We start from the raw sequence: 56,203 nt of genomic DNA, 5'->3' as shown, positions 1-56,203 counted from the left end.
AACTGCCGCCGACCGGATCGGCGATATCGACGTCAAGCCGGCATCGCTGATCCTCATCGTGCCATGGCTGCTGCACCGGACGGAAGCCTTCTTCAAGGATGCCAATCTGTTCAAACCGGAACGGTTTCTGGGCGGCCGGAAGCCGATCCCCTACAGCTACATTCCGTTTGCCAGCGGTCCCCGTGTCTGCCCCGGCCTGCAGTTCGGGATGACCGAATCGATCCTGTGCCTCGCAATCATTGCCCAGCGTTTCAAGGTCAGGGTCGCCGAAGACGCCCGCGTTGAGCCACAATGCCGCCTTACATTGCGGCCACGCGGAGGCCTGCCGGTCACCGTGCATCGCCGCTGAACGGAAGCTAAACTATCATGATCGGCCAGACGGACAGAAGACGGACGTCTTCGACAAAGCTGCAGACGCCGGCAACCACCTCGTACAAACGGGCTGTGTCCGCGATCAAACGGGGTCGGTCCGGCAGCTGCCCTCCCTTCGGCAGCACTTTGCAGGATGTGGGTGAAGTTGCCCTCTTCTATGGCATGAAGCTACTACCCGCTGATGCTTGCTCTGGCATTGGTGCACGCCTCGGGCGCTTTGCCATGCCGCGTTGGCACAAGGGCGCGATCAAGAAGGCGCGTAACAATCTGAAACGGTTACTGCCAACGGAATCAAAAGTCGGGCATGAAGCGCTGCTTGCGCGCAACTGGAAAAACCAGGGACGATTGATGACCGAGTTTTCCGTCGTTCGCCGCATGGCAGCGGACGCAAGGCGCGTGGAGCAGAATGGCATCGAGCACTTGCGCGACGCCGCAGGAAAGGGGCCAGTGATCCTCATCGGCCTGCATCTGGGAAACTGGGAACTGATCACCTCTGTTGTCACCGGCGCCGGCCTTGTGCCGGGCATCAGTTATGACCCGCCGCGCAGTTCGGCCCGGCGCTGGATCGCCAGCCATATCCGCCGGCAGGCCGGGGCCGATCTCATTGAGCCAGGACGGGCTGGCGTGCGGCCGATGCTGCAGCGACTGCAGGATGGCGGCATCGTCAGCATCTTCTGTGATGAGGGTTTTCGTGGAAAGATCAGAGGGCCGTTTTTCGATCGCCCGCCGCACCTCGGCGGAAATCTCGGGCTGGTCGTCCGGCTCGCCCGCAGGACCGGTGCGCGGATCTGCCCCGTCTATACGATCCGCCAAGGCGACAGTGCCCGCTTTGCATTTTATGCCCTGCCTGCCATTGAGCTGCACCCCGGGCCCACGTCGGCGGCGCAATTGCTGGCCGATGTGACCGCCCTGAATGCGGTGATTGAACCGGTCATCCGCGCCAATCTCGATCAATGGTATTTTCTCGACAGCGCTCTGTAATTGCAGCGGCTGGTTTCAGGTTCCGGAAACCGGATACTGGTTGGCGTCGAAGACGTGGTGATGCACCTTGCCGGTAAACATGGTCAACAGGCCCGCTGTAACCTCGCGACTCTTGAAACGCACATCCGATTGCAGGGCTTTTTCACAGGCCGCCATGTCCGGGTAGCGGATCGCAAGCGCCATTGCGAATTTCGGAGCGCCCTCGTCGCGATCGGTACCGTCCAGCACCCGGACTTCCTCGGCCCCCGGAAAGCGTGTCCATAGGGGCACCAGCTGTTCCTTGACATAGGCCCGGAAATCGGCTTCCCGGCCGGCATGGATTTCCCCTTCGAACAGGGCGTAACGAATGATCATGGTTAGGCTTTCAGCGATGAAATCAGGGAGGAGTGGCGTGGAGGCGCCGTTTGAGACGCCTCCCTTCCGGGAGGACTACATCTTGCCCCAGAGCTTCTTGTATTCGTCGCGGTAGCCATTGTCCGGGTCGAAGGTGTTCTTCGGACCGCCATCGAACTCGACATTGTCGGATGTGACCACATGCAGCGGCGAGAGATAGCCGGACCATTTTTCGCCGGCAAAGGCGCGGTTCAGCTCGTCGACAAGCTGCCAGCCCTGCAGGTTGAGCGGCTCGGCGACCGTGACCTTCTGGAACTGGCCGGCGCGAATGCGCTGATAGGCCGATTCCGAGCCGTCACCGGCAGCGACGTTGATCGGCGCATCCGCGCCGCCCTTGCCGGCCGCGGCAAGCGCCGGACCCATGAAGTCGAAATACAGGTCGTTGATTGCCAGCGAATGTGTCCATTCGTCACCGTAGCGCTGCAGGAGCGAGGTGGTCAGCAACGGCATGCGCTGCGATGTTTCGGCGATCGGCGTGTCGACATACTCGAGCACCTTGCCGCCAAGGGCCTCGATTTCCTCCTTCATCCGGTCGGCCTTGGCGATGGCGATCGCATAGGTCGAATCGGTGAAGATCACCACGCCCGGCTTGCCCTTGGCATCAACATAGGCCCAGTCGGCTGCGGCCTTCGAGACTTCCATGGCATCGGTCGAAACATTGGCGAACAGGCCGTTTGCTTCATCCGGGCCGATCGTCGGGCCGGCGTGCCAGGCAACCAGCGGAATGCCGGCAGCCTTGGCGTCGGCCATCGCCGGCGCCTGCTCGACAGCATCGAAGCCATTGATGATGATACCGGCCGGTTTCAGCGCCATGGCCTGGCCGAAGGCCGCCGTGCGGCCACCGATCGAGCCGGCACCGTCGAGAACCTTGACCTCCCAGCCGATGGCGGCTGCGGCTTCCTCGACACCGGTGGTGACGCCGAGAATGCCGCCGTTTTTCAGGTCGCCAGCGAGCACGACGATGGTCTTGCCTTCCTGCGCCTTCGGGCTTTCCTTCGGTCCATCCCAGGTGGTGACGCGGCCGGCATACTTCTCGACGACCGCCTTGGCGTCTGCCATCGGATCGGCAAGCGCCGGGCCTGCCGCGATCAGCGCCATCATGGCGATGGACATCTGCAAGATTGTTCTGCGTTTCATGGTCGTTCCTCCCGTTGAATGATGATTGATCGTCCAGGCCCGCCGGCCCTCATTTTCCCTGTACCGGCGGAGCCTTCGAAACCGTGCCGCGGCGCCTCTGGGCGTAACCGGCAATGCCGATGGCCACGAGAAGCGTTACGCCGTTGAACAGCGGTTCCACGAAGAAGGAGCCGCCAAACTGCTGGATGCCGGAAATGCCGACTGCAAGGATCACGACGCCGGTCATCGTGCCCCAGACATTGACCCGACCGGGCTTGATCGTGGTCGAACCGAGGAAGGCGCCAACCAGCGCCGGCAGCAGATATTCGAGACCGACGCTCGCCTGACCGATGCGCAGCTTGGATGCCAGAAGGACGCCGGCAAGGGCTGCGAGCAGACCCGATGAAATGAAGGCACCCATGACGAAGCGGCGAACCGGAATGCCGTTCAGCGCCGCGGCTTTCGGATTGGCGCCGATGGCATAGACGTAGCGGCCGATCGGCAGATATTCGAGGATCAGCCAAAGCGCGATTGCCAGCCCCAGAACATAAAAGCCGGTGATTGGCAGGCCGAAAATCATCGTACCGTTCAGGGCGTAGAACCCGTCCGGTAACACGCCGACAACCTGCCGGCCGCCGGTGTGCCAGAGCGCCAGAGCATAGAGAACAGTGCCCGTTCCCAGCGTCGCGATGAAGGAATCGATCCGGGCGATCTCGACCAGCAACCCGTTGAGAAAGCCTGTCAGCGCGCCCAGCACCAGCACGATCAGCACCGCAAGCGGCCATGGCACGCCATACATGGTCTGCAGGCTGATCGCCAGGATATGCCAGAGCACGATGCCGTAGCCGACCGTCAGGTCGATGCGGCCGGACGCCATCGGGATCATCGCCGCGAGCGACAACAGCGCGATGATCGCCTTGTCGGAGACGATCGACCGCAGGTTCAGCAAGGTCGGAAACGTGTTCGGCAGGAGGATCGAGAACAGCACGATCAGGGAGACCATCAGGATGACCAGGCCGTAGACCGGGATGAAGCGGATGATCTTCTGGCCCGGCGTCAGGCCGGATAGCTCGGCACGCGTCGGCTCGAGTGCCGTGGATTCAATGGATTGCATGGGTTTCTCCCTTCAGGCCGCTTCCGATGCCGACGCCGCCGTGATCACCGACTGAACCGTCAGGGCGGACCCCGTCAGTTCACGGACGATCCGGCCACGCGAAAACACCAGCGCGCGGTGGCAGATATGTGCGATTTCTTCAAAATCCGTGGAGACGACGATCACGGCAAGTCCCGCCTCCACGGCCTGGGCGATCAGCCGGTAGATCTCGGCCTTGGCGCCGACATCGACGCCAGCCGTCGGATCTTCCGCGATCAAAAGCTTGCGGCCGGTGACCAGCCAGCGGGCAACCACGACCTTCTGCTGGTTGCCGCCGGACAGCGCCTCGATCGGCAGGCTCTGGTTGTTGGGGCGCAGACCGACGCTGGCGCCGATAATCCGCGCCTTCTCGGCCTCCTTGGCAGGAGAGAGGAACGAAAACAGCGTTCGCCCGGATGCGCCCGGATTGAGGAAGGTATTCTCCCGCAGGGACAGCGACATGGCGACCGATTCTTCCGTGCGGTCCCGGGCGATCAGGCCGACGCCCGAACCCATTGCGGCGACCGGGCTTGAAAGATCCGGTGTCGTGCCATGAATGGTGACCATCCCGCCAAAACCCTCGCAGCCGAACAGCGCCCGGCCGATCATTTCCTGACCTGCCCCGCGCAGGCCGGCAAGACCGAGAAGTTCACCGCGACGAACGTCGAAGGAAACCGGTCCGGCGCCGGCGCACACCATGTCGCGGACGCAGACAATGGTTTCGCCGGGGATGGTTTCCGCCTTTGAAAACAGCTGGTCGGCCGGACGGCCGACAATCATCTCGACCAGTTCCGCCGGCCGCGTCTCGGAAACCGGTTTCTGGCCGACCAGCTTGCCATCACGCAGGACGGCAACACGGTCGGCAATGCGGAAAATCTCGTCCAGCCGGTGCGAGACATAGATCATGCCGACGCCACGCGCCTTGAGCGGCCGGATCGCATCAAACAACCGGTCGACTTCATCGGCAGGAAGGCTTGCAGTCGGCTCGTCCAGCACAAGCACGTCTGCCTCGACAGCCAGTGCCCGGGCGATGGCCACCAGCGATTTTTCCGTGCGCGTCAGATCCTGGACGCGGGTCGTCGGATCGAAATCGCAACCGACGAGGCGCAGGGCCTCGCGGGCCCGTTCCTCGGTGCCGCGCCAGTCGATCAGCTTCGAGCGCAGCGAAAAACCCTGCGCCAGGCCGACATTCTCGCCTACCGTCATCCATTCGATCAGGCCGAGATCCTGGTGGATGAAGGCAACGGGCTGGCGTTCATTGGGCCGTGGCGGTCGATGCTGATAGGGTTCGCCACGAAACAGGATCTGTCCGGCGTCTGGCTTGTAGATACCGGCCAGCGTTTTGATCAGCGTCGACTTTCCGGCGCCGTTTTCGCCGAGCAAAGCCAGGATTTCGCCTTCGCGAAGATCGATCGAGACATTCGACAGCGCACGCGTTCCGCCGAAATCCTTGGTGATCCCCTGAAAATCGATGAGCGTGCGATTGGTCAACATTGCTCCTCCCAAAGCCGGTCGATGATTTATGTTATCGCTAACATATTTAGTGTGTCAAGGGCGCACGATCACGCCCTCAAAATTTGTCACGCGAAAGAACCGTCCAGAAGCCGCATCATTTCAGCTGAGTCGCGGCCCCCAAGGCCAGCAGCGCAGAGCAGGCGGTGAATTTCCACCACCTGTCCGGTCATCGGCATCGGCGTCTTGGTTTTCAACGCAAAGGCCTGCAGCGAATCGAGATCCTTCAGCATGTTGTCGATACGTCCTGTTGGCGTGTAATCGCGCGCTGCGAACTTGCCCATGAATTCCTGCAGGATCGCCGAATCCGCCCGTCCCCCGGCAAGCGCCGCCGGAATGACGGCAGCATCGACACCACCCGCCTCGGCAATCTTCACGGCCTCCGCCGTTGCCTGGAACAGCACGGCGCAGAACAGCTGGTTGATCAGCTTGACCGTTTGCCCTGCCCCGTTCGGTCCCATCAATGTATAGTTGCGGCACAAATGCTGCATGACGGCGCGCGCCCGCTCGAAATCGGCCTCAAGGCCACCGGCCATGACGGTCAAGCGACCGAAAAGCGCGCCTGGAACGCCGCCGGACAAGGGGCAATCGACCCATTTCATGCCGGTCTCGCGTCCGAGCTTTTCGGCCATCTGCGCCGTTTCCGCGGGATCGATCGAGGACATGTCGATCAGGATCTTTTGCGCAGTCGCTGCCTCGGCAACGCCCGCCGGCCCGAAAACCGCCGCGCGAACGATGTTGGCATGGTTGAGGCTGAGAATCACGAAATCGCTCTGCCGTGTCGCCTCTGCCGCTGAACCCGCGGCAAGCCCGCCCTTGTCGACCAGCACCTGCACCTTGGCAGCATCCAGGTCGAAGATCGTGACGCGCTGGCCGGTCTCGATCAACCGCGCGGCAATTGCCGAGCCCATTATACCCGCACCGATCACCGCAACCGACTGTGCTGCTGCCTCTGTCATTTTGTCTCCCTCCGTCTCCGCCGACCATTGGCCGGCGCCTCGTCATCGTCCGGCCAGTCTACACCGATCGGCACAAAACAGGCTCATCACGACACTCTTGACTTTAATGTTATCGATAACATATGGAAGGTCAACAGGCTTCTGGGAGGGAACGATGACGAAACCGGAAATTGCCATGGTCGGCGCCTATCCCGCATGGGACATGGAGGCGATCGACGCCGCCTATACTGCACACCGGCTGTGGGAAGCGCCGGACAGGGATGTGTTGATCGACAGCATCGCCATCAATGTCCGGGCCATCGCCACGCGCGGTGAGCTTGGTGCCTCCGCTGAACTGATGCGACGCTTCCCGAAACTCGAGCTCGTGTCCTGCTACGGCGTCGGCACCGATGCGATCGATCTTTCCTATGCACGCGCCCATGGCATCAAGGTCACCAACACGCCCGACGTGCTGACGGATGACGTTGCCGATCTGGCCATTGCCCTGATGCTGGCGACTGCCCGCCAGATCCCGCAGGCCGACCGCTTCGTGCGCGACGGATCCTGGGCGAAAGGCGGCATGCCGCTTCTGACCCGGGTCTGCGGCAAGAAGGTCGGCATTGCCGGCATGGGCCGGATCGGCCAGGCAATCGCCCGGCGCGCCGGTGGCTTCGATTGCGAGATCGCCTATACGAGCCGCTCCAAGAAAGCCGATATCGCGCATCGCTATTTTGACAGCGCAGCGGGGCTCGCAGACTGGGCGGATTTCCTCATCGTCATCGTCTCCGGCGGCGAAGGCACGAAGGACCTGATTGACGCCAAGGTGCTTTCGGCGCTCGGGCCCGACGGCATCCTGATCAACGTCTCCCGCGGCACGACGGTCGATGAGACGGCACTGCTCGAAGCCCTGGAAAAGGGCCAGATCCGGGGTGCCGGCCTCGACGTTTTCCGCAACGAGCCGACGATCGATCCACGCTTCGCCACTCTGCAGAATGTCGTGCTGCATCCCCATCATGGCAGTGGTACGGTCGAGACCCGGCAGGCCATGGGCAGGCTTGTGCGCGACAACCTTGCCGCCCATTTTGCCGGCGCCGATCTTCTGACACCGGTCGCTTGAGGAGAACGCCTGTGAAATCGATCGTCATCCATGCTGCAAGGGACCTGCGCATCGAGGAGACCGAGACCGGAACGCCGGCGGAGGGCCAGGTCGAGGTTGCGATCGAAGCCGGCGGCATATGCGGCTCGGACCTGCACTACTACAATCACGGCGGCTTCGGCGCGATCCGCCTGCGCCAGCCGATGATCCTCGGCCACGAGGTTGCCGGCACCATCAAGGCGCTCGGAACCGGTGTCTCCGGACTTGCCATCGGCGACCGCGTCGCAGTTTCGCCAAGCCGGCCCTGTGGCCAGTGCGACTATTGCCTGAAGGGGCTGCAGAACCACTGCCTCTACATGCGCTTCTATGGCAGCGCCATGCCGATGCCGCACATTCAGGGCGCGTTCCGACAGCGCCTGATTGCCGAAAGCTGGCAGTGCCACACGGTGGCCGCCGGGGTTTCGATCAACGAAGCCGCCTTTGCCGAGCCGTTTGCGGTGACGCTGCATGCCGTCAACCGGGCCGGATCGCTGCTGGGCAAGAAGGTGTTGGTCACCGGCTGCGGCCCGATCGGCGCACTCTGCATCCTCGCCGCGCGTGCCCATGGCGCACAGGAAATCGTCGCCACCGACGTCATGGATGCCGTGCTCGGCAAGGCGCGCGCCGTTGGCGCCGACCGGACGATCAACGTCGCCACCGAAAGCGAGGCGCTTGCTGCCTATTCCGCCAACAAGGGATATTTCGACGTGATGTTCGAGGCGTCCGGCAACGAGCGCGCCGTGCGCTCAGGGCTCGAGGTCCTCAAACCACGCGGCATCCTGATACAGCTCGGCCTGGGCGGCGATGTCTCCATTCCGCAGAACCTCGTCGTTTCCAAGGAGATCGACATGCGCGGCACCTTCCGGTTCCACGAGGAATTTGCGCTCGCGGTTTCGCTGATCAACCAGCGGCGTGTCGATGTGAAACCCCTGCTCACCGAAATCTTCCCGCTGGAGGAGGCGGTCAGGGCCTTCGACACGGCCGGCGATCGCAGCCGCTCGATGAAGGTGCAGATCGCTTTTTGACGACGCTGCCGGGCCGGCCTGCAAAACCAGATCGTTGAGGCTAACGGCTGTCGAATGTCATCCCGAGGGCCCGGTCCGCGACGAGTTTGGCGAAGTGTTCACCCGCGATGTCGAGCGGGCCGCTATTGTCGATGACGGTCACATCCTTCTCCGTAATCTCCGGCGCCTGACGCGATAGCCGTCGCCTGATATCCGCCTCGCTCTCCCGCCCCCTTGCAATCAGGCGCGCAGCCAAGACCTCTGTCGCAGCCGTGATCTGCACGATCACCAGCCGCGGAAAGACCCGGCGAAACTGCGCAAGTGCCGCACGACTGCCATTGGCGATGAGGGTCTGGCCGGCACCGATGCGCTCGACCGCGCTCCTCGGAATGCCATATTTCAGTCCGTGCGCCTCCCAGGCCACCGCAAATCCGTCCGCACACAGCCGGGCGTCGAACTCGGCAGGAGAAACGCTTTCGTGGTCTTCACCGCCGGCATCGGGCGATCGCGTAATGGCGCGCTGGACGAGATGCAGAGTCTCGTGCCGTCCAAGCCGCTTCAGGGCAAAATCGATGACGCTGTCCTTGCCCGCACCGCTCGGGCCGACGACGACGATCATCGTTCCGGGCCGGGGCATGGCCGGCGCCTTCACCTGCCCGGACATCAGGCGACCCGTCGACCTTCGCGCCAGACGGACCGCACGACCGGAATGCCGCTGGAGCGATGGACACGGACGATATCGGCCCGCAGACCGGCTGCGATGCGACCACGATCGTCCAGTCCGACGGTCCGCGCCGGCGTGGCCGTGACCATCGCCAGCGCCTGCGGCAGGCTGACGGTTTCCAGCTCGTCGGAGAGAACGAACGGTGCCTGGATCAGGCTGAACGGCACGTAATCCGAAGACAGGACATCGAGAACGCCGCGGGCAGCCAGATCGCGGGCAGCGATATTGCCCGAATGAGACCGGCCGCGGACAATATTCGGGGCGCCCATCAGGACGCTGAGGCCGGCCCTGTGCGAGGCTTCGGCGGCCTCGACGCTGGTGGGAAACTCCGCCAGGCGGATGCCGAAACCTACCGATTCTTCGACATGCTCCAGCGTCGCATCGTCATGGCTGGCCACAGCGATGCCGCGCGCAGCACAGGCACGGACGATTTCGGAACGATGCGGTGCGGCATATTTTTCCGACAAGGCCTTTTGGCGCGCCACGAACGCATCAAACGCATCGTCGGAGAGACCCCGCTTGGTCTTGTAGTACAGCGTGTACTGTTCCATCGTCTGGAACTGGCGCTGGCCAGGCGCATGGTCCATCAGCGAGACCAGACCAACCTGCGGATCGTTCTCGAATTCCTGGAATTGCTCCAGAACATTGTCGGTCGAGACCTCGCAGCGCAGATGGATGCGGTGATCGGCGCGCAGGCGGTTTTCCCTGGCGGCCAGCGCCAGCGCATCGGCCATCTCGCGCATTTCGCCTGTCTCGAAACCGCCATCCTCATCGGAGCCCATGCGCAGGCAGTCGAACACGGTCGTGATCCCGGCAGTGGCAATCTGCGCGTCATGCGCCTGGATCGCCGCCATCTTCAGCCAGCGCACGCCCGGTCGCGGCGAATAATGCGATTCAAGATGGTCCGTGTGCAGCTCGACAAGGCCGGGAACCAGATAGTCGCCCTCGAAATCCTCTCCGGAACGGCTGGCCCCTGCGGAAATATCGACGATCAGCCCATCCCGGATCAGAACGGAACCGGCAATGATCTCGTCTTCAAGAACGATCATGGCGTTGGACAAAACGAGTTCAGCGGTCATAGCGGGATATCTTTCGTTTGGACGTGCCGCCGAGCGGCAAAAGGGAATGCACGGAAAACGGCGCACCGCGCTGCGGCTCGACGAACAGCGCCACCGTATCGACAGGCAGGGGCTGGCCGATAAAGGCGCCGAAAAGATCTTCGAGCACCGCACGCATTGCGGCGCGGCGATCGGCCGGCACTTTTCCGGTGAGCGTCATGTGGAATCGGAATTCCTCGAAAACATAGGGATAGCCCCATGTCATCAGGTTCGTGCGGCCGCTTTGCGTCAATTCATCAGGCTTGCGCCGTGCAATGTCGGCTTCGCACAGCGGCGCGCGGAACGGCTCGAAGCCAAGGACCAAATGGTCGGCGAAGGCCCGCAGAGCGGCGCATTCTCCCTGCGGCACCAGAGCGAAAAACGGCCCGAGCTGGCCAAGCGTCATTTCTGGGATCTCGAACGCGGCGCAGTCCGCCGAAAATGCGTCCAGAGCCTGCAGAAGCTGCGCTTCCGTCCTGCCTTCAGCCAGTTCGAAAGGCGCTTTCAGCGTGCCGTGAAAACCGTAGCGGCGCGGATCGGCCGTCAGGTCGCGCAATTCCTCCGCTGCAAAACCGGGCACGGTCGCCTGGGAGAAGACGCCGTCGCGGAAGGGATTGCTGCCCAGCCAGTTTTGGGCCGCCTGCGAAAGCGGGTGATCTTCGGGCGGGGTGAAATACAATGCGTAACGCAAAAGCGTCGTTCCCTTACGAGGCTATGACTGGATATCCGCAGCGCAGACGTTGAACAGAGCGTGACCGTGCCGCTACGAGGTTTTAGTGACGATATCGTGATGCCGGGACCCTGTCCGGCGTTAAAGTTCGAATACCCGATTCAATGCATCTTTTGCCCGATCAGGCGCGAGCGCAAGGCATTGGACAGACCATCGAAAATGAACACCACGATGAGAATCAGGATAACCATATAGGCAACATTTTCCCAGTCGGAATTGGTCCGCATGGCTTCCCAGAGCTTGAGGCCGATGCCGCCGGCGCCGACCGCACCGATGATTGTTGCCGAACGCGTGTTGGATTCCCAGAAATACAGCGCCTGGCTGGCAAATACCGGCAGCACCTGCGGCAGAACGCCGAACCGCTGCACCGCAAGCGGCGCAGCACCAACCGACTTCACGCCCTCGCGCTGCTTGTCATCGATGTTTTCGAGCGCCTCGGCATAGAGTTTTCCAAGCGTTCCGGTATCGGTGAAGAAGATTGCCGACATGCCGGCGAGTGGCCCCGGACCAAAGGCGCGGGTGAAAAACAGCGCCCAGATCAGCATGTCGACGGAGCGCAGGAAATCGAAAAAGCGTTTCGTCAGCTGATTGAGCAGCCGGTTGCGGGTAATGTTGCGCGCCGCAATGAAACACAGCGGAAAGGCGATGATCGAGGCAAACAGCGTGCCGACAAAGGCCATGACAATGGTCTGCAGGAGCTTTGTCCAGACGTCGAGATGCTGCCATTCCGCATTGTAGAGAATGTTGTCCCACGCCAGCGAAAGATTGCTATGCGCCGGGTCGAGCCGTTCGCCGCTGGTCAGCAGGCCGAAGACTTCGGACGCGGACTTTCCGAAGAAGGGAGAATTGGTGTCGAAGATGAAGTTCGCCCAGCCGAAAAAGCGGTTCCGGATGCTGACCTCATCCGCGTCAATCTCGGCCCAGCCGGCTGCACCGAAAGACAGGGTGATCTTTTCCCCCGAACGCTTTTGCGTGGCCCATGCCGGCAGCGCCGTCAGCGGCTCGACCGTCTCTCTGCCGTCGATGCGCGCGACAAGCGTCTCACCATCATGGGTGGCGCGGACTTCATTTGCCGCGACCCGGATTTCCGTGGCGCTGTCATAGGTGACGACTGCACGGCTGACGACCTCTTCCGTCACGGTTTCGCGGCGAGACTGCGGCTCGGCGGCAGAGGATGCGGCACCGGTCGCTGCGTTGGGTGCCATGAAACTGAAGGAGGAACCGCTTGTGCTCGGCTGCTTTCCGGTTTCGACCGGCACCTCGACTGTGCGTGTGACGGTCTCGCGTTCGAGACGGACCCAGTCCGGATCCGGATTTTTTCCGAGCGGCGAAAAGCGCGGATAGGCGATCTGCATGCTGCCATCGGGCGCCACCGCGATGTCAGGGCGCACCTCGTAGGAGACCCAGTCGGCAAGGTAGCTCCCGGCAATCGACCAGTTTGCATTGCCAAGGACATGCCCGATGGCGAAGAACCACCAGCTGTAGACCAGGTAAAAGCCGATGACGACGCAGAACAGCGCCGTTCGGAAGCGCTTCCAGCCGGAAGACTGAAGCAGGTCTGGATGCCGCGATGCGATCGCTTCCATCTCCGACGAATTCAAGGACATCATAGCATGGTTCCTAATGCGCGAGCTGGAAGGCCTGATCGCCGACGAGGCGGCGGCGCAGCCATGCAGAAAACTGATCGACGGCAAAGATGGTGGTGAACAGAAGGATGACGATGGCCAGCGTCTTTGCCTCATGCCCCTGGCCGATCGACAGCCGCAGCAACTCACCGATACCCCCACCGCCGACGGCGCCGATGATCGTTGAAGCCCGGACGTTGATTTCCAGCCGCATCAGGAAATAGCTGGTGAAATTCGGGAGAACCTGCGGAACGATGCCGAACCAGACCCGCTCGATCCAGTTGCCGCCCGCAGCCCGCAAACCTTCCTCCGGCTTCATGTCGGCATTCTCGACCACTTCGAAAAACATCTTGCCGAGAGCGCCGATCGTGTGGATCGACACGGCGATGATGGCCGGGATGGGGCCGAGGGAAAGGATGGCCAGAAAAAAACCGGCGATCACGACTTCCGGAAAGGCCCGCAACAGTTCCATGATGCGGCGAACCGGCCCCCTGACCCACGGGTTCGGCACCAGATTTCGAGCCGCGAGAAAACACAGGATGAAACCGAAGAACATCCCGATGAAAGTCGCTAGGATGGCAATGTTCAGCGTTTCCAGCATCTTGTGAAAATACTCCGGCACATAGAGCGTGTCGGTGAGATAGAGCCGGCCCTCGGGATAGTTGTATTTGAAACTGCCGTCATCATAAGGAGAGGGCAGATCGAACATGGCGCGGAGGATCTCCATGCCATCGCGCGGGACCAGATCCTCGACGAAATCGAAGAAATAGGGCAGGCGATCGAAGAATTTTCCGGAATTCGTCTCATTGGCAAACCAGAGCGAGCCGGACAGGGCAATTGCCAGCAGGCCGAGGCAGAGCCAGGTATAGAGCCGGCGTTTCGACGCCAGTTCCTGCCAGTGGCGCTCGACCAGCAAGCCGTTCGGCGAAAGTGTCCGGTTCAGGGTCGAAACTGTCATGGAGGTCTCCGGCAACATTGGCCGCTTGCAGTCCGGCAAACATCAAAGCGCCGGCCGGTGGCCCGGCCAGCGCTCCTGATCTGGGGCGTATCAGCCGCCGATGGTTGCCTTGCGGGCATCGATGATCGGCTTGTAGAAGTCGACATTGACTTCGGTATAGCCCGTGAAATCGCCGCCCTGGATTGCCGAGAAGCAGGCCGCATCGGTCTTTGGCAGATCAACCATGAACTGCTTGAACTTGGTCTTCATGTCGTCGTTCATCGAGGAACGAACCACGATCGGGCCGTTCGGGATCAGCGGCGACTTCCAGAGTTCGACGAGGTCACCCATGTCGAGAATGCCCTTCTCGACCATCTTGTGCAGGTTGCCCGACGTGTAGCCGTCCTTGAACTCGCCAACGCCCGAACCCCAGGTCGTGCCGGCATCGAAATTGCCCTTGACCACTTCGAGAACCAGGTTCTCGTGACCGCCACCAAAGCCGGTCTCGGCAAAGAATTCCTTGACCGGTCCACCAATGGCTTCCGGAAGCGTGACGAGCGGAATGAGGTAGCCGGACGTCGAATCGGCATCGGCAAAGCCGAGTTTCTTGCCCTTCAGGTCCTCAAGCTTGGTGAAGCCGCTATCCTTGCGGGCAACCATGATCGAGTGATAGCCGGTGGAGCCATCGGTCTGGACCGTGGTCAGGATCGGCTCCACGGCATCAGCCTTGGCAAGATAGACCTTGGCAAAAGCCGACGCACCCAGTTCGGCATAGTCGAGCGTGCCACCAAGCAGACCCTGAACGACGCCATCATAATCGGCGGCCGGGAAGAACGAGACTTTTTCGACGCCGATAGCGGCCGGAAGCTTTTCGGCCAGGCACTGGAAGTTGCGCAGACGGTCGGCTTCGTTTTCGCCGCCGAGGATACCAACGCGGAATTCCTTGAGATCTTCGGCCTGAACATGGCCGACAAGCGCGAAAAGCGCGACGGCGCTCAGCAGAGCTTTCTTCATCATGACAATCGTCTCCCGTTTGTCCGGCTGTGCCGGATCGTGTTCGGTTTCGAGGATAGGCACCCTTGACGCGGGTTTTCGATCCTGTCGGTCCTTAAAGGCCGGCCAGAGCCAGCGGCTGGGGGCTGGCGGATTCCTGAATGCCCCTGGCTTTCGCCACGGGAATATTGATGCTGGTCGAGGTCATGCTCTCGTCGAGATCCGAGCCGGAACCATAGATTTCGCTGACGGCAGAAGCCGTCAGTTCCGATGGCGGACCGTCAAAGACAACGCTGCCATGGGCCATGCCGATGATCCGCTCGCAGTAATTGCGCGCCGTATCCAGCGTGTGCAGGTTGGTGACAACGGTGATGCCGTCACGTTCATTGATGTCGCGCAGCGCATCCATGACGATCTTGGCATTCAGCGGATCGAGCGAAGCGATCGGTTCGTCGGCAAGCAGCATCTTCGGCTGCTGCATCAAGGCGCGCGCAATTGCGACCCGCTGCTGCTGGCCACCGGACAGGGTGCCGGCTGGCTGAAGCGCGGTCTGCTCGATACCAAGCCGCTCCAGGGCGCCGATCGCCGCGATCCGCTCCTCGCGGGTGAACATGTTGAGGATACTGAGCACCGTCGAGCGATGATTGAGGCGGCCGAGCAGCACATTGGTCAGGACGTCGAGACGCGGCACGAGATTGAATTGCTGGAAGATCATTGCGCAATCGCGCTGCCAGTTGCGCAGCGCCGCCCCGCGCAGCGTTGACACTTCGAGATTGCCGAAATGGATAGAGCCCGAGGAAACGTCGTTCAGCCGGTTGATCATGCGCAGCAGCGTCGACTTGCCGGCACCCGAGCGTCCGATAATGCCGACCATCTGGCCCTGAGGAATGTCGAAGGTCACGGAATCGACCGCAATCTTCTTGCCGAATCGGCGGGTTACATTCTTCAGCTGAAACATGGTCGATCACTTCCTGTTCGCGATATCCATCATCGATGTATCGAAGGCTTTAACGCTGTTTCATGAAGCCGCAATGTCAGTTTCGTGTAAGTTCTGTTACAATGAAAAGCCCGGAAATCCGGGCTTTTCAGATTGAAATCAGGCGTTGTGACGTGAAAGAAAAGCGTCTGCATCGAGCATGCGGAAATCATCCAGCGCGTCGCGCAAACGGGCATGGTCCCAGTCCCACCAGGCGAGTTTTTCGAAGCGGCCGGCGATCTCATGCCCGAAGCGATCACGGATCAGCCGGGCCGGCACGCCCCCCACGATCGTGTAGGGCGCAACATCCCTGGAGACGACGGCACCGGCCCCGATCACCGCACCGTTTCCCACCGTGACGCCGGGCAGCACCGTCGCCCCATGTCCGATCCAGACGTCATGGCCGATCACGACGCGATTGCCCCTGCGCCAGGCAAAAAAATCCTCGTCACCCCCGGCATCCGCCCAGTAGTCTCCGGCGCGATAGGTGAAGTGATGCAGCGTCGCCCGCCAGACGGGGTGATTGGTGGCATTGATGCGGACGGAGGCGGCAATATTGGCAAACTTGCCGATGGTGGCACACCAGACCGAGCCATCCTGCATGATGTAGGAATAATCGCCGATCTCCGCCTCGCTGATCCGGCAGCGCTCGGCAATCTCGGTGTAGCGGCCAAGTGACGAGGCATCGACCGAGGCGCTTGAATGGATGAGTGGTGTTTCGGAAAGCTTGGTCATGCGGCGGCCTTTCGCGGCGAAAAGGCAGACACGTCGATAATCCTGTCGGCAACCGCCTCGCGCACTTCCGCGTCATGGAAGATGCCCAGCAGGGCAGTCCCGGCCTGCTTCTTGGCGGCGATCATCTCGACCACGACGGCGCGGTTCTTTGCGTCGAGCGAGGCCGTGGGTTCATCGAGCAAAAGGATCGCATGCTCCGTGATGAAGCCGCGGGCAATATTGATCCGCTGCTGTTCGCCACCGGAAAAGGTTGCCGGCGGCAACTGCCAGAGCTCGCGCGGCAGGTTGAGCCTTGCAAGCAGTTCGCAGGCCCGATCGCGCGCGTCCTCGAGCGCGACACCACGCGCGAGCAGTGGATCGGCGACGACATCGATGGCGGAGACGCGCGGCACGACGCGCAGGAACTGGCTGACATAGCCAAGCGTATCGCGCCGGACCTCCAGCACAGCCCTTGGATCGGCATGGGCAAGATCGACCCGCTTTCCGCCATGATCGATGAGGATCTGCCCTTCATCCACGCCGTAGTTGCCATAGAGCATCTTCAAGATCGAGCTCTTGCCGACACCGGACGGTCCGCCGAGCACCACACATTCGCCGGCCTTCACGGAAAAGGACACGCCGGTGACGACGGGCAGTTGCAGACCGTCCCGCAGATGCATGGTGAAACTCTTGGCGACTTCGGAAACAACAAGGGGGGTAGCCATGGAATAATCCTTTATGTGCATGGTCTTGTCCGAAAACCGGTTCCCACGTTCCGGGACCAGGCGACTAGACCTGCAGGATCGAGGAAACGAGGAGCTGGGTGTAGGGCTCGCGCGGGTCGTCGAGCACCCGGTCGGTGAGGCCCTGTTCGATAACCAGCCCGTCCTTCATCACCATCATCCGGTGCGACAGGAGCCTGGCAACGGCGAGGTCATGGGTAACGATGATCGCCGACAGACCGAGATCGTGGACGAGCCCCCGCACCAGATCGAGCAGGCGCGCCTGCACCGAAACGTCGAGCCCGCCTGTCGGCTCGTCCATGAAGACGAGGCGCGGCGCAGTCACGAGATTGCGGGCGATCTGCAGACGTTGCCGCATGCCGCCGGAAAAGGCGCGCGGCTGGTCGTCAATGCGGTCTTCCTCGATCTCGACGCGGCGCAGCCAGTCGGCGGCCGTTGCGCGGATATTGCCGTAGTGGCGGTCGCCGACGGCCATCAGCCGCTCGCCGACATTGGCGCCGGCCGAAACCGTCATGCGCAGCCCGTCCGCCGGGTTCTGGTGCACGAAGCCCCAGTCGGTGCGCATCAGGAAACGGCGCTCCGCCTCGGCCATGCGGGCAAGATCGCGATACTGGCCATCGCGCATGTGATATTCGACCTTGCCTGATGTCGGCATCAGCCGCGTCGACAGACAGGACAGCAGCGTCGTCTTGCCGGAGCCGGATTCGCCGACAATCGCCAGCACCTCGCCCGGCCAGAGTTCAAACGAGACGTTCTGGCAGCCGATGCGGCTGCCATAGAATTTCGAGACGTCGTTGACCTTGAGAAGTGGAACGGTGGTCATTCGGCAGCCTCCTGCGCCAGCAGATGGCCGACATGGCCATGCGCGCGGCGATCCTCGCAATGATCGGTATCGGAGCAGACGAACATGCGTCCGCCGCGGTCATCGAGCACGACTTCGTCAAGATAGACTTGCTCCGCGCCGCAAAGCGCGCAGGGCTTGTCGAAATGCTGGATCTCGAAGGGGTGATCCTCGAAGTCGAGGCTGACGACCTGCGTATGCGGCGGAACCGCGTAGATCCGCTTCTCGCGACCGGCACCGAACAATTGCAGCGCATCCGACATGTGCATTTTCGGATTGTCGAACTTCGGTGTCGGCGACGGATCCATCACATAGCGACCCTCGACCTTGACCGGATAGGCATAGGTCGTGGCGATATGGCCGTTGCGGGCGATATCCTCGTAGAGCTTGACGTGCATCAGGCCATATTCCTCGAGGGCATGCATCTTGCGGGTCTCGGTCTCGCGGGGCTCAAGGAAGCGCAAGGGTTCCGGGATCGGTACCTGGTAGACCAGCGTCTGGCCTTCGCCGAGCTTCTCTTCCGGAATGCGATGGCGCGTCTGGATGATCGTCGCATCCTTCGTCTTCGTCGTTACCGCGACATTGGCGACCTTCTGGAAGAAGGCCCGGATCGAGACCGCATTCGTCGTATCGTCGGCCCCCTGGTCGATGACCTTCAACACGTCATCGGGCCCGAGAATTGCAGCCGTCACCTGCACACCGCCGGTGCCCCAGCCATAGGGCATCGGCATTTCGCGCGATGCAAACGGGACTTGATAGCCGGGAATGGCGATCGCCTTGAGGATCGCGCGGCGGATCATCCGCTTGGTCTGTTCGTCGAGATAGGCAAAATTGTACGTGGCAAGGTCAGTCATTCGGCTGCCTCCTTCATATCCGGCTTGGGCCCCTGGGATTTCGCGGCCACATGCTCCCTCCGCATCCGGCGCACGAGATCGAGTTCAGCCTGGAAATCCACATAATGCGGCAGCTTCAGGTGTTCGACGAAACCGGTCGCCTGGACATTGTCGGAATGGGAGATGACGAACTCCTCGTCCTGCGCCGGAGCAACGATATCCTCGCCGAACTCCTGCGCCCGCAGGGCCCGATCAACCAGCGCCATCGCCATCGCCTTGCGTTCGCTCTGGCCGAAGACGAGGCCATACCCGCGCGTGAACTGCGGCGGCTGCTTGGCCGAGCCGCTGAACTGGTTGACCATCTGGCACTCGGTCACGCGGATCCGGCCGAGCGACACGGCAAAGCCGAGTTCGGGAATATCCATCTCCACCTCGACTTCGCCGATGCGGATTTCGCCGGCGAAGGGATGGGTGCGGGCGTAACCGCGCTGGGTCGAATAGGCGAGCGCCAGAAGAAAACCCTCGTCGCCCCGGGCCAGCGCCTGCAGGCGCAGGTCGCGGTTGAGCGGAAATTCCAGCGGTTCGCGGGTGATGTCACCCGGCACATGATCTTCCGGCAGCATGCCATCGGGTTCGATCAGCCCCTCGCCGGCCAGAATCTCCGACACCCGCATGGTCACGGCATCGCCGACGTCTTTCTGCTCCGGCTCGTCAACCGGACCATCTTCCAGCAAGGACGGGTCGAGCAGTCGGTGTGTGTAGTCGAAGGTCGGCCCCAGAAGCTGGCCGCCCGGCAGGTCCTTGTAGGTGGCCGAGACGCGGCGCTCGATCTTCATGTCCGCAGTATCGACCGGTTGCGCATAGCCGAACCGCGGCAGCGTTGTGCGATAGGCGCGCAGAATGAAGATCGCCTCGATCATGTCGCCCCGCGCCTGGGTCACGGCCAGCGCGGCCAGCGAACGGTCGTACAGCGACGCTTCCGCCATGACACGATCAACGGCAAGGCCCAGCTGGGCGACGATCTGCGCGATGGAAATGGCCGGAAGCGACCGATCGCCCCGGCGGCGATCGGCCAGCAACCGGTGCGCATTGGCGATGGCAGCCTCGCCTCCCTTGACGGCAACATACATGGCTCAAGCCTCCTTGCGGCGAAGTTTGACGGTGCGTGGCAGGCACAGCGCCGCATCACCGGCGACCAGAACCAGATCGACGCCGCGCGGGAACACAGAGCGGTTTTCGTTCCAAAGCGTCAGGAAAATGTCGGGAAGGCCGACCGGCGAGATTTCAACTTCGCCCTTGATGCCCGGCCCGGCCCCGATCATCGCGGGACCGCCAGACAAAGCGGCAATTTCAATGACGAGCGTCGTCGATCGGTCGGGATAGTCCTGCGTGCCCAGGGCAAACTGGTTGAAGCCAGGCACCATTGCGCCGGCTTCGACAAAGGCGAACCGCGCCTCCGGCTTCACATCCGTAACCGGCGCACCGGTATGGAAGGCGAGCCAGGCGGGAACGGCTGATTGCGCCTGCGTCTGCGTCAGCCACGCAGGCGTGTCGGTATCGCAGAGCGTCAGCGCAATGGCTCCGGCCCCGCGCCCCATCGGCTCGGGCGGCACAGCCGATGCGTCGATCGCAACAACGGTGCCCGGACGGGCCATGCCGTCCATCAAGGCCCGAAATACCGCCTGCGACTGGAACACGGGATTGTCGAACGCACCGGCGTAGACAGCATTGGCATCTTGAACCTCGACCATCAATTCTCTCCCCTCACCATGGTGAAAAAGTCGACGCGGGTGGCGGCGGTCTGCTCGGCCTCCAGCCTGTCCTGCGCCGCGATGCGCTCTTCGACCGCAAGCACCAGCGCCTCGACAACGCCACGCTGCTCCGGCCTTTGCCACAGCGCATCGAAAACGGCGGCAAGCCGTGCTTTTTCCTTTTCGGTCCCGAGCATCTGCCCGTGGCCGATTTCACCGGTGCCGAGACGGACCGTGGCGCGCGTCACGGTCGCCTCGCCGAGATTGAAGGGATCGCCACCGCCGCCGATGCGCCCCCGGACCATGACAAGACCGGTCTCGGGTCCACGAACGGCAAAGACCTCCGGGGCAGGCTGGACGCTCTGCAGTGCAGCGCGCATCTCTTCCACGGTTGCCTGTGCGAGAAGCCGCATGCAGCGGTGGCGTTCGCTCTTTTCCGGCTCAATCTGGTTTTGTTTGATCGCGTCCATTGCCTTCACCCAAAATGTCTATTAATCTAGACAACCATACATCATGGTTTTTTCTAGAATTAAAACGTGACAGAGTGATGACGCGGGCAGGAAGAATGGTTGAACGACAGATCGGCGTGGCATTGTGGCGGCAGATTGCTGATAGAATCCGGCTATCGATCAGCAATGGCGACTATGACGCAACAGGCATGGCGCCACCGGAAACCGTGCTGGCCGCACAATTCGGCGTCAACCGTCACACGGTGCGCAGCGCGCTTGCCTCCCTGGCCGACGAAGGACTTGTCACTGCCGTTCAGGGCCGCGGTACGATGATCACCCGCAAGGAACGGCTTAACTTTCCAATTTCCAGGCGCACGCGGTTCTCGCAGGGGCTCGGCAACCAGGCCCGGGATCTGGAGGCTCGCCTGCTTGATCACGCCCAGATGCCTGCGACACGGGAGATCGCCGACGCGCTTGGGCTTGCGCCGGGAGCGCCCTGCATCCGGCTCGACCTTCTGAGCAGCGCCGACGGGCGGGGCGTGTCCTGCTCGACGAGTTATTTCTCGGCGGAACGCTTCCCGCAGATCGCCGCGCATTTTGCGACACTGGGTTCGATCACCAGATCCTTTGCCGCAAGCGGCCTCGACGACTATGTCCGGGCATCGACGGAGATCGTCGCCCGCCATGCCGATGCCAACGAGCTTGTCCTTTTGAAACTGTCGCCGGGCGCCATCGTCATCGAGGCGCAGGCGATCAATGCCGACCTGCAGGGGCGACCGGTACAATATTCGCGAACCCGCTTTGCCGCAGATCGCGTCAAGCTGACGATCGAGACATGAAAATGGCGCGGATGCTGTCGCACCGCGCCGATTTCCAATGGATCGAACCGATCAGATGTCGGCGACAACAGTCTGTTTCTGTGAACCGAGGCCTTCGATACCCAGTTCGATGACATCGCCGGCCTTCAGATACTGCGGTGGCTTGAAGCCCATGCCGACGCCGGGCGGTGTGCCGGTCGAGATGATGTCGCCGGGATGCAGCGTCATGAACTGGCTCAGATAGCTCACCACATGGGCGACGCCGTAAACCATGGTCTTCGACGAACCGTCCTGCTTGGACACACCGTTGACCGTCAGCCACATTTTCAAAGCCTGCGGGTTGGCAACCTCGTCCTTCGTCACCAGCCATGGACCAGTCGGGCCGAACGTGTCGCAGGATTTACCCTTGGTCCACTGACCGGACCGCTTGGTCTGGAAATCACGCTCGGAAACGTCGTTGATGACGCAATAGCCGGCAACGTGCTCGAGCGCGTCGGCTTCGCTGACATATTTGGCGCGTTTGCCGATGACGACGCCAAGTTCGACTTCCCAGTCGGTCGCTTCCGAACCGCGCGGGATGACGACGTCGTCATTCGGGCCAACGATCGCCGACGTCGCCTTCATGAAAATGACCGGCTCCGGCGGCACAGCCGCGCCGGTTTCGGCCGCATGGTCGGCATAGTTGAGGCCGATGCAGATGAATTTCCCGGTGCCGGCGACGCAGGCCCCAAGCCGCGGATTGCCTTCGACCAAGGGCAGCGCAGCGATATCGAGACCGCCAGCCCAGCCCATATCGGCAATGGCATCGCCGCCAACATCGGCAATGACGCCGCTGAGGTCACGGATCTGTCCGTCGCTGTCCAGAATACCGGGCTTCTCGCTGCCCGCCGGGCCGTATCGCAAAAGTTTCATGGTGTCTCTTCCCTAGCGTCGTTTGTCTTTCGATGCCTGACAAACCAAAGCAGGATCGTCTTGTAAAGCCGTTTTTATCGATAAAAGACACTTTATGTCGCGGCCACAAGCGTCCTCAGGCCATCAAGCGCCTGCCGTGCGATCGCGTCTATCGAGAGGGTGACGTCAACAGTGACGACGGAGGGTTCGGCATTCGGCGGTTCCAGCGCGGCAAACTGGCTGTCGATCAGCGACGCAGGCATGAAATGTCCGGGCCGGTTTTTCATCCGCGCCTCGAACACGGCACGGGATCCTTCCAGGAACACGAAGGCAAGCTGTCCACCTGCGGCAAGCCGCAATCGCTCGCGGTAGATCTTCTTCAATGCCGAACAGGAAATCACGATCGTCTCGCCGCGAAGTCGACTTTCCGCAAGATGCCGGCCGATGACATCGAGCCAGGGCCATCGATCGCCGTCGTCGAGGGGCGTGCCGGCCGACATTTTTGCGATATTCGCAGGGGGATGCAGACTGTCGCCCTCGATAAAACGGCACTGCAGGGCCTCTGCCAGCTTTTCGCCCACAGACGTCTTGCCGCAACCGCTGACCCCCATGACGATCACCGCCATGTTGGGCAGATCAGAGTGATGTTGTGATGCCGCCATCGACATAAAGCGTGTGTCCATTCACGAAAGAGGATGCGTTGCCCGCAAGGAAGACAGCGGAACCGACGAGTTCGTCGACATTGCCCCAACGGGCTGCGGGCGTGCGCTTTTCCAGCCAGGTGGAGAATTCGGGATTGTCGACCAGCGCCTGATTGAGCGGCGTCTTGAAATAGCCAGGCGCAATGGCGTTGATCTGCAGCCCGTATTTCGCCCAGTCGGCGCACATGCCGCGCGTCAGGTTTTTCACGGCACCCTTCGTGGCGGTATAGGGCGCTATGCCCGGTCGCGCCAGTTCGCTCTGCACCGAGGCGATGTTGATGATCTTGCCGCGACCCCGCGCAATCATGTGCTTGGCAACGGCCTGCCCGACATAGAAGACACTGGAGATATTGGTCGCCAGCAGCAAGTCCCACTTGTCCGCGGGAAAATCCTCAAGCGGCGTGCGAAACTGCATGCCGGCATTGTTGACGAGAATATCGATCGGCCCGAGCGTCTCCTCGATCCGGGCAACACCCTCGACCACCGAATCACGGCTGGTCACATCGAAGACTGAACCCTCGACCGTGATCCCTTTTTCCCTCAGCGCCACGACGGCGGCTTCGACCTTGTCTGCCGACCGGCCGTTCAGGACCACGGAAGCGCCATGCGCCGCAAGGCCCTCGGCCAGCGCAAAGCCGATGCCCTGGCTGGATCCCGTGATCAGCGCCCGCCGACCGCTCAGGTCAAACAATGGAAAACCCATATGCATTCTCTCCCACTACGCCCATTGTTTCACAATCAGGGTGACCCCGCCTATATATGTTATCGATAACATCCACAATATGCATGAAGCGGCCAGGGTTGAATTGGCACCCACTTCCTGTCTTCTGCCCGATCCGCTAGGCTTGGATAGCCGCTTCAGGACAGTCCCTTGCCCATGACCTTCGCCAACGACCTCGACCGCTTCGTGCCGAAAAGCGCCGCCTCGTTCAGCCTCGAACGCAATCAACAGATGCGCGACGTGGTCTTTCTCCTGATGCCGCATCTCTCGATGATCGCCTTCAGCTCAGCGATCGAACCGCTGCGCGTCGTCAACCAGCTAACCGGACAGATGCTCTATCGCTGGCACCTGCTGTCGCAGGACGGCCAGAATCCCGTCTGTTCCAACGGCGTCGAACTGGTTGTCGCCGGCGGGCCGCGTGCAATCGATCGCACGGCGCTGCTCCTTGTCTGCGCCGGCATCACGCCGAAATCACTGGCGAGCAAACAGACCCTGTCCTGGATCCGCGGCCATCGCAGGCGCGGTGGCATGGTCGGCGGCATCTGCACAGGCGCCTTCGTTTTGGCGGAAGCCGGGCTTCTGGAAAACCGGCGCTTCACCGTACACTGGGAAAACCGCACGGGTTTTCTCGAAAACTTTCCGGACCTTACGCCGACGACCCACATCTTCGAGGCCGATGACGGCATCATCACCAGCGGCGGCGGCAATGGCTCGATGGACATGATGCTGTCGCTGATTGCCGCCGATCACGGCGAGGCGCTGGCCCGGGCGGCCGCCAATATGTGTATCCACGGAACGATCCGCAACGAGGCCGTGGATCAGGTCTTCTACCGTGAGGAAGGTGCCAGCATTCCCGATGCGCCGAAGCTCGCGGCGATCATTCAGATCCTCGACCAGAACCTGGAAAACGCGATCGACGTGCCTTTTCTCGCGGCGAAGGTCGGCCTCTCCCGCCGGCAGGTGGAGCGGCTTTTCCGGACTAGCCTCGGGGTCAGTCCAGCCGTCTTCTATGAAAGACGACGGCTGGAGCGGGCCCGCTCGCTGCTCATCGACACGCCGATCAGCATCTCGGAAATTGCCGCAGCCTGCGGCTTCCGCAATGCCCAGCATCTTTCGCAGCGTTTCGACCGGCATTTCGGAACGACGCCCCACCGTTTGCGCCGGGCGTCGCTCGGAAAATAGAGCCGTTCCAAGAAAAGTGTGAAACGGTTTTCCATCCGGAACGGCGTAAAAGCAAAGATCACGCGGCTTTGGAATAGCCCTTTGCCATATCCGGCAGACGCTTGACCCGGATTTTCGATGCCTGGCCGGCTGTGTTGAAGGCGATGAAGCGCTCCTTGCAGACCTCGACCATGAGGGCCGTCGCCGGCTTCAGGTAGTTGCGCGGATCGAAATTATCAGGGTTCTCAAGATGATGCTTGCGGATCATGCCGGTAAAGGCAAGGCGCAGGTCGGTATCGATATTGACCTTGCGCACGCCGAGCGGAATGGCCTTCTGGATTTCCGACACCGGAACGCCCCAGGTCTGCTTCATCTTGCCGCCATTGGCCGTAAACAGGTCCTGCAACTCCTGCGGCACCGAGGACGACCCATGCATGACCATATGGGTGTTGGGCAGGCGCTTGTGGATCTTCGCGATCGTCTCGATTGACAGGATCTCGCCATCCGGCGCGCGGGTGAATTTATAGGCACCATGGCTGGTGCCGATGGCAACGGCCAGCGCATCGACGCCGGTCTTTTCGACAAAGTCGAACGCCTGCTCCGGATCGGTCAGCAGCTCCTCGCGCGACAGCTTGCCCTCGAAACCGTGGCCATCTTCCTTCTCGCCGGCGCCCGTCTCGAGATTGCCGAGACAACCAAGCTCGCCTTCGACCGAAACGCCGGCCGCATGGGCGATCTTCACGACCTCTGCCGTCACTGCGACATTGTAGTCATAGCTGGCTATGGTCTTGCCGTCGGCCTGCAGCGAACCGTCCATCATCACCGAGGTAAAGCCATTGGTGATCGCCGAAATGCAGGTCGATGGCTGATCGCCGTGATCGAGATGCAGGCAGACCGGGATGTGCGGATATTCTTCTGCAGCGCCCAGGATAAGATGGCGCAGGAAGGCATCGCCGGCATAGGCACGGGCACCGCGGCTGGCCTGCAGAATAACCGGCGAATCCGTTGCGTCGGCCGCGCGCATGACAGCCTGGATATATTCCAGATTGTTGACGTTGAACGCCGGCAGCGCATAGGCATTCTCCGCGGCATGGTCGAGCAATTGCCGCAACGTAATCAAGGCCATTCCAGATCTCCCCTTTTCCCTGCGCATTTGGAATAGTCGCACCGTTGGCGCTGCGCATCCTGTTTCTGTTCAACCGGTCACGAGCCGGTGACCACATATGACCTCTGATTCTGCGAAACCTTGATGGCACGCCCGGACATTACCGAAAATCGCGGTTTCCCTGCACAATAATTGATGAAAACGGTTTGGCAACGCTTTTGCAAAGCCAGCACGCCGAGCGATCAAACCTTTTCGAACGGTTTGTCTGTGGATGAAAAACAACAAGCGGTCAGGCAGCATTTCACGCAGGGGTGGTGAAATGTTGATCAGCTCAAGAGCGATGACCGGGCAAGAGGACGCGGATATTTTGCCGTTGAAACAGCCGGTTCAATGCTTGCGAAGACATGACGGGGCCGTCATCAGATCCAAACCTTTGGGCTCTTGAGGAAACATAAATCCCCACGAACGCTTTTTCCTTTCTGCATATTACGTAAACGGAACTTTTCCTTGTCGTTCATTGTTTCTCGCAAGCCTTTTTATAGCGGATCGTTTTTGGGCGTTTTTGCCTTCGAGAAAGGAGGAGCCATCGATCCCCGATAGACAGAAGGCGCGACAGGGGGCGCAAAAACGATGACTATCGCCGGGATTGGAATACAACCATTGCGATAACATTAGTCTGGACTTATAGAACAGGCTGCAATTTCCAGAGGATCGAGCCTTGCGTTTGCCCTGAAATTGGATTTTGTTCTGCCCTTCAAAACCAAAAAAGGGGAAGGACACAGTTATGTCGTCGCTCAAAATCAATCTTCGCGCTGCAGCCCTGCTTGGCTCGCTGCTCATCGGTGCAAGCCCGGCGCTGGCCGAGGCCGTTCTCCATCGCGGCAATGCCGGCGAACCGCAGACGCTCGACCAGCACCACACCTCGATCAACATCGAGGAATTCATCCTGAAGGATCTCTATGAGGGCCTGACCGTCTATGACGCGGCCGGCAAGATCGTTCCGGGCGCAGCCGAAAGCTGGACCGTTTCCGATGACGGCACCGTCTACACCTTCAAGCTGCGCGCTGATGCCAAATGGTCGGACGGCTCCCCGGTGACCGCCGGCGATTTCGTCTTCTCCTTCCAGCGCGTCGAAGACCCGAAGACCGCGGCCGGCTACGCCAACATCCTGTTTCCGGTCAAGAACGCCGAAAAGGTCAACAAGGGCGAAGTGCCGCTCGACCAGCTCGGCATGAAGGCTGTCGACGACAAGACGCTCGAAATCACGCTGGAGCGCCCCACCCCATTCTTCCTCGAACTGCTGGCGCACCAGACCGCGCTGCCTGTCTCCAAGGCGAGCGTCGAGAAGAACGGCGCCGATTTCGTCAAGCCGGGCACCATGGTCTCCAACGGCGCATTCAAGCTGGCCGCCCATGTGCCGAACGACAGCCTGACGGTCGAGAAGAACGCATCCTACTGGGATGCCGCCAACGTCAAGCTCGACAAGGTGATCTTCTACCCGATCGACGACCAGGCTGCCTCCGTGCGCCGCTTTGAAGCCAAGGAAATGGACATCGCCTATAACTTTTCGGCGGATCAGCTGGAGCGCCTGAAGGCAGCCTATGGCGCGCAGGTCCGTGTTTCGCCAACGCTTGCGACCTATTATTATGCCTTCGATACCCGCCAGGAACCCTATAGCGATGTGCGCGTCCGACAGGCGTTGTCGATGGCCGTCGATCGTGATTTCCTCGCCAAGGAAATCTATTCCGGCTCGCAACTGCCGGCCTATTCGATGGTCCCGCCGGGCATCGAGACCTATGGCGATCCGTCCAAGGCCGATTTCGCCGAGATGTCGCAGCTCGACCGCGAGGACAAGGCCGTCGAACTGATGAAGGAAGCCGGCTATGGCGAGGGCGGCAAGCCGCTCGCGATCGAAATCCGCTACAACACCAACCCGAACCACGAACGCGTCGCAACCGCTGTCGCCGACATGTGGAAGAACACGTTCGGTGCGACCGTGACCATGGTCAATCTGGACGTCTCCTCGCACTATGCCTACCTGCAGGAAGGCGGCGCGTTCAACGTCGCACGCGCCGGCTGGGTGGCGGACTATGCCGATGCCGAGAACTTCCTGGCGCTCAGCGTGTCCACCAACAAGACCTTCAATTACGGCCACTATACCAATCCGGATTTCGACGCCCTGATGAAGAAATCCTACGAGGAGACCGATCCGGCCGCCCGCTCGAAGATCCTCCATGAAGCCGAAGCCCTGATGATGAAGGAACAGCCGGTCGCGCCGTTCCTGACGCAGGCCGACCTCTGGCTCGTCGCCGACAAGGTCAAGGGCTGGCAGGACAATGCCGCAAACCAGCATCTGAGCCGTTTCCTGAGCGTTTCCGAATAAGCTCCGATCAATGGGTAGAGGGCGACGCGCCGGCAGGGTGACCTGTCGGCGCGTCCATCCCTGAAGGCAAAACAATGTTCTCTTTCGTCCTGCGCCGTCTGGCGAGTGCGGTGCCGACGCTGTTCATCGTCGTCACCATCTCCTTCTTCCTGATGCGGTTCGCCCCCGGCGGTCCGTTCAATCTCGAGCGACCGCTGCCGCCACAGACCATGGCCAACCTGATGGCAACCTATCAGCTCGACAAGCCAATCTGGACGCAATACGGCACCTACATCACCAACGCGGTGACCGGCGATTTCGGCCCCAGCTATATCTACAAGGACAACACGGTCGCCCAACTGATCGGCAAGGGCCTGCCCTATTCGCTCGAACTCGGCTTTTATGCGCTGATCCTGGCGCTGTTCGGCGGTGTCCTGGCAGGGACGATCGCCGCGCTCCGGCAGAACAGCCTGCTCGATTTCGCCATCATGTCAGTCTCGACCGTTGGCGTCACGGTTCCCAATTTCGTCGTCGGCCCGGTGCTGACTCTGGTCTTCGCGATCACACTCTCCTGGTTGCCGGCCGGCGGCTGGGGCGACGGCTCGCTGCGCTTCCTGATCCTGCCGATGATTGCACTGGCCTTGCCGCAGCTCGCGGTCTTTGCGCGGCTGACGCGCGGCTCGATGATCGAGGCGCTGCACACCGACCATATTCGGACCGCCCGCGCCTACGGTCTGCCCGCCCGCACCGTCGTCGTCACCCATGCGATGCGCGCCGCCATGCTGCCCGTGGTCTCCTATCTCGCACCCTGCGCCGCCGCATTGCTCACCGGCTCGGCCGTGGTCGAGACGATCTTCACCATTCCAGGGGTTGGCCGCTATTTCGTGCTCGGCGCCATCAACCGCGATTACACGCTGGTTATGGGCACCGTCATTCTCGTCGCCATCTTCGTTATCGTTTTCAATCTTCTGGTCGATATTCTCTACGGCCTTCTCGATCCGAGGGTTCGCCATGACTGATATCGCCACCCCAGCAGCCCCGCTGCCGGACAACAGCAGTCCCGAAATGCAGGGCCGCAGCCTCTTCCAGCTGGCTCTGATCCGATTTCGCCGCAATCGCGCCGCCATGGCAGGCTGCGTCATGCTGGTGCTGATTGCGCTGTTTTCCTTCCTTGGGCCACATTTTGTCAGCCACAGCTATGACGAGGTGTTTCCATCCTATGTCACGATCCCGCCCAGCCTGGAGCCGCGTCCCGATGCCTCCAGCCTGCAGGGCGTGATGGAAAGCATCGCATCGCGGGCCCGCGTCGATCTGAAGGAATTTGCCGTCGAGGGCGAAACCTTCACCGTGACCTTCACCTCGGACAAACCGATCGATCCGCGCACCACGCGCTACGTCGACCGGGCCAATGAATTCGGCGATGCCACGATCGTGGCCACGGAAGATGACGGCCGGACGGTGAAAATGTCCGGTGCGGTTGATCGCGAATATTTCCCCTTCGGCACCGACGGCAACGGCCGCGACCTGCTCGTGCGCGTCATGCTTGGCGGCCAGATTTCCATCGCTGTCGGCGTTCTCGCCAGCCTGGTGTCGCTTGGCATCGGCGTGCTCTACGGCGCCACATCAGGCTATATTGGCGGCCGGGTCGACAATGTCATGATGCGGCTGATCGAGATCCTCTATTCGCTGCCCTTCGTTTTCCTTGTCGTCGTTCTCGTCGTCTTCTTCGGCCGCTCCTTCATCCTGATCTTCCTCGTTATCGGTGCCGTGGAATGGCTCGACATGGCCCGCATCGTGCGCGGCCAGACACTGGCGCTCAAGCGCCGCGAATTCGTCAGTGCGGCGCAGGCCCTGGGGCTCACCGACTGGCAGATCATTCGCCGGCACATCATTCCCAACACGATCGGTCCTGTCATCGTCTTCGTCACCGTCGTCGTGCCGAAAGTCATCCTGCTCGAAAGCTTCCTGTCCTTTCTCGGTCTCGGCGTCCAGGCGCCGCTGACGAGCTGGGGCGCGCTGATTGCAGAAGGCGCCAACAACATCCAGTCGGCGCCATGGCTTTTGATCTTCCCCGCCATTTTTTTCGTGCTGACACTGTTTTCGCTGAATTTCGCCGGCGATGGCCTGCGCGACGCACTCGACCCGAAGGACCGCTGACATGGCTGACCACAACGGGACAGACACACCAGAAACCATTCTCGCCGTTCGCGGCCTGACCGTGAATTTCGCGACACCGGACGGCACCGTACAGGCCGTCAAGGGCATCGACCTTGATGTCAAGGCCGGCGAAACGCTCGCCGTCGTTGGAGAATCCGGCTCCGGCAAGAGCCAGACGATGATGGGCATCATGGGCCTGCTTGCCGGCAACGGCAGCGTCTCGGGCTCGGCACGATATCGCGGCCAGGAACTGGTCGGCCTGCCGCACAAGGCGCTGAATGCGGTGCGCGGCGCGAAGATCACCATGATCTTCCAGGAGCCGATGACCTCGCTCAATCCGCTCTACACGATCGGCCGGCAGGTGGCGGAACCGATCGTCCATCATCGCGGCGGCAGCTTCAAACAGGCCCGTAAGCGCGTGCTCGAACTCTTGGAACTGGTCGGCATTCCAGATCCGCAGCGCCGTATCGATAGCTATCCGCATGAACTGTCGGGCGGCCAGCGCCAGCGCGTGATGATCGCCATGGCGCTCGCCAACGAACCGGACATCCTGATTGCCGACGAACCGACGACGGCGCTTGACGTCACCATCCAGGCGCAGATCCTCGATCTTCTGCGCTCGCTGCAGGCCAGATTCGGCATGGCGATCGTGCTCATTACCCATGACCTCGGCATCGTCAGGCATTTTGCCAACCACGTCGCCGTCATGAGACGCGGCGAGGTCGTCGAGACCGGAACGACCGCCGAGATCTTCGAGGCCCCGAAGGCGGATTATACCCGCATGCTGCTCGATGCCGAACCGAGCGGCCGCAAATCATCGCCGCCCGACACTGCGCCGATCATGCTGGAGGGCCGCAATGTCATCGTCGACTATGCGCTGGGCGGGGGTCTGTTCAGCGGAAAATCAGGCACCTTCCGCGCCATCGATGACGTCTCCCTGCGCTTGAAACAGGGCCAGACCATCGGCATCGTCGGCGAATCCGGATCCGGCAAGTCGACGCTCGGGCGGGCACTTCTGCGGCTGATCCCGAGCAGCGGCTCCTACACATTCGAGAGGACGGACATTTCCAGCTTCGATCGCGGCGCCATGCGGCCGCTGCGCAAGCAGTTGCAGCTGGTCTTCCAGGATCCCTACGGATCGCTGTCGCCACGTCAGACGGTGGGCGAGATCATCACCGAAGGCCTCTACGTGCACGAGCCGCAACTGAGCCGCGCCGATCGCGACAGGCGGGCGATCGCGGCCCTGACTGAAGTCGGCCTCGATCCCGCCTCGCGCAACCGCTACCCGCACGAATTCTCCGGTGGTCAGCGCCAGCGCATCGCGATTGCCCGGGCCATCATCCTGAAGCCGAAGATCGTCATTCTCGACGAGCCGACCTCGGCTCTCGACCGCTCCGTGCAGGGCCAGGTCATCGATCTCTTGCGCGACCTGCAGAAGGCGCATGGCCTATCCTACATCTTCATCAGCCATGATCTCTCGGTGGTGAAGGCGATGTCGGACTATGTGGTCGTCATGAAGAACGGCAAGATCGTCGAGGAAGGCGAAACCGACGCGATCTTCGATGCGCCGAAGGCAGCCTATACCCAGACCCTGATGGGCGCCGCCTTCACTGCCTGAGCTTGCAGCACAAGGCTGTCAGGCGATACAGTCGGATCAGGTGCTTTCGCGTTCGATGACACGGTAACCGGTGAGCGTGATCTCCTCGGCGGTGCCGCCTTCGCCCTGGATGGCCTCAATCAGCTTGGTGGCGGCAAGTTGGCCGATGTCGTAGCAACCGACATTGATCGTCGTCATGCGCGGATGGCTGCAGGCTGAGATTTCATAGTCGCCGAAGCCGGCAATGGCGATGTCTTCGGGTACACGCAGACCCCGCCGCCGACATTCCATCAGCGCGCCGAAGGCGGAGAGATCGGAGACGCAGAGCACGACCTGCGTATCGGGCCAGCGATCGAGAAGACTGACGATCGCCTGCGCGCCCTGCTCCATGGAAATGGGCGGCACGCCAAAGGAAATCACCCGCCCCGTCGGCAGGCCCAGCTCCTCCAGTGCCCGAACGAAACCGGCCCGTCGCTGACTGCCGCGCGTGTCGCGCGATGTCGTGCCACCAATATAGCCGAAGCGCGTATAGCCCTTTGCGGCCAGCGTGCGGACCAGAAGCGCCATGGCCTCGCCATTCGAGAAACCAACGACCTGGTCGACCGGATTGGTCGGGATATCCCAGGTCTCGACCACGGGAATGGCTGCCTTTTCCAGCATGCGCCGCGCCCGCGCCGTATGCGCGCCGCCGGTCAGGATAATGCCCTCCGGGCGCCGGCGCAGCATCGATTCGATCAGCTTTTCCTCGCGCTCGACCGAATAATCGGTATAGCCGAGCAGCAGCTGCAGGCCGGTGTTTTCCAAGGCATCGGTGATGCCGCGCGCCGTATCGGAAAAATTCGAATTGTTGATCGAGGGAATGATCGCCGCAACGAAGCCCGTCTTGCGCGAGGAGAGGCTGCCGGCGGCCTGATCCAGCACGTAGCCGAGATCGTTGACAGCCGCCATGATCCGCTCGCGCGCCTCTTCCGAGACATAGCTGTTCTGGCGCAGTGCCCGGGAAACGGTCATGGCCGATACGCCAGCCTTGCGCGCCACGTCCGCCATGGTTGGCGCGGGTATTTCTCCCGGTTTGCTGCCTGCAGACTTGATCATCGCCCCGCCGTTCCCGTGTTCGTCCCCAAGCCCTGCCCAACATCCATTCCCTGCGCACCCGGCAAGGAAAGACTTCCAAAGAGGCATATTCCGATGACCGCATTTCACCAGAAAAGCAATTTGCCACACTCCATGTTATCGCTATCATAAGAGCAAGACAACACACCTCTGTCGTTTGGCACAGGCTGGAAATATGAGGCAATGCGCAGGGAGGTGCTGACATATGTTCGGAGAATTGGAAGGCACGGGTTTCGAGGTCCTGGATCCGCGATTTGCCGCCTGCTTCGTCGGCCATGCGCGGGTCGAGCGGCTCTGGTCGGGTGGGCGGTGGCTTGAGGGGCCCGCCTGGTTTGGTGCCGGGCGGTATCTTGTTTGGTCGGACATTCCCAACAACCGGATGATGCGCCTCGACGAAACCGATGGCTCGGTCTCGGTTTTCCGCGCGCCCTCCAACAATTCCAATGGCAACACCGTCGATACGCAAGGACGCCTCGTCACCTGCGAACACCTGACGCGGCGGGTGACCCGGACCGAGCATGACGGCTCTGTCACTGTCATTGCCGACCGGTTCGGCGGCAAAAGGTTCAATTCGCCGAATGACGTCGTCGTCGCATCGGACGGCGGCATCTGGTTCACCGATCCGTCCTACGGCATCATGCACGACTACGAAGGCGACTATGGCGAGGCGGAGATCGACGGCTGCCATGTCTATCGCGTCGATCCACTCTCCGGCGTCGTCTCGAAGGTCGCCGACGATTTCGACAAGCCGAACGGCCTTGCCTTTTCGCCCGACGAATCCGCGCTCTATATCGCCGATACCGGCGGCACCCACCGGGACGAAGGCCCGCGCCACATCCGCCGTCTCGTCCTCGGAACGGACGGCAGGCTTTCCGGCAGCACGATCTTTGCCGAATGCACCAGCGGTTTCTTCGACGGTTTCCGCGTCGATCGCGCCGGCCGTCTCTGGACGAGCGCTGCCGACGGCGTGCATTGTTACGATCCCGACGGAACCCTGATCGGCAAGATCCAGATACCGGAACTGGTCTCCAACCTCACCTTCGGCGGCCCAAGGCGCAACCGCCTGTTCATCACCGCGACGACATCGCTCTATGCGGTCTATGTCACCGCAAATGGCCTGCGGCTGGGGTGATACCGGGCGTCAGCGGGTGTCCAGCCATTCGGCAAGCTCGGCCTCGGCGCGCTCCAGCGCGCTGTAGTTCAGGAGCTTGCGCAAGAGTGCCACGGTCACGGCCCGGGCCCGCAGATTGAAGCGGCCTTCGTCATGATCCTCCGAGGCGCTCTGGTAGACATCGAGCTTCTCGTAGAGTTGCTGAAGCCGGTTCTGGACGCTGCGCAAAGACAGGTTGCGGCGCCGCGCGATCGCCCGGTCGGTCAGACCGAGCGCAATATCGACGAGGATTTCATATTCGGTATCGCTGAACCCCTTGGTCTGGCCCAGGCTCTTCTGCTGCATGCCGCGCACTTCGCGATCGATCACGCATTGCGATTCGATGAAGATGCTGCGCAAAGCGAGCTTCAGGCGCTCGTCGGAGGCGGATTTCAGCACATAGCCATAGGCCGCTCCATCCGGCACGATGCGGGAAACGCCGCGCACATAGGCCTCGTCGGAATAGTTGGACCAGAACAGGATGCGCGTATCCGGGCGCTCCTTCCAGATCGTCCGCGCCGCCTCGATGCCGTTGCGATTGCTCATCTGCAGGTCCATGACGACATGGGCCGACTTGTGGTCGCGCGCCAGTTTCTCGCCGGCCGTGCCGCTTTCTGCCTCGATCACCGTGTCGCATTCCGGCAGCGCGGCGCAGACCGCCTCGTGCAGGTAGGACCGGTGCAGCGGGTCGTCTTCGACAATCAGGACTTTCATGCGTCATTCCTTGCGTTCTGGGCCCGCGGCACCTGCGCGGCGATCGGCAGATGGACGCCGATCACCGTGCCGCAATTGTCCCGACCCGCGCTGATCGCAAACTTTGCCGAGATCAGTCGCGCCCTGGTCTTCATATTGTCAATGCCGCCGCCATTGCGACGTCGTGGCTTGGGAATGCCGACACCGTCGTCACTGACCTCGATCGAGATGCCGTCGGCAAGCGCCCGCAGCCGCACCGTGATGCGGCGCGCCTGCGCATGGCGCACGGCATTGTTGATCGCCTCCTGGGCAATGCGGAACAGCGCCACGCAGACCGTCTGGTCGAGGCTGTCGATCACGCCGTCGGTCTCATCCAGAAGCGCAAGCTCGATCGCCATCCCGCTGTCGCGCACCGAACGGTCAAGGTGGTTTTCGACGGCCTGGGCGAAGCCGAAAAGCTGCAGCACGGAGGGCTTGGCTTCCTCGATGATCTGGCGAAGGTCCTGCATGCAGTGCTGCAGTCCGCGCGCCAGCGGCTCCAGCGTCTCTCCGGAAATATCCGGCTCGTGCGTCAGCCGTTCCAGCCGGCGCGACAGGCGCGTCAGATCGGCCAGCGTCTGGTCGTGCAGGTCCATGCCGATGCGCTGGCGTTCCCGCTCCAGGGCCTCGGTGAGGTTGAGCGCCCCGAGCCGCAAACCCTCTTCGCGGGCGCGCGCTTCGGCTTCGACAATGGCCGAGCGTTGTGCCTGTTCAGCCGCCCGCAACGCAAAGAAATACGGCGACAGGAGATCGGCGATCGAGCGCGCATTGGCGACGTCGTCCGCCGTATAAAGACCCACCGCATGGGACGAGCATGAGAGCGCACCGATGACGTCGCCCTCGACCTTGAGCGGCACGTGGATACGACTGCGCAGGTCCTGCTCGAAGATCGGCCGCACGAACGAGCCCTCGAAATTGAACCGCGGGTCGCGGGAGGCGTCGTCGCTCAGGATAAACGAAACCTCGCCCCACAGAAGCGTCCGGATCGGGCTGCCCGAGACCAGCGCCGGGGGATGGTTGCCCCAGGCCGTCTCGAGGCCTGTCTCATAGGCGGTGTGATACTTGCCGCCATGCATGATGATGCAGACGTCCAGGTGATCATGCGGAATGATATGGGAAATCTCGACCGCCACCGCACGGATGGCGGAGCGGAACTCGAGCTGTCCTGCCAGCAGCCTCGAAATGCCGAGGTAATGATCGAGCAGCGCCGAGGGCGCCATCTTGAGCATGATTGTCTTCTCCCCCGATCGCTTCCGCCGCCTCCACGGCCGAAACACCGGTTTTTCCGTCGCGCAGTAAGCGCCCGCGGGCCGCTGCGCGTCCTGCATGATCCCGCACCATTTACAGCAATAACCGCAAAGTCGCTGCCGCAATGTTCCTATACAAGCCTGCACTTCTATACCATCCTGACATTGTCGAGAGGAGGAAGCTCGGCATTTCACAAAAAAGCTCATCCACCGCTTCGGGCAGGATGAACAGATCCCGCTTCGTGAGAGCCGGATCAACAGGGAGAGAGAGATGAAGTTCAGAAAGATGCTTCTGGCATCGGCAGCACTTGCCTGCGTTGCCATGCCGATCCAGGCCATGGCGGACACAGCCGCCAAGAAGATTGCACTGTCCAACAATTATGCCGGCAATTCCTGGCGGCAGGCGATGCTGACGAGCTGGGAAAAGGTAACCGGTGAAGCGGTCAAGGCCGGCGTCGTCGCCGCTGCCGATCCCTTCACCACAGCGGAAAACCAGGCGACCGAACAGGCCGCCCAGATCCAGAACATGATCCTGCAGGGCTATGATGCGATCGTCATCAATGCCGCCTCGCCGACCGCCCTCAACGGCGCCGTCAAGGAAGCCTGCGATGCAGGCATCACCGTCGTCTCGTTCGACGGCATTGTCACCGAACCCTGTGCCTGGCGCATTGCCGTCGACTTCAAGGAAATGGGTCGCAGCCAGGTCGAATATCTGTCGAAGAAAATTCCAGCCGGCGGCAACCTGCTGGAAATTCGCGGCCTTGCCGGCGTGTTCGTCGATGACGAAATCTCGGCTGGCATCCATGCCGGTGTCGCCCAGTTCCCGCAGTTCAAGATCGTCGGCTCCGTGCATGGCGACTGGGCGCAGGACGTGGCGCAGAAAGCCGTTGCCGGCATCCTGCCGAGCCTGCCGGAGGTTATCGGCGTGGTCACCCAGGGCGGTGACGGATACGGCGCGGCACAGGCTTTCGACGCTGCCAAGCGTCCAATGCCGACGATCGTCATGGGCAATCGCCAGGACGAGCTGAAATGGTGGAAGGAACAGAAGGAAGCCAATGGCTATGAGACCATGTCGGTCTCGATCGCGCCCGGCGTCTCGACGCTCGCCTTCTGGGTCGCCCAGCAGATCCTCGACGGCAAGGAAGTCAAGAAGGACCTCGTCGTTCCCTTCCTTTCCATCAGCCAGGACACGCTCGATGCCAGCTTCGCCAGCACCCAGGAGGGTGGCGTCGCCAATGTCGAGTATTCGCAGGCCGACGCCGAAAAGGTGATCGCCGAAGCCAAGTAACATCTATCCTCTCAGCTGGCGGTTCTGCCGGTCTTTCGACCGCGCAGAACCGTCCCTTGTCCCGGGAAACAAAAGCATGACAGACGAACCGCAACGGCACGCGGTGATCGAGGTTTCGGACGCCAGGGTAAGCTTTGGCGCCGTCAAGGCCCTCGACGGCGTGACCATGACGATCATGCCCGGCGAATGCGTCGGACTGGTCGGTCACAATGGCGCCGGCAAATCAACGATCGTCAACGTCATCAATGGCGGCCTGACACCGCATTCCGGAACGATACGCTGCAGCGGCACCGTTGCGCCGCGCTACGGCATCGGCACCGCGCGTGCAAACGGCGTGCGTTGCGTCTTCCAGGAACTGTCGCTCTGCCCCAATCTGACTGTTATCGAAAACACCCGCGTCATGCACCGGACGCTGACCGGCTGGGGCTGGCGCCGCCGTGCGGCCGCCATCATCAAGGCGAAACTCGACGCAATCTTTCCGGGCCACGGCATCGACGTCGCTTCGCCTGTCAGCGATCTGTCCATCGCCGAGCGGCAGATGGTCGAGATCGCCACGGCTTTCTCGCAGGTGGCCCAGCCGGTTCGTCTCGTCATCCTTGATGAGCCGACGTCATCGCTCGATGCAAGCCTTGCCACGCAACTGCTCGCCTATGTCCGGACCTTCGTCGCCTCCGGCGGCTCCGTCATTTTCATCTCGCATATTCTCGGCGAAATCCTTTCGACCTCCGACCGCATCGTCGTCATGAAGGACGGGCGCGTGGTGGCGGAACGTGCGGCCGCAGAATTCGACGAGCACAGTCTGGTTGCCGCCATGGGCAGCGTCGTCAAGGGCCGCGACATCGCAAAGACCATCAAGCCGACGGACGGTCTGCAACCCCTCCTGACGGCTCCGCCGCGCCGCGGCAAAGGTCTACCCTTCCAGGCCTTTTCCGGCGAGATCATCGGCCTTGCCGGGCTTGGCGGGCATGGCCAGACGGACGCGCTGGTCGATCTCTATCTGTCGCGCACCGGCAGCTGGCTGAACGGGCGCGCGCCACAGGTCACCTTCGTGGCCGGCGACCGCGCGCTGAACGGCGTTTTCCCGCTCTGGAGCATCCTGAAGAACCTGTCGATCGCGCACCTGTCCGGCCTGTCGCGCCGCGGCGGCATGCTGGACGATCCGGGCGAGGCGGCGCTGGGGCAGGCCTGGAAGGAGCGCATCGAAATCCGCACGCCGGATGTCGACAATCCGATCCTGTCGCTGTCCGGCGGAAACCAGCAGAAAGTCCTGTTCGCCCGGGCGCTCGCCACACCGGCACCCGCCGTCCTGATGGACGATCCGATGCGCGGCGTCGATATCGGCACGAAACAGGAAGTCTACGCGATCCTGCGGGCCGAAGCCGAGAAGGGCCGGACCTTCATCTGGTACTCGACCGAGATGGACGAGGTCTGCCTCTGCGATCGGGTCTATGTCTTCAACAATGGCGCGATCGTCGCCGAACTCAAGGGCGACGACGTGACGGAAAAGAACATCCTGGCCGCATCCTTCATGGGCGCTGCCGCATGAGAAAGATCCTGTCCTCCGATACCATCCGGCTGCTGATCCCGGCTTTATCGCTGACCATCCTCCTGATTTCGGTCTTCTACCTGCAGCCACGCGCAATGAGCTATACCGGGCTGAACCTCCTGTTCAATCTTTCAGTGCCGATCGCGCTTGCGACCATCGCACAGATGCTGATCATGACCGTCAACGACCTCGATCTGTCGATGGGCACCTTTGTCAGCTTCATCGCCTGCGTTGCGGCGACCTTCCTGCAGGCGACGCCGGTGCTCGGCATCCTCATCCTTGCGGCTGCAGTCGCCACCTATGCCGCAATGGGCGTCCTCATCCATGTGCGAAACCTGCCCTCGATCGTCGTCACGCTCGGCATGAGCTTCGTCTGGGGCGGGCTTGCTGTGCTTATCCTGCCGGCACCCGGCGGCCAGGCGCCGGAATGGATCCGGGCCGTGATGATCTCGAAACCGCCCTTTGTGCCGATGGCGATCATTGCCAGCATCACCATCGCGGTCGTTTCGCATTTCCTGATCATGCGATCCTCCTTCGGCGTCATCCTGCGCGGCGTCGGCGGCAATGCGCGGTCGGTCGAACGCGCCGGCTGGTCGATCATCCGCGCGCGCGCCGCAACCTATGCACTCGCCGCCGTGTTCGCCATCCTGGCCGGCATCTCGCTGGTCGGGCTGACCACCGCGGCCGATGCCAACATCGCGCTGCGCTACACGCTGCTGTCAATCGCAGGTGTCATTCTCGGCGGCGGCGAATTCACCGGCGGCCGGGTATCGCCAATCGGCGCGGTCATCGGCGCCCTGACGCTGACACTGGCCGGCTCGTTCCTGTCATTCCTGCGGATTTCGCCTGACTGGCAGATCGGTGCGCAAGGCGCCATCCTGATCGTCGTGCTCGGCCTGCGGCTGCTGCTCAATCGCCTCGAACGTCGGGAGAAACGCGCATGACCCGCCTTGCCGCTCTCGCCCGCCGCCCCTGGATCTGGTCCTTCGTTGCCGCACTGACCGTCTGGGCTGCGACCATCCTGTTTACCGGCGGATCCAGCACGGTCGGCCTCAGCCAGGCAGCGCTTACCTTTGCCGCCTTCTCGATCCTGGTCGGCATCGGCCAGATGTTCGTCATCACGCTCGGTCCCGGCAATATCGATCTCTGCGTGCCTGCCACCATGACGCTGGCCGGCACGGTGGCGCTCAAATTCATGGACGTTGACAACACGTTGATCCTGCCCGGTCTCATCGTCGCGATCGCCATCGGCGTCGCTGTCGGCATCGGCAACTATGCCCTGATCAAGCTCCTGCAGATCCCCCCGATCATCGCCACCCTGTCGATGAGCTTCATCGTGCAATCGACGGCGATCTGGACCAATCGCGGACTTCGGATCAAGCCGCCGGAGGCGCTGGCCAAATTCACCACGGAAACGAGCTTCGGCATCCCCAACGTCGCCTTCGTCGCTCTGGTCCTGTCCGTGCTTGCTTATGTCCTTCTGCAGAGAACAGTCTATGGCCGCTGGATCGCCGCCATCGGCCAGAGCATCCGCGCCGCGCGCATGGCGGGCATCCCGGTCGATGGCACGCGCTTCGTCACCTATATTCTCTGCGCCGTGCTGGCCGCGATCTGCGGCTACCTTCTGGCAAGTTTCTCCGGCGGTGCAGCACTCAATATGGGTTCCGAATACCTCCTGATGTCGATTGCCGTCGTCGTCATCGGCGGCACCGCGGTTGCCGGCGGCGACAGCAACGTGCCCGGCATCTGGGGCGCCTCGCTGTTCATGTTCCTGGTGGTATCGATGCTCAACACCTATGGCGCCGGCGCCGGTATCCGGCTCATTATGACCGGCCTCATCATTATTGCCGTCATTGTCCTTGCCGGCGGCCGCAACCCAAACCAACGATAGTCACGGAACCATCCCATGCCAGCGTCCTCGCCATTCGAAGTCCACGACAACAGGTTCAAGGCGCTGTTCAACAGCAGCGCCCGGCTCGAGGAGCTCCATTCCGGCTGCCGGTGGGCCGAAGGACCTGTCTGGTTCGATGATGCCCAGCATCTGCTGTGGAGCGATATTCCCAACCAGCGCATGCTGCGCTGGACACCGGACGGCCAGGTATCGGTGTTCCGCAGCCCCTCGAATTTCGCCAACGGCCACACCCGCGACCGCGAGGGCCGGCTTGTCTCCTGCGAACACGGGACGCGCCGCGTCACCCGCACCGAGCCCAATGGATCGATCACGGTTCTCGCCGACAGCCATCAGGGCAAGCGGCTGAATTCACCGAACGACGTCATCGTGCATTCCGACGGCTCGATCTGGTTTACCGACCCGACCTATGGCATCCTGTCCGACTATGAGGGCTACAAGGCCGATCCGGAGCAACCGAGCCGGAACGTCTACCGGCTCGACCCCGCAACCGGCGTCCTCAACGCCGTCGTCAGCGACTTTCTGCAACCGAACGGGCTTGCCTTCTCGCCTGATGAAAAACGCCTCTACATTGCCGATAGCGGCGCAAGCCACGAGGACGGCGCGCCGCGCCATATCCGCATGTTCGATGTCACCGATAGCGGCACGCTCGCCAATGGCCGGGTGTTCTGCCATATCGACACGGGAATTCCGGATGGCATGCGGGTTGATATCGCCGGCAATGTCTGGTCGAGCGCCGCAGACGGGGTGCATTGTTTTGCGCCGGATGGCGCCTTGCTGGGCAAGATCCTGGTGCCGCAGACAGTCGCCAACCTCACCTTCGGCGGTCCCCGCCGCAATCGGCTGTTCATCACGGCAACACAATCTCTCTATTCGGTCTATGTCACCGCAACCGGCGCACAGCGGCCCTGATGCGACTCAAGCCGCGCGGCTTTCCCGCCGCTTGATCTGCTGCTCGCGAAAGAAGATGAACAGGCCGGCTGCGACGATCATGCCTGCCCCTGTCAGGGTCGTCAGCTTCGGCGTATCGCCGAAGAATGCCCAGCCGAAAATGATCGCCCAGAGCAGCAGCGTATATTGCAGCGGCACCACCGTTGCAGCGTCCGCAAGTTTTAACGCGCGCGTGACGAAGATGTGGGCGAGCATGGCGACGACGCCAAGCAGGCAGAGCATCATCAGCGGCTGACCGGATACAGGGGTCCAGCTGGCGGGCTGGATCGCCAGGCCGAAACCCGAAAAAATCAGCGCACCCGTAACCTGCCAGAAGATCAGCGTCGTGTCCGACGTCTCCCGCAATGTTCGCCCCAGCAGGATGGCAATGGCAAAGGCGGCACTACCAGCGATGGCGATCAGGGCCTGCAGCGACAGACTTTCACTGGAGGGCTCAAGCGCAACAACGACACCGGCAAATCCGAACAGGATGGCCGACCAGCGGCGCCATCCGACCTTTTCGCCCAAAAGGAAGGGGGAGGCTGCGGCAACATAGATCGGGGCGGCAAGCCAGTAGGTCATTGTGTCGGCAAGCGACATGTAGCTGACCGCGAAATAGAAGGCGGAGGCTTCGGCCGCAAAGAGCAAAGCCCGAAGTCCGTGCAGCCAGGGCCGATCGACCATGATCAGGCTGCGCCAGCCTCGCCGAATGAGAAACGGCGACAACACGACCAGCGCCGCCAGACTTCGGATCAGCATCAGTTGCGTGACAGAATAGGACGCGACAAGCCATTTGCCCATGACGTCGTTGAGCGAAAACATCAGCATGCTGAGCAGCATGATGAACACGCCGTTGCGCGTGGCATTGCCGGAAACGGGGTGGGCAGCGCTCGTGGTGCTCATATCGGGGCTCTTTGTCGGTTTCCTCCCGCACGTTGCATATTTCGCAACCGGCATCCATCCCGCAAAACGGATGGAATCATCACGATTGCGAATAGGTGCCTCGATTCACTTTTGCATTGCAGCATCCGACGTTATATCTGACCTACAACGTTCAGGTTTTCGGTCGGGCAGGCATGGTGATGAGCAAGACGGATTTTATCGGCAAGAAATCGGCCGCGGCCGGTGGCTGGGGCGCATTGAAAAGCTGCGGAAAGCGGCTGCTGGAAAGTGGATCGCCGATTGCCGGCGCCCGCGCACTCATGAAAGCCAACCAGCCGGACGGTTTTGATTGCCCTGGCTGTGCCTGGGGCGATCCGGAACACGGCTCATCCTTCGAATTCTGCGAAAACGGCGTCAAGGCCGTAGCCTGGGAAGCGACCGACAAACGCACCACACCCGACTTCTTCACGCTGCACACCGTCTCGCAATTGCGCGAATGGAGCGACTATGATTTGGAGCATCAGGGCCGGCTGACGCAACCGCTGCGCTACGAACGCGCCACCGACAGCTATGTCGCCGTCGACTGGGAAACCGCCTTTTCCGAAATCGGCGCTATCCTGAAAGGCCTGGACAGCCCTGACAGGGCCGAATTCTACACATCCGGCCGCGCCTCGAATGAAGCGGCTTTCCTCTACCAGTTGTTCGTGCGGCTCTACGGCACCAACAATTTTCCCGACTGCTCGAACATGTGCCATGAAGCGAGCGGCATCGCGCTGAAACAGGCAATCGGTGTCGGCAAGGGAACCGTGCTGCTGGAGGATTTCGAGAAAGCCGATGCGATTTTCGTCATTGGCCAGAATCCCGGCACCAATCATCCTCGCATGCTCGGAGACCTGCGCCGGGCGGCGCAGCGCGGTGCGAAGATCGCGGTTTTCAATCCGGTGCGCGAACGCGGCCTGGAACGCTTCGCCGACCCGCAGGCCAAGATCGAGATGATCACCGGCAGCTCGACGCCGATCGCCAGCGATTATTTCCAGCCGCGTCTCGGCGGCGACATGGCGGCGGTGCGCGGCATGGCAAAGGCCGTGTTTGCGGCCGATGATGCAGCGCTTGCCACTGGGCAACCTTCCGTTCTCGACCGCGCATTCCTTTCAGAACACACCGTTGATTTCGAAGCCTATCGCGCCGCCGTCGATCAAACGACATGGGAGGCGATCGAGGACCAGTCCGGCCTGACACGCGCCGAGATCGAAAAGGCTGCCTCCATCTATCTTGCTGCCGAACGCGTCATCTGCACCTGGGCAATGGGCGTAACACAGCACCGCCATTCGGTGATCACCATCCGCGAGATCACCAGCTTCATGCTGCTGCGCGGCAATATCGGCAAGCCGGGTGCCGGCCTTTGCCCCGTGCGCGGCCACTCCAACGTCCAGGGCGATCGCACCGTCGGCATCAACGAGAAACCCCCTGCGGCCTTCCTTGATGCGCTCGAGAGGGAATTCGGCTTTGCTGCCCCGCGACAGGCAGGCCACAACGTTCTTGGGGCCATCGGCGCCATGCTCGATGGCTCTGCGCAGGCCTTTATCGCGCTTGGCGGCAATTTTGCCCGCGCGACGCCGGACAGCCCATTGATTGCCAAGGCCCTGCAGTCGCAGCGGCTCACGGTCAATATCGCCACCAAGCTCAATCATTCCCACCTTTTGCCGGGGGAAACCAGTTTCATCCTGCCATGCCTTGGCCGGACCGAGATCGATCGTAATTCGAAGGGCGTGACGCAGATCGTAACGGTCGAGGATTCCATGAGCATGGTCCACGGTTCGGGCGGCATCAACGCGCCCGCCTCCCCGCAATTGCGCTCAGAAGTCGCGATCATCGCCGGCATGGCGGCGGCGACCGTTGGGTCGGGCATCGTTGACTGGGCAGCGCTCGCAGATGATTACGACCTGATCCGCGATCATATCGCCAATGTCATTCCAGGGTTCCAGGATTACAACATCCGCGTCCGCAAGCCGCGCGGTTTCCACCTGCGCAACGACGCGGCCCATCGCGAATGGGCGACGGAGACGAAGCGGGCCGGCTTCTGGGCAGGTGCTTTGCCTGAGGCAACGGAACATCAGGACGCACGCGACCGCGAGGGGGTCTTCGTGCTGCAGACTTTCCGCTCCCACGACCAGTACAACACGACGATCTACGGCATGGATGATCGCTATCGCGGCGTCTACGGGGAGCGCAAGGTCATCTTCATGCATGCGGATGACATGGCGGCGCTGGGGGCTGCTGCCGGCGACCGCGCCGATATCATTGGCGAACATGGTGACGGTGTCGTTCGCATGGCGCAAGACTTCCGCTTCGTTCCCTATGATATCCCGCGCGGTTGCGTGGCCGGTTATTATCCGGAACTGAACGTCCTTGTCCCTCTCTCCAGTGCCGGCGCCGACAGCGATACGCCGACCTCGAAATCCGTGCCCGTCTCCTTCCGCCTGAGAACACCGGTCGAAATGGCCCCATGAAAGACGAAACGGCCGCTGGCGATTTTATTGACCGGGTCGAGGCGATCCGGCAGCAGGAAACTTACCTCTCGCCTCTTGCGGCAGGGATCGTTGTGGCCCTGTCCATGGATATCGCAAGCGACAGCCGCAGCCTTGCGAAAGCCCTCGGCATTGCCCATGCCCTTGTCTTGCGGGAAATCAGCCTGATGACTGGACCGGCTACACTGGTAAACATCCGCGCACGCGATGCCCGGACCCAGCGAACACATTTAATATTGAGCGAAAAAGGCACGTCTATTCTGGCTGCAATTACGCTCAAGACTTGACCTTACTTCAAGACTTGGTCCATAAAAGATGACTTCGTAGCACAGGGCTTAGACAAATACCTGCGGAGCGAACCTGGTGCCGGGCCCCTCTGGCGAGAGTTTTAAACGGCGCTCTCGTGATGTCGGTATCGCCAGCAATCAGCCGGCGGAATGTAAAGATGAAAATCCACCCAATGCGTTCTCTGCGTGCCCGTGACGGCATGCGGGTGTCCTTCCCTAGTGCTGCCTTCGATCAGTCCGCTTTCGTTGCGGAGGTCCGGCCATGACCCCTGTTTCCTCTACAAGCAGCACAAGCACTCTTGGCTATCTCAAATGGGCCTTTATCGCGACCGCTGTCGGCCTCGTGCTCGGCGCCTGGCTCGGCTGGCAAACCACCGGCACGATCAGCGGCATGGCCACCATATTCTTCATCTGCGCCGTGCTCGCCGTACTCGAAATCTCGCTTTCCTTCGACAATGCGATCGTCAATGCCAACAAGCTGAAGGACATGACGCCGGTCTGGCAGAAACGCTTCCTGACCTGGGGCATTCTCATCGCCGTCTTCGGCATGCGCATCATCTTTCCGCTGCTGATCGTCGTCATCGCGGCAAACATCGGCCCGATCGACGCCATGGTTCTCGCGGCATCGAAGCCGGAGGAATATGCCCGGATCATGAACAACGCGCATCTGCCGATCGCAGCCTTCGGCGGCACATTCCTGATGATGGTCGGCCTGAAATTCTTCTTCGACCATGAAAAGGACGTGCACTGGATCGCCTGGCTTGAACGCAACATGTCGCGTTTTGCCACCATCAAGGGCGTCGAGATCGCTTTTGTTCTGACGATCATACTCGTGTTCTCGTCCCTGCTCGAGGGTGAAGAGGCAACGACCTTCGTCTACTGCGCGATCTACGGTCTCCTGACCTTCCTCGCGGTCGAGGTGGTCGGCGGCCTGCTGGACGCCTCGCAACAGACGATGAGCGCTGCAGCCAAGGGTGGCCTCGGTGCCTTCATCTATCTCGAAGTGCTGGATGCCAGCTTCTCCTTCGACGGCGTGATCGGCGCCTTTGCCCTGACGCAGAACCTCTTCGTCATCGCCATCGGGCTTGGGATCGGTGCCATGTATGTGCGCTCGATGACCATCATGCTGGTGGAAAAGGGTACACTCGCCGAATACCGCTATCTCGAGCATGGCGCATTCTACGCCATCCTGATCCTGTCGGTGATCATGTATTGCCAGACCCTCGTGCATATCCCGGAAGTCATAACCGGCCTTGGCGGCGCGGCCCTGATCGGCGTGTCTCTGTGGTCCTCCATTCTCTACAACCGGCGGGAACTTCTCGAAGCGCACGGCTGAAACCGGCCTACGCGACACAGCATGAAAAAGCCCGCCAGTCGTGAGACAGGCGGGCTTTTTTAACACGTTGCAACATCCGGACCGGCCACGCGGCGAAGACCGCGCGTAGCCCGGTCAAGCCGGCTGATCAGCCACGCTTGACGGCGTTGAAATGCGCCGGGTTGATGCCGAGGGTATGGAGGTCACGGTCGCGCGGGCGACGATTGCCTTCAACGGCCGCTGCGGCAGCGCTGGCTGCGCCGAAGATGGCGAAGGCGTTGCTGAAAAAGCCACGGGCAGGTTTGTAGGCGGACATCTTGAACTCACTTTCCTTGTTTCTCTCTATGACAGGAAAGATGCGCCTTCGGACCGGCATTTACAACGCACAGAAAATCATCACAGCCATGCAAATAGACAGGGCCCGGTTAACCGAAGGTCAACCGGGCCCTGTTCCTGACGGTCTTGGGAGGAACGTCGAAGGATGTTTCAGTCTTCGTCGGTTGCCATTTTCGTCAGCACGTCGCCACGACCGCGTGCCCTCAAAACCAGCGGCACGATGAGTGCCAGCGCGGCAAGCAACAGAAGTCCGGCAGCGATAGGCGAGGTGACAAGCACCGAGAAGTCGCCCTGGCTGATGGCCAGTGCACGACGCAACTGCTGTTCGGCCATCGGTCCCAGAATGAGACCGACCACGACCGGCGCGATCGGATAGCCGAAAACGCGCATGAAATAGCCCAGCAGGCCGAACGTCAGCAGCATGCCCAACTCGAACACGGACGGATTGGCGCCGATCGTGCCCAGCGTTGCAAAGACCAGGATGCCTGCATAAAGCCAGGGCTTCGGGATCGTCAGCAGACGCACCCACAGACCAATCAGCGGCAGGTTGAGCACCAGCAGCATGAAGTTTGCGATCAGCAGCGACGCAATCAGGCCCCAGACGAGTTCCGGATTGGTGGCAAACAGCAAGGGGCCGGGCTGCAGGCCGAACTGCTGGAAGCCGGCAAGCATGATCGCCGCCGTCGCCGTGGTCGGCAGACCGAGCGTCAACAGCGGGACCAGCGTTCCGGCCGCAGAGGCGTTGTTGGCCGCTTCCGGGCCAGCCACACCTTCGATAGCACCATGTCCGAACTCTTCGGGATGTTTGGAAAACTGCTTTTCTGTCGAATAGGAGAGAAAGCTCGACACGTCCGCACCGCCAGCCGGCATGGCGCCGATCGGAAAACCGATCGCGGTTCCACGCAGCCAGGGCTTCCAGGAACGCTTCCAGTCCTCCTTGCTCATCCACAGCGAGCCCTTGACGGCCTCGACCTTGTCCGGCGCACGTTTGCCCTGGGCGGCGACAAAAAGCGTTTCGCCGATCGCGAACATGGCAACCGCCAATGTCGTAACCTCGATGCCATCGAGCAGGTCCGGCACATCGAAAGCAAGCCGTGTCTGCCCCGTGAGCTGGTCGATGCCGATGATGGCGAGCGCAAGGCCGATGAACAGCGACGTCAGGCCGCGCAGGGTCGAATCGCCGAAGGCAGCCGATACGGTGACGAAGGCCAGCACCATCAGCGCGAAATATTCACGCGGACCGAAGGCCAAAGCGAACTTGACGATGTAGGGCGCTATAAAGGCGAGCGCAATCGTTGCAAACAGGCCGGCGACGAACGAGCCGATGGCAGCCGTTGCCAACGCCGGACCGCCGCGACCGGCACGGGCCATCTTGTTGCCCTCCAGCGCCGTCACGATGGAGGCGCTTTCACCGGGGGTGTTGAGCAGGATGGACGTGGTCGAACCGCCATACATGCCACCGTAATAGATGCCGGCGAACATGATCAGCGACCCGCCCGGATCAAGCTGGTAGGTGACGGGCAGCAGCAATGCCACGGTCAGGGCCGGGCCGATACCTGGCAATACGCCGACCAATGTCCCCAGCGTGACGCCAATCAAGGCATAGAACAGATACATCGGCTGGGACGCGACGGCAAAGCCCTGGAGAAGATATTCGAAGGTGTTCATCTTGGGCCTACTCTAAAAAAACAGCTGTTCTAGGGGGCCAGCTGGCAGCGAAAGCTTCAAGAGTTGCGAGAAGACAGCCCAGACGACGAAAGAAATGACGATGCCGAGAGGGATGGAGATCCAGAACTTGCGCTTGCCGAAGCCCGCGGCCGTGAGCGCAAACAGCATGCCGGTGGCAATCGAAAACCCTGCCGTGGTCAACAGCAGCATCTGGGCGGCAAGCCCCCCGACGATCCAGGCCACAGGTGCGATTTCCTGGTGCTCGCGTTTCGGAAAATCACCGCGAAAACCCGCAAAGACAGTCCAGATGGCCAGCACCACGAGCGCTCCGGCAATCGCCATTGGCACGGAGGCCGGGCCGACCGGAGAATAGCCCATCATTTCGCGCAGACGCGAGGCATCCAGAAAGATGACAAGAGCGATGACGACAAGGACGGCGGCGATGGCCAGCGCCGCCCAATCAGGGCGGCGCTCCTCTGCCTGTTTCACAGGTGCTTCGTTCATTGAACCAGCCCGATGTCCTTGAGAATGGCTTCGGTGGACGAGATATCCTTGGCCAGCTGCGCATCGAACTCGGCACCGGACAGGTAGGTATCCTGCCAGTTCTTCGTCTTCAGCATGTCCTGCCAGGTCTTCGATGTCGCCAGCTTCTGGATGTCTGCAGTCACGGCAGCCTTCTGCTCATCGGAAAGGCCGGGTGCTGCGGCGACCATGCGCCAGTTCTGGACCACAACGTCGAGACCGGCTTCTGTCAGCGTCGGGGCATCAGCGCCAGGAACGCGCGCATCGCCGGACGTTGCCAGCAGGCGCAAGGTGCCGGCCTTGATCTGCGCTTCGAATTCGCCATATCCGGAGACGCCGACAGTCACCTGCGAGCCGAGAATGGCTGCCAGTGCTTCGCCGCCGCCGGAAAAGGCGATGTAGTTGATCTTCGTCGGATCAACATCGGCTGCCTTGGCAAACAGGCCGGCCAGGATGTGGTCCACACCACCGGCCGAACCGCCGCCCCAGGACACGGAACCCGGATCTGCCTTGAGCGCAGTCACAAGATCGGCAACGGACATCAGCGGCGAAGCGGCGGGAACCACAAGCGCAACGCTTTCGCCGGTCAGGCGCGCGATCGGCGTGACGTCCTGCAGCGAAACCGGTGACTTGTTGGTGAGAATTGCGCCAACCATGACGTAGCCGCCGACGATCAGCGCGTCAGCCTTGCCCTTCTGCTGGCTGGCGAATTGCGCAAGGCCGATCGTACCGCCAGCGCCGGGAACGTTGACGACCTGAACGCGCTCGGAAATGCCTTCATCTTGCAGGGCAGTCTGCAGCGAACGGGCGGTTTGGTCCCAGCCGCCGCCGGGGCCTGCCGGTGCCAGGATGGTGTAGTCGGTGGCAAAGGCAGGAAGCGCCATGGCGCCGGCCAGGATGGATGCCAGAAAAAACTGCTTCACGATAAATCCTCCGTCATGCGCTCTCTTGCGAGCGCGTTGTTCATCTTCACGGACGGGAGATTGAAACCGAAAGCGTCACGGATGTTCCTTGCGGACCGCCAGTGCGTCGAACGGGTGAGCTCCTCCCAGGCCGTTTCAAGCATCCGCCTCCACGGATGCCGAAGAACCACAAGCCACCACACCAAGCTGACATTTAGCTGACATGTGCGTTGCTCGCGGACATTAACTGTCCATTAATTTCCATATTTGTCTACTGCAAACGCAGTACGTCGTTCCAGCGCGCAATGAGACGGGCACGCTTGACCTGATCGAGATAGACCATGAGGCCCGGACTGACCGGCACCGGCCGGAGCTGTGCACCCAGCATCGCCTGCATCATGTTGGCGGTATTTTCACCGGCGACTTCGGGGCTGACGGCTGCGATCTGCAACTCGCGGGCCATGATCGACTGCCCCTGCTTCGACATGAAGAATTCCAGATAGCGCCGCCCGAGCTCCGGTGAGGCGGCTGCCTGCGGCACCAGGCCGATGCGCGACATCACCACGGTATAGTCCTTCGGCAGGACGATACCGACATCCGGGTGGCGCGACGCCCAGTCGGCAGCGTAGGAGCCGAGGATATTGTAGCCGAGCACGAAACGCCCGTCGGCAACCCGCTCGAGGATGGCCGAACTGGTTGAATAGAGCTTGACGCCGGCGGCCCCCATGGCCCCGATCACCGACCATATATCGCCAAACTGCTCCTGGTCGCGGGCCATGAACAGGAAGCCGACGCCGGAACGCTCGATATCATAGGTTCCGATCTTGCCGAAAACAGCACTTCCCTGCCCCTTGAGATAGGCAATGAACTCGGCCCGGGTCGAGGGCGGCGGCTCCTTGGCGAAGCTTGGTTTGTGGTAGACGAACACGGCAGGCTCGAAGGTCAGCGCATAGGCCGTGTTGCGCCAGTTGGCCCAGGCCGGCCAGCGCGCACTCATCGGCATGTCGCTGCGCTGCGCATAGCCGTCATTGCTGAGCTTCACCTGCAGGTCCATCGCCGAGGAAAAGGCAAAATCCGCCGTCCTCTGTCCGGCATCCGTCTCCTTGACGATCCGGTCGTAGATCTCGCCGGTCAGCATATCCTCGTAGCGGACGGCGACGTCGGGGTTGGCGGCCTGGAAACCGGCAATCATGGGCTTGGCAAGCGGCTCGTCGAGCGAGGAATAGACCAGCAGTTCGGATGCATCTGCCGCGCCGGACAGAGCCGGGAATACCAATGGCTGCGCCCGGACCGGCAGGGCGATGAGACAGAGAAGGAGGAGAACAAGGCGCATGCCCCATCTTGCCGCAGCAAAGGCACAATCACAAGAAGGGCAAAACCGACAGACCCGCGCAGGTTTCGCGCCATAATTTATATCCATCGCGCAATGAGAGCCTGGTGCGTCTGTTTCCAAAGAGCAAGTCCGGATGAACCGGAAGCGCTCCTCACAAACGACAGGATTTCGCAATGGTAACGCCGCTTCAATCCGTCCGCCTGCAATCAGCACAGTTTCTGCTCAAGGCGCTGAAGGAGACCGAGCAGGAAACGCAGGCGCAGGCGAGCAACACGCGCACGGCGCTTCTGCAGCGCTATGGCGTCGAACCGTCTTCCTCCGGTTCCAGCAACACCCTGGCTGGTCTTCTTTCCGGACTTTCGCCCAGCACCACCCAAACGCCGGCGACCGAGGTGACGATTTCCACCGACGTCACGACTGCCTCCTTCATGGCCGGGCTGAAACAATCATTGCAAGAGAGGACAGAGACGGCAGGCACCGGCGCGCAGGGGAAATCCATGCTTGCAGCCCTCGAGGCTGGCACATTGGCGGTCACCGATCCGCTGAACGGCGTCACGATCACCGCCTGGGACCCAACCACCGCCGACGCGAAGGACACGGCAGGCAACACGGGCAAAACGACCGAAACATCCGGCTGGAGCGCGTTTTTGAAGACACACCTTGCGCGCGCCGACAATGCCGCCTTCGTCAAGACTGCCGATGGCAGCTATGTCGACACGATCACCGGCAACAGCGCCTATTTCGGCACCGTCGGCTCGGTATATGTCTACCTGACCTGGCCGCAGGCGCAAACCACGGCTTGACCGGCACTCGACCCTTGCGGCCTGCGCGCGCCATGGCACGCATCGGTCAGGACAGGTCCCGCCGCCGCTATCAGCAACGCCGGGTCTTGGATCTCCGCATTCCCTTGGGGAAAACCGGTTTCGCTTCACCCCGGCGTATCCTAGTATAGGCATGGGGAGAACACGGTGTGCGGATTCTACTGGTCGAGGACAACACGGCGCTTGCCGACGGGCTTGTCGCCATCCTGCGCGGCAGCGGTTATGCCGTCGATGTGGTGCGCGACGGTGCCTCCGCCGATGCCGTCATCGCGACGGAAACCTTCGACCTCGTCATCCTCGATCTGACACTGCCGGAAATGGACGGGCTGGACGTGCTGCGCTCCATGCGCGCCCGCCAGAACAAGGCCGCCGTCCTGATCCTCACCGCGCGCGGGACGCCGGAGGAGCGGATCAGGGGCCTGGACCGCGGCGCCGACGACTATATGATCAAGCCGTTCGACATCGGCGAATTCGAAGCACGGGTGCGGGTGCTGCTGCGCCGCCAGGCCGGTCTGCGATCGTCGCTATCGAGCTACGGCAACGTCACCTTCGACCTGACATCGCGGACCTTTTCGGCGCAGGGGACGCCGATCGACATTCCGGCCCGCGAGCTCGGGCTCCTGGAAATCCTGTTCCTGCGCGCCGGAAAGGTCGTTGCCAAGGACGCGATCATGCAGTCGCTGACAGCCTTTGACGATGATCTGAGCGCCAATGCCATCGAGCAATATGTGAGCCGGCTACGCAAGCGGCTGTCGCCGCACGGACTGACCGTGCGCACGGCCCGCGGCATCGGCTACTATCTCGACAAGTCGGCGGACGGCGCATGACACGCGCCGGCGTTTATTCCCTGCGACGGCGCCTGCTCGGCTGGCTGCTGATTTCGACCGCCGTGATCGGCGTTCTGGCCCTGATCGACACCTATCTGGAGGCGGTGAAGACTGCCAATATCGTTTCCGACCGCGTGCTTGCCGGCTCGGCGCTGGCGATTGCCGAGCGTGTCGTTGTCTCCGAAGACGGGGCGCTCGAGGTGGACATCCCCTATGTCGCGCTGGAAATGCTGACATCGGCGGCGCAGGATCGCGTCTTCTACCGTGTCGACGGTCCACCCGGGCAATTCATCACCGGATACCAGACGCTGCCCTCCGTCAGCGACATGAAGGGACAGACGACAGCCTATGACGATGCTCATTTTCGCGGCGAACAGATCCGGGTCGCGGCACTGGCACGGTCGGCCTCGACGGGCATCAATTCGGTGCCCTTCATGGTCACCGTCGCCGAAACAACGATCGCCCGCCGCCAGTTGACGCAGGCGATCCTGCTGCGCTCGGCGCTGCGTCTCGTCTTGATGATCCTCGGCGCGGCGGCAATCGTCTGGATTGCCGTTACGGTATCGCTGCGCCCGCTTTACCGGCTGGAGGAAGCGATCGCCGAACGCAGCCCGAATGACCTGCATCCGATCGAACAGTCGGTGCCCAGCGAGGTGCAAGGGCTGGTCGATACCGTCAACTCCTTCATGGTGCGCCTGCAATCGGCGCTCGAAGCCTTGCGTCATTTCAGCGGCAATGCCAGCCACCAGTTGCGCACGCCGCTGGCCATCATCCGTACGCAACTGGCGCTTTCGGCGCGCGCAGGGACGCTGGACGAGGCCCACGGGGCGGCCCGGAAAGGCGACGAGGCCGTGGCGCATGCCGAGCGCATTCTGGCACAACTGCTGCTAATGGCAAAAATCGATGCGACCGGATCAAACGCGCCACATCCGTTGGCGCGGATCGACCTTACCGCCCTGGCGCAGGGCATCACCGCAGACCATGTGCCGCGCGCAGCAGAGACGGGCATTGACCTTGGTTTCGAGGGTGCAGGCGCGGCATTCATCCGGGCCGAGCCGCTGCTGATCGGGGAATTGCTGCGGAATCTCATCGAAAACGCGATCAGTTATGCCGGCAGGAACGCGGAAGTCACAGCCCGAATCATTGATGTAGCGGAGAGTGTATTGCTTGAAGTCGAGGACAACGGCCCGGGCATTGCCAAGGAGCAGCGCCAGATGGTGCGCCAGCGCTTTGCGCGCGGCGGTGAAAGCCAGGCGCCGGGCATGGGGCTCGGCCTGCCCATCGTCGAGGAGATTGCCGGCCTTTTCGGCGGCAGGCTGACACTTTCGGAGGGAGCGACTGGCAAGGGCCTCAAGGTCACCGTGGAATTTCCAACGGCAAAGCCCGATCAGAGACCGTAGTTAACGGCCGCGCCGCTCGATTAGGGATGCGGTTTCGCGGGTGTGAACAAGAAGGATCGCGTTCCAGATCTGCTGGACAAACCGCGTTTCGAACCGGCTCGCGAGCTTGCGCTGCGATGTCATGATAGTCTCCATGTGTTGCAATGTCGGCTTTATGACAGGTACAGCAGATAAGAGCCAGCCGGGGAGCCGCACGGCAGACCTGTGCGGCGAGCATGGCATAAAAACAGACAGAACTTGGAAAGCTGAAATAGTGGGCAAGAAAAAACCCGGTCCATGGGACCGGGCTTCAAGTACGGCATCACCGCATCTCTGAATTCAGTGATGATGTTCAGGCATTTCCTTGAGCTGGTCTTTTGTCCAGCTTGTCACGGCATGAACATCGCCGTCCTCGTCGCGCATGAATTGCAGATCCATCAGGGGAACAGCAACCGGCTTCGCGCCAATTCCGAGAAAGCCTCCGACATCGATGACCGCCTTGCTGCCGGTACCCGTGCCGTGCACGTGATCCAGCTTGCCGACCTTGTGGTCATCAGCGCCGTAGATCGTTGCGCCTTCGAGAATGTCCGCTGTGAGTTCGGCGGTACCCAGTCGAACGTGATTGGTATGGTCCATTTTACGATCCTCCTTAGGGGTTGAGCCTGATTAACTCGACTTGGAGTTGTTTGTTCCAGGACGCGCCCCTTAAATCCGAAGAAACATGCTTGGCCCCGATATTCCACTCCGTCTCGCGCGGCCAGGACATGAACCCTCACGTCGAGCACCGCATGTTTCCAACAGAGCCCCATCATGCCCTTCCCAAACAGCACAAAATGATAAAGCATGGCCTGCCGGCACGCACCGATCGATCCTGGAGGGGTATCGAGAAAGTGATCCCGGCTCTCCTCTGGCAATTGCGCAGCGAGGACTATGTCAGGAAGGGAAGGCCGCCGCCTTCGGAACAAGCGCAAGCCGGACG

Annotated in this window: 55 protein-coding genes and 1 pseudogene (1 of these 56 running past the window's edge); 22 read left to right on the top strand and 34 right to left on the bottom strand. The window is 61.7% G+C overall.

Annotation, left to right across the window (positions count from 1 at the left end):
• On the top strand, positions 1-349 hold the final stretch of the coding sequence (locus AX760_RS23165; protein ID WP_071835370.1) for a cytochrome P450. 1,061 nt of this gene lie to the left of the window's left edge; only the last 349 of its 1,410 coding nucleotides appear in the window; its start codon lies off the left edge, out of view; its stop codon occupies positions 347-349.
• 17 nt (positions 350-366) lie between these two features.
• Positions 367-1,353, top strand: a complete 987-nt coding sequence (locus AX760_RS23160) for a lysophospholipid acyltransferase family protein (RefSeq protein ID WP_071835369.1) — start codon at positions 367-369, stop codon at positions 1,351-1,353.
• A 15-nt stretch (positions 1,354-1,368) separates the two neighbouring features.
• Here AX760_RS23160 and AX760_RS23155 read toward each other — a convergent pair whose 3' ends face one another.
• The 5 genes and pseudogenes from AX760_RS23155 to AX760_RS23135 form a co-directional block, all read right to left on the bottom strand.
• Positions 1,369-1,707 carry a hypothetical protein gene (locus AX760_RS23155; RefSeq protein WP_071835368.1) on the bottom strand — a complete coding sequence of 113 codons (339 nt, stop codon included), beginning with the start codon at positions 1,705-1,707 and terminating at the stop codon, positions 1,369-1,371.
• 75 nt (positions 1,708-1,782) lie between these two features.
• Positions 1,783-2,883 (bottom strand): ABC transporter substrate-binding protein, encoded by a 1,101-nt coding sequence (locus tag AX760_RS23150; RefSeq protein WP_071835367.1) that lies wholly within the window; start codon positions 2,881-2,883, stop codon positions 1,783-1,785.
• Between the two features lie 49 nt (positions 2,884-2,932).
• Complete coding sequence (locus AX760_RS23145) at positions 2,933-3,976, bottom strand: ABC transporter permease (RefSeq protein WP_071835366.1); 1,044 nt, start codon at positions 3,974-3,976, stop codon at positions 2,933-2,935.
• Between the two features lie 12 nt (positions 3,977-3,988).
• The gene (locus AX760_RS23140; protein WP_071835365.1) at positions 3,989-5,488 is read right to left on the bottom strand and encodes a sugar ABC transporter ATP-binding protein; all 1,500 of its coding nucleotides are present in this window, start codon (positions 5,486-5,488) and stop codon (positions 3,989-3,991) included.
• 86 nt (positions 5,489-5,574) lie between these two features.
• A pseudogene (locus AX760_RS23135) lies at positions 5,575-6,489 on the bottom strand (NAD(P)-dependent oxidoreductase); the annotation flags it as partial.
• Positions 6,490-6,619: 130 nt separating this feature from the next.
• On the opposite strand from AX760_RS23135, the gene AX760_RS23130 reads away from it, so the two are divergent.
• Both AX760_RS23130 and AX760_RS23125 read left to right on the top strand, forming a co-directional pair.
• Complete coding sequence (locus AX760_RS23130; RefSeq protein ID WP_071835363.1) at positions 6,620-7,561, top strand: 2-hydroxyacid dehydrogenase; 942 nt, start codon at positions 6,620-6,622, stop codon at positions 7,559-7,561.
• Between the two features lie 11 nt (positions 7,562-7,572).
• The gene (locus tag AX760_RS23125; RefSeq protein ID WP_071835362.1) at positions 7,573-8,604 is read left to right on the top strand and encodes an L-idonate 5-dehydrogenase; all 1,032 of its coding nucleotides are present in this window, start codon (positions 7,573-7,575) and stop codon (positions 8,602-8,604) included.
• A 40-nt stretch (positions 8,605-8,644) separates the two neighbouring features.
• Here the strand turns inward: AX760_RS23125 and phnN are convergent, their stop codons facing one another.
• The 14 genes from phnN to phnG form a co-directional block, all read right to left on the bottom strand.
• Positions 8,645-9,220 (bottom strand): phosphonate metabolism protein/1,5-bisphosphokinase (PRPP-forming) PhnN, encoded by a 576-nt coding sequence (gene phnN, locus AX760_RS23120; RefSeq protein ID WP_245295085.1) that lies wholly within the window; start codon positions 9,218-9,220, stop codon positions 8,645-8,647.
• Between the two features lie 26 nt (positions 9,221-9,246).
• Positions 9,247-10,386, bottom strand: coding sequence for an alpha-D-ribose 1-methylphosphonate 5-triphosphate diphosphatase (locus tag AX760_RS23115; RefSeq protein WP_071835360.1), 1,140 nt, complete (start codon positions 10,384-10,386; stop codon positions 9,247-9,249).
• A complete protein-coding gene (locus AX760_RS23110) occupies positions 10,376-11,095 on the bottom strand; it encodes a DUF1045 domain-containing protein (RefSeq protein ID WP_071835359.1) in 720 nt (239 codons plus the stop codon). Before AX760_RS23110 ends, AX760_RS23115 begins: the two co-directional genes overlap by 11 nt.
• Positions 11,096-11,235: 140 nt before the next feature.
• Positions 11,236-12,744, bottom strand: a complete 1,509-nt coding sequence (gene phnE, locus AX760_RS23105; RefSeq protein ID WP_071835358.1) for a phosphonate ABC transporter, permease protein PhnE — start codon at positions 12,742-12,744, stop codon at positions 11,236-11,238.
• Between the two features lie 10 nt (positions 12,745-12,754).
• A complete protein-coding gene (gene phnE / locus AX760_RS23100) occupies positions 12,755-13,717 on the bottom strand; it encodes a phosphonate ABC transporter, permease protein PhnE (RefSeq protein WP_071835357.1) in 963 nt (320 codons plus the stop codon).
• Positions 13,718-13,807: 90 nt separating this feature from the next.
• Positions 13,808-14,713: a phosphonate ABC transporter substrate-binding protein gene (gene phnD / locus AX760_RS23095; protein WP_071835395.1), complete on the bottom strand. Its 906-nt coding sequence runs from the start codon at positions 14,711-14,713 to the stop codon at positions 13,808-13,810.
• A gap of 91 nt (positions 14,714-14,804) precedes the next feature.
• Positions 14,805-15,647, bottom strand: coding sequence for a phosphonate ABC transporter ATP-binding protein (gene phnC / locus AX760_RS23090; RefSeq protein WP_071835356.1), 843 nt, complete (start codon positions 15,645-15,647; stop codon positions 14,805-14,807).
• A gap of 138 nt (positions 15,648-15,785) precedes the next feature.
• Positions 15,786-16,400: a DapH/DapD/GlmU-related protein gene (locus tag AX760_RS23085; protein ID WP_071835355.1), complete on the bottom strand. Its 615-nt coding sequence runs from the start codon at positions 16,398-16,400 to the stop codon at positions 15,786-15,788.
• Positions 16,397-17,104, bottom strand: a complete 708-nt coding sequence (phnL, locus tag AX760_RS23080) for a phosphonate C-P lyase system protein PhnL (protein ID WP_071835394.1) — start codon at positions 17,102-17,104, stop codon at positions 16,397-16,399. Before phnL ends, AX760_RS23085 begins: the two co-directional genes overlap by 4 nt.
• A gap of 64 nt (positions 17,105-17,168) precedes the next feature.
• Entirely contained in the window at positions 17,169-17,945 is a 777-nt protein-coding gene (gene phnK / locus AX760_RS23075; RefSeq protein ID WP_071835354.1) for a phosphonate C-P lyase system protein PhnK, read from the bottom strand.
• A complete protein-coding gene (locus tag AX760_RS23070) occupies positions 17,942-18,817 on the bottom strand; it encodes an alpha-D-ribose 1-methylphosphonate 5-phosphate C-P-lyase PhnJ (RefSeq protein ID WP_071835353.1) in 876 nt (291 codons plus the stop codon). Before AX760_RS23070 ends, phnK begins: the two co-directional genes overlap by 4 nt.
• Positions 18,814-19,926 (bottom strand): carbon-phosphorus lyase complex subunit, encoded by a 1,113-nt coding sequence (locus tag AX760_RS23065; RefSeq protein ID WP_071835352.1) that lies wholly within the window; start codon positions 19,924-19,926, stop codon positions 18,814-18,816. Before AX760_RS23065 ends, AX760_RS23070 begins: the two co-directional genes overlap by 4 nt.
• Positions 19,927-19,929: 3 nt before the next feature.
• Positions 19,930-20,547, bottom strand: a complete 618-nt coding sequence (gene phnH / locus AX760_RS23060; protein WP_071835351.1) for a phosphonate C-P lyase system protein PhnH — start codon at positions 20,545-20,547, stop codon at positions 19,930-19,932.
• Positions 20,547-21,017 carry a phosphonate C-P lyase system protein PhnG gene (phnG, locus tag AX760_RS23055; protein WP_071835350.1) on the bottom strand — a complete coding sequence of 157 codons (471 nt, stop codon included), beginning with the start codon at positions 21,015-21,017 and terminating at the stop codon, positions 20,547-20,549. The genes phnH and phnG overlap by 1 nt, the downstream gene beginning before the upstream one ends.
• 95 nt (positions 21,018-21,112) lie before the next feature.
• On the opposite strand from phnG, the gene phnF reads away from it, so the two are divergent.
• Positions 21,113-21,835 (top strand): phosphonate metabolism transcriptional regulator PhnF, encoded by a 723-nt coding sequence (gene phnF / locus AX760_RS23050; RefSeq protein ID WP_083531299.1) that lies wholly within the window; start codon positions 21,113-21,115, stop codon positions 21,833-21,835.
• A gap of 51 nt (positions 21,836-21,886) precedes the next feature.
• Here phnF and AX760_RS23045 read toward each other — a convergent pair whose 3' ends face one another.
• From AX760_RS23045 to AX760_RS23035, 3 genes are all read right to left on the bottom strand, one after another.
• A complete protein-coding gene (locus AX760_RS23045) occupies positions 21,887-22,726 on the bottom strand; it encodes a fumarylacetoacetate hydrolase family protein (protein WP_071835348.1) in 840 nt (279 codons plus the stop codon).
• A gap of 92 nt (positions 22,727-22,818) precedes the next feature.
• Complete coding sequence (locus AX760_RS23040; RefSeq protein ID WP_071835393.1) at positions 22,819-23,367, bottom strand: gluconokinase; 549 nt, start codon at positions 23,365-23,367, stop codon at positions 22,819-22,821.
• A complete protein-coding gene (locus AX760_RS23035) occupies positions 23,342-24,109 on the bottom strand; it encodes an SDR family oxidoreductase (protein WP_071835347.1) in 768 nt (255 codons plus the stop codon). The genes AX760_RS23040 and AX760_RS23035 overlap by 26 nt, the downstream gene beginning before the upstream one ends.
• Positions 24,110-24,283: 174 nt before the next feature.
• On the opposite strand from AX760_RS23035, the gene AX760_RS23030 reads away from it, so the two are divergent.
• On the top strand, positions 24,284-25,309 hold the full coding sequence (locus AX760_RS23030; RefSeq protein ID WP_083531297.1) for a GlxA family transcriptional regulator: 1,026 nt from the start codon (positions 24,284-24,286) through the stop codon (positions 25,307-25,309).
• Between the two features lie 58 nt (positions 25,310-25,367).
• Here the strand turns inward: AX760_RS23030 and fba are convergent, their stop codons facing one another.
• Entirely contained in the window at positions 25,368-26,414 is a 1,047-nt protein-coding gene (fba, locus tag AX760_RS23025) for a class II fructose-bisphosphate aldolase (protein WP_071835346.1), read from the bottom strand.
• Between the two features lie 763 nt (positions 26,415-27,177).
• Here fba and AX760_RS23020 point away from each other — a divergent pair.
• From AX760_RS23020 to AX760_RS23005, 4 genes are all read left to right on the top strand, one after another.
• A complete protein-coding gene (locus AX760_RS23020) occupies positions 27,178-28,776 on the top strand; it encodes a peptide ABC transporter substrate-binding protein (RefSeq protein WP_071835345.1) in 1,599 nt (532 codons plus the stop codon).
• A 74-nt stretch (positions 28,777-28,850) separates the two neighbouring features.
• A complete protein-coding gene (gene oppB / locus AX760_RS23015; protein ID WP_071835344.1) occupies positions 28,851-29,774 on the top strand; it encodes an oligopeptide ABC transporter permease OppB in 924 nt (307 codons plus the stop codon).
• Positions 29,767-30,912 carry an ABC transporter permease gene (locus AX760_RS23010; protein WP_071835343.1) on the top strand — a complete coding sequence of 382 codons (1,146 nt, stop codon included), beginning with the start codon at positions 29,767-29,769 and terminating at the stop codon, positions 30,910-30,912. The genes oppB and AX760_RS23010 overlap by 8 nt, the downstream gene beginning before the upstream one ends.
• 1 nt (position 30,913) lies before the next feature.
• Positions 30,914-32,530 (top strand): ABC transporter ATP-binding protein, encoded by a 1,617-nt coding sequence (locus AX760_RS23005; RefSeq protein WP_071835342.1) that lies wholly within the window; start codon positions 30,914-30,916, stop codon positions 32,528-32,530.
• Between the two features lie 36 nt (positions 32,531-32,566).
• Here AX760_RS23005 and AX760_RS23000 read toward each other — a convergent pair whose 3' ends face one another.
• Positions 32,567-33,604, bottom strand: coding sequence for a LacI family DNA-binding transcriptional regulator (locus AX760_RS23000; RefSeq protein ID WP_071835341.1), 1,038 nt, complete (start codon positions 33,602-33,604; stop codon positions 32,567-32,569).
• A gap of 223 nt (positions 33,605-33,827) precedes the next feature.
• Here AX760_RS23000 and AX760_RS22995 point away from each other — a divergent pair, with 223 nt between their 5' ends.
• Positions 33,828-34,754 (top strand): SMP-30/gluconolactonase/LRE family protein, encoded by a 927-nt coding sequence (locus AX760_RS22995; RefSeq protein ID WP_071835340.1) that lies wholly within the window; start codon positions 33,828-33,830, stop codon positions 34,752-34,754.
• 9 nt (positions 34,755-34,763) lie between these two features.
• On the opposite strand, the gene AX760_RS22990 is transcribed toward AX760_RS22995, so the two are convergent.
• Entirely contained in the window at positions 34,764-35,486 is a 723-nt protein-coding gene (locus tag AX760_RS22990) for a response regulator transcription factor (protein ID WP_071835339.1), read from the bottom strand.
• On the bottom strand, positions 35,483-36,733 hold the full coding sequence (locus AX760_RS22985) for a GAF domain-containing sensor histidine kinase (protein WP_071835338.1): 1,251 nt from the start codon (positions 36,731-36,733) through the stop codon (positions 35,483-35,485). The genes AX760_RS22990 and AX760_RS22985 overlap by 4 nt, the downstream gene beginning before the upstream one ends.
• 289 nt (positions 36,734-37,022) lie before the next feature.
• Between AX760_RS22985 and AX760_RS22980 the strand changes: the two genes are divergently transcribed.
• The 5 genes from AX760_RS22980 (at position 37,023) to AX760_RS22960 (ending at position 42,406) form a co-directional block, all read left to right on the top strand.
• The gene (locus AX760_RS22980) at positions 37,023-38,039 is read left to right on the top strand and encodes an ABC transporter substrate-binding protein (protein WP_071835337.1); all 1,017 of its coding nucleotides are present in this window, start codon (positions 37,023-37,025) and stop codon (positions 38,037-38,039) included.
• Between the two features lie 76 nt (positions 38,040-38,115).
• The gene (locus AX760_RS22975) at positions 38,116-39,585 is read left to right on the top strand and encodes a sugar ABC transporter ATP-binding protein (RefSeq protein ID WP_071835336.1); all 1,470 of its coding nucleotides are present in this window, start codon (positions 38,116-38,118) and stop codon (positions 39,583-39,585) included.
• Positions 39,582-40,529: an ABC transporter permease gene (locus tag AX760_RS22970; protein WP_071835335.1), complete on the top strand. Its 948-nt coding sequence runs from the start codon at positions 39,582-39,584 to the stop codon at positions 40,527-40,529. The genes AX760_RS22975 and AX760_RS22970 overlap by 4 nt, the downstream gene beginning before the upstream one ends.
• Entirely contained in the window at positions 40,526-41,476 is a 951-nt protein-coding gene (locus AX760_RS22965) for an ABC transporter permease (RefSeq protein WP_071835334.1), read from the top strand. The genes AX760_RS22970 and AX760_RS22965 overlap by 4 nt, the downstream gene beginning before the upstream one ends.
• A gap of 15 nt (positions 41,477-41,491) precedes the next feature.
• Positions 41,492-42,406 carry an SMP-30/gluconolactonase/LRE family protein gene (locus AX760_RS22960; RefSeq protein WP_071835333.1) on the top strand — a complete coding sequence of 305 codons (915 nt, stop codon included), beginning with the start codon at positions 41,492-41,494 and terminating at the stop codon, positions 42,404-42,406.
• Positions 42,407-42,412: 6 nt separating this feature from the next.
• Here AX760_RS22960 and AX760_RS22955 read toward each other — a convergent pair whose 3' ends face one another.
• The gene (locus AX760_RS22955) at positions 42,413-43,327 is read right to left on the bottom strand and encodes a DMT family transporter (protein ID WP_071835332.1); all 915 of its coding nucleotides are present in this window, start codon (positions 43,325-43,327) and stop codon (positions 42,413-42,415) included.
• A 179-nt stretch (positions 43,328-43,506) separates the two neighbouring features.
• Here AX760_RS22955 and AX760_RS22950 point away from each other — a divergent pair, with 179 nt between their 5' ends.
• The 3 genes from AX760_RS22950 (at position 43,507) to AX760_RS22940 (ending at position 47,457) form a co-directional block, all read left to right on the top strand.
• The gene (locus tag AX760_RS22950; protein ID WP_071835391.1) at positions 43,507-45,816 is read left to right on the top strand and encodes an FdhF/YdeP family oxidoreductase; all 2,310 of its coding nucleotides are present in this window, start codon (positions 43,507-43,509) and stop codon (positions 45,814-45,816) included.
• Complete coding sequence (locus tag AX760_RS22945; protein WP_071835331.1) at positions 45,813-46,121, top strand: hypothetical protein; 309 nt, start codon at positions 45,813-45,815, stop codon at positions 46,119-46,121. The genes AX760_RS22950 and AX760_RS22945 overlap by 4 nt, the downstream gene beginning before the upstream one ends.
• 262 nt (positions 46,122-46,383) lie before the next feature.
• The gene (locus tag AX760_RS22940) at positions 46,384-47,457 is read left to right on the top strand and encodes a DUF475 domain-containing protein (RefSeq protein WP_071835330.1); all 1,074 of its coding nucleotides are present in this window, start codon (positions 46,384-46,386) and stop codon (positions 47,455-47,457) included.
• A 127-nt stretch (positions 47,458-47,584) separates the two neighbouring features.
• Here the strand turns inward: AX760_RS22940 and AX760_RS27365 are convergent, their stop codons facing one another.
• From AX760_RS27365 to AX760_RS22920, 5 genes are all read right to left on the bottom strand, one after another.
• Complete coding sequence (locus tag AX760_RS27365) at positions 47,585-47,752, bottom strand: hypothetical protein (RefSeq protein ID WP_087149339.1); 168 nt, start codon at positions 47,750-47,752, stop codon at positions 47,585-47,587.
• A gap of 170 nt (positions 47,753-47,922) precedes the next feature.
• A complete protein-coding gene (locus tag AX760_RS22935; RefSeq protein WP_071835329.1) occupies positions 47,923-49,440 on the bottom strand; it encodes a tripartite tricarboxylate transporter permease in 1,518 nt (505 codons plus the stop codon).
• Between the two features lie 12 nt (positions 49,441-49,452).
• Positions 49,453-49,944, bottom strand: a complete 492-nt coding sequence (locus AX760_RS22930) for a tripartite tricarboxylate transporter TctB family protein (RefSeq protein ID WP_071835328.1) — start codon at positions 49,942-49,944, stop codon at positions 49,453-49,455.
• Positions 49,941-50,885 carry a Bug family tripartite tricarboxylate transporter substrate binding protein gene (locus AX760_RS22925; protein ID WP_071835327.1) on the bottom strand — a complete coding sequence of 315 codons (945 nt, stop codon included), beginning with the start codon at positions 50,883-50,885 and terminating at the stop codon, positions 49,941-49,943. Before AX760_RS22925 ends, AX760_RS22930 begins: the two co-directional genes overlap by 4 nt.
• 250 nt (positions 50,886-51,135) lie before the next feature.
• A complete protein-coding gene (locus tag AX760_RS22920) occupies positions 51,136-52,197 on the bottom strand; it encodes an ABC transporter substrate-binding protein (protein WP_071835326.1) in 1,062 nt (353 codons plus the stop codon).
• A gap of 173 nt (positions 52,198-52,370) precedes the next feature.
• Between AX760_RS22920 and AX760_RS22915 the strand changes: the two genes are divergently transcribed.
• The 3 genes from AX760_RS22915 (at position 52,371) to AX760_RS22905 (ending at position 55,245) form a co-directional block, all read left to right on the top strand.
• Entirely contained in the window at positions 52,371-53,000 is a 630-nt protein-coding gene (locus AX760_RS22915; protein ID WP_071835325.1) for a hypothetical protein, read from the top strand.
• Positions 53,001-53,167: 167 nt separating this feature from the next.
• A complete protein-coding gene (locus AX760_RS22910) occupies positions 53,168-53,845 on the top strand; it encodes a response regulator (protein ID WP_071835324.1) in 678 nt (225 codons plus the stop codon).
• Positions 53,842-55,245 (top strand): sensor histidine kinase, encoded by a 1,404-nt coding sequence (locus AX760_RS22905; RefSeq protein ID WP_071835323.1) that lies wholly within the window; start codon positions 53,842-53,844, stop codon positions 55,243-55,245. Before AX760_RS22910 ends, AX760_RS22905 begins: the two co-directional genes overlap by 4 nt.
• On the opposite strand, the gene AX760_RS28000 is transcribed toward AX760_RS22905, so the two are convergent.
• The gene (locus AX760_RS28000) at positions 55,246-55,368 is read right to left on the bottom strand and encodes a hypothetical protein (protein WP_280950795.1); all 123 of its coding nucleotides are present in this window, start codon (positions 55,366-55,368) and stop codon (positions 55,246-55,248) included.
• 195 nt (positions 55,369-55,563) lie between these two features.
• On the bottom strand, positions 55,564-55,860 hold the full coding sequence (locus AX760_RS22900) for a PRC-barrel domain-containing protein (protein ID WP_071835322.1): 297 nt from the start codon (positions 55,858-55,860) through the stop codon (positions 55,564-55,566).
• Positions 55,861-56,203 lie beyond the last annotated feature (343 nt).

Origin of the sequence: Pararhizobium antarcticum (assembly GCF_001885585.1) — a bacterium.
GTDB classification, from domain to species: Bacteria; Pseudomonadota; Alphaproteobacteria; order Rhizobiales; family Rhizobiaceae; genus Pararhizobium; species Pararhizobium antarcticum.
The sequence above is the reverse complement of the archived record's forward strand: the minus strand, read 5'-3'. Positions and strand labels throughout refer to the sequence as shown.

Bases quoted from the DNA above. Each gene is read 5' to 3' on its own strand.
- AX760_RS23160 (WP_071835369.1), top strand. From the start codon at position 367: ATGATCGGCCAGACGGACAGAAGACGGACGTCTTCGACAAAGCTGCAG.
- AX760_RS23155 (WP_071835368.1), bottom strand. From the start codon at position 1,707: ATGATCATTCGTTACGCCCTGTTCGAAGGGGAAATCCATGCCGGCCGG.
- AX760_RS23150 (WP_071835367.1), bottom strand. From the start codon at position 2,883: ATGAAACGCAGAACAATCTTGCAGATGTCCATCGCCATGATGGCGCTG.
- AX760_RS23145 (WP_071835366.1), bottom strand. From the start codon at position 3,976: ATGCAATCCATTGAATCCACGGCACTCGAGCCGACGCGTGCCGAGCTA.
- AX760_RS23140 (WP_071835365.1), bottom strand. From the start codon at position 5,488: ATGTTGACCAATCGCACGCTCATCGATTTTCAGGGGATCACCAAGGAT.
- AX760_RS23130 (WP_071835363.1), top strand. From the start codon at position 6,620: ATGACGAAACCGGAAATTGCCATGGTCGGCGCCTATCCCGCATGGGAC.
- phnN (WP_245295085.1), bottom strand. From the start codon at position 9,220: ATGCCCCGGCCCGGAACGATGATCGTCGTCGTCGGCCCGAGCGGTGCG.
- AX760_RS23115 (WP_071835360.1), bottom strand. From the start codon at position 10,386: ATGACCGCTGAACTCGTTTTGTCCAACGCCATGATCGTTCTTGAAGAC.
- phnE (WP_071835358.1), bottom strand. From the start codon at position 12,744: ATGATGTCCTTGAATTCGTCGGAGATGGAAGCGATCGCATCGCGGCAT.
- phnE (WP_071835357.1), bottom strand. From the start codon at position 13,717: ATGACAGTTTCGACCCTGAACCGGACACTTTCGCCGAACGGCTTGCTG.
- phnD (WP_071835395.1), bottom strand. From the start codon at position 14,713: ATGATGAAGAAAGCTCTGCTGAGCGCCGTCGCGCTTTTCGCGCTTGTC.
- phnC (WP_071835356.1), bottom strand. From the start codon at position 15,647: ATGTTTCAGCTGAAGAATGTAACCCGCCGATTCGGCAAGAAGATTGCG.
- AX760_RS23085 (WP_071835355.1), bottom strand. From the start codon at position 16,400: ATGACCAAGCTTTCCGAAACACCACTCATCCATTCAAGCGCCTCGGTC.
- phnL (WP_071835394.1), bottom strand. From the start codon at position 17,104: ATGGCTACCCCCCTTGTTGTTTCCGAAGTCGCCAAGAGTTTCACCATG.
- phnK (WP_071835354.1), bottom strand. From the start codon at position 17,945: ATGACCACCGTTCCACTTCTCAAGGTCAACGACGTCTCGAAATTCTAT.
- AX760_RS23070 (WP_071835353.1), bottom strand. From the start codon at position 18,817: ATGACTGACCTTGCCACGTACAATTTTGCCTATCTCGACGAACAGACC.
- AX760_RS23065 (WP_071835352.1), bottom strand. From the start codon at position 19,926: ATGTATGTTGCCGTCAAGGGAGGCGAGGCTGCCATCGCCAATGCGCAC.
- phnH (WP_071835351.1), bottom strand. From the start codon at position 20,547: ATGGTCGAGGTTCAAGATGCCAATGCTGTCTACGCCGGTGCGTTCGAC.
- phnG (WP_071835350.1), bottom strand. From the start codon at position 21,017: ATGGACGCGATCAAACAAAACCAGATTGAGCCGGAAAAGAGCGAACGC.
- phnF (WP_083531299.1), top strand. From the start codon at position 21,113: ATGGTTGAACGACAGATCGGCGTGGCATTGTGGCGGCAGATTGCTGAT.
- AX760_RS23045 (WP_071835348.1), bottom strand. From the start codon at position 22,726: ATGAAACTTTTGCGATACGGCCCGGCGGGCAGCGAGAAGCCCGGTATT.
- AX760_RS23040 (WP_071835393.1), bottom strand. From the start codon at position 23,367: ATGGCGGCATCACAACATCACTCTGATCTGCCCAACATGGCGGTGATC.
- AX760_RS23035 (WP_071835347.1), bottom strand. From the start codon at position 24,109: ATGGGTTTTCCATTGTTTGACCTGAGCGGTCGGCGGGCGCTGATCACG.
- AX760_RS23030 (WP_083531297.1), top strand. From the start codon at position 24,284: ATGACCTTCGCCAACGACCTCGACCGCTTCGTGCCGAAAAGCGCCGCC.
- fba (WP_071835346.1), bottom strand. From the start codon at position 26,414: ATGGCCTTGATTACGTTGCGGCAATTGCTCGACCATGCCGCGGAGAAT.
- AX760_RS23020 (WP_071835345.1), top strand. From the start codon at position 27,178: ATGTCGTCGCTCAAAATCAATCTTCGCGCTGCAGCCCTGCTTGGCTCG.
- oppB (WP_071835344.1), top strand. From the start codon at position 28,851: ATGTTCTCTTTCGTCCTGCGCCGTCTGGCGAGTGCGGTGCCGACGCTG.
- AX760_RS23010 (WP_071835343.1), top strand. From the start codon at position 29,767: ATGACTGATATCGCCACCCCAGCAGCCCCGCTGCCGGACAACAGCAGT.
- AX760_RS23005 (WP_071835342.1), top strand. From the start codon at position 30,914: ATGGCTGACCACAACGGGACAGACACACCAGAAACCATTCTCGCCGTT.
- AX760_RS23000 (WP_071835341.1), bottom strand. From the start codon at position 33,604: ATGATCAAGTCTGCAGGCAGCAAACCGGGAGAAATACCCGCGCCAACC.
- AX760_RS22995 (WP_071835340.1), top strand. From the start codon at position 33,828: ATGTTCGGAGAATTGGAAGGCACGGGTTTCGAGGTCCTGGATCCGCGA.
- AX760_RS22990 (WP_071835339.1), bottom strand. From the start codon at position 35,486: ATGAAAGTCCTGATTGTCGAAGACGACCCGCTGCACCGGTCCTACCTG.
- AX760_RS22985 (WP_071835338.1), bottom strand. From the start codon at position 36,733: ATGCTCAAGATGGCGCCCTCGGCGCTGCTCGATCATTACCTCGGCATT.
- AX760_RS22980 (WP_071835337.1), top strand. From the start codon at position 37,023: ATGAAGTTCAGAAAGATGCTTCTGGCATCGGCAGCACTTGCCTGCGTT.
- AX760_RS22975 (WP_071835336.1), top strand. From the start codon at position 38,116: ATGACAGACGAACCGCAACGGCACGCGGTGATCGAGGTTTCGGACGCC.
- AX760_RS22970 (WP_071835335.1), top strand. From the start codon at position 39,582: ATGAGAAAGATCCTGTCCTCCGATACCATCCGGCTGCTGATCCCGGCT.
- AX760_RS22965 (WP_071835334.1), top strand. From the start codon at position 40,526: ATGACCCGCCTTGCCGCTCTCGCCCGCCGCCCCTGGATCTGGTCCTTC.
- AX760_RS22960 (WP_071835333.1), top strand. From the start codon at position 41,492: ATGCCAGCGTCCTCGCCATTCGAAGTCCACGACAACAGGTTCAAGGCG.
- AX760_RS22955 (WP_071835332.1), bottom strand. From the start codon at position 43,327: ATGAGCACCACGAGCGCTGCCCACCCCGTTTCCGGCAATGCCACGCGC.
- AX760_RS22950 (WP_071835391.1), top strand. From the start codon at position 43,507: ATGAGCAAGACGGATTTTATCGGCAAGAAATCGGCCGCGGCCGGTGGC.
- AX760_RS22945 (WP_071835331.1), top strand. From the start codon at position 45,813: ATGAAAGACGAAACGGCCGCTGGCGATTTTATTGACCGGGTCGAGGCG.
- AX760_RS22940 (WP_071835330.1), top strand. From the start codon at position 46,384: ATGACCCCTGTTTCCTCTACAAGCAGCACAAGCACTCTTGGCTATCTC.
- AX760_RS27365 (WP_087149339.1), bottom strand. From the start codon at position 47,752: ATGTCCGCCTACAAACCTGCCCGTGGCTTTTTCAGCAACGCCTTCGCC.
- AX760_RS22935 (WP_071835329.1), bottom strand. From the start codon at position 49,440: ATGAACACCTTCGAATATCTTCTCCAGGGCTTTGCCGTCGCGTCCCAG.
- AX760_RS22930 (WP_071835328.1), bottom strand. From the start codon at position 49,944: ATGAACGAAGCACCTGTGAAACAGGCAGAGGAGCGCCGCCCTGATTGG.
- AX760_RS22920 (WP_071835326.1), bottom strand. From the start codon at position 52,197: ATGCGCCTTGTTCTCCTCCTTCTCTGTCTCATCGCCCTGCCGGTCCGG.
- AX760_RS22915 (WP_071835325.1), top strand. From the start codon at position 52,371: ATGGTAACGCCGCTTCAATCCGTCCGCCTGCAATCAGCACAGTTTCTG.
- AX760_RS22905 (WP_071835323.1), top strand. From the start codon at position 53,842: ATGACACGCGCCGGCGTTTATTCCCTGCGACGGCGCCTGCTCGGCTGG.
- AX760_RS28000 (WP_280950795.1), bottom strand. From the start codon at position 55,368: ATGACATCGCAGCGCAAGCTCGCGAGCCGGTTCGAAACGCGGTTTGTC.
- AX760_RS22900 (WP_071835322.1), bottom strand. From the start codon at position 55,860: ATGGACCATACCAATCACGTTCGACTGGGTACCGCCGAACTCACAGCG.